The 50532-nt window shown below is 60.2% G+C and carries 41 protein-coding genes, 2 rRNA genes, 1 pseudogene and 1 riboswitch (2 of these 45 cut by a window edge); of the genes and pseudogenes, 27 read left to right on the top strand and 17 right to left on the bottom strand.

Annotated features, from left to right (window positions below):
* The 6 genes from KI797_RS16895 to KI797_RS16870 all read left to right on the top strand — a co-directional run.
* Nucleotides 1-1858, top strand: a 23S ribosomal RNA gene (locus KI797_RS16895); it begins 1032 nt to the left of the window's first position.
* A gap of 125 nt (nucleotides 1859-1983) precedes the next feature.
* Nucleotides 1984-2098 (top strand): 5S ribosomal RNA (gene rrf / locus KI797_RS16890).
* A gap of 276 nt (nucleotides 2099-2374) precedes the next feature.
* Nucleotides 2375-2824 (top strand): pullulanase, encoded by a 450-nt coding sequence (locus KI797_RS16885; protein ID WP_041206375.1) that lies wholly within the window; start codon nucleotides 2375-2377, stop codon nucleotides 2822-2824.
* 207 nt (nucleotides 2825-3031) lie between these two features.
* Nucleotides 3032-5179, top strand: a complete 2148-nt coding sequence (locus tag KI797_RS16880) for an adenosylcobalamin-dependent ribonucleoside-diphosphate reductase (protein WP_218409626.1) — start codon at nucleotides 3032-3034, stop codon at nucleotides 5177-5179.
* A gap of 9 nt (nucleotides 5180-5188) precedes the next feature.
* Nucleotides 5189-5872, top strand: a complete 684-nt coding sequence (locus KI797_RS16875) for a TSCPD domain-containing protein (RefSeq protein ID WP_005323870.1) — start codon at nucleotides 5189-5191, stop codon at nucleotides 5870-5872.
* Nucleotides 5873-6094: 222 nt separating this feature from the next.
* Nucleotides 6095-7465 carry a PhoH family protein gene (locus KI797_RS16870; RefSeq protein WP_043130560.1) on the top strand — a complete coding sequence of 457 codons (1371 nt, stop codon included), beginning with the start codon at nucleotides 6095-6097 and terminating at the stop codon, nucleotides 7463-7465.
* A 69-nt stretch (nucleotides 7466-7534) separates the two neighbouring features.
* Here KI797_RS16870 and KI797_RS21225 read toward each other — a convergent pair.
* The 4 genes and pseudogenes from KI797_RS21225 to thiB all read right to left on the bottom strand — a co-directional run.
* A pseudogene (locus tag KI797_RS21225) lies at nucleotides 7535-7672 on the bottom strand (thiamine ABC transporter ATP-binding protein); the annotation flags it as partial.
* 40 nt (nucleotides 7673-7712) lie between these two features.
* The gene (thiQ, locus tag KI797_RS16860) at nucleotides 7713-8420 is read right to left on the bottom strand and encodes a thiamine ABC transporter ATP-binding protein (RefSeq protein WP_182786332.1); all 708 of its coding nucleotides are present in this window, start codon (nucleotides 8418-8420) and stop codon (nucleotides 7713-7715) included.
* A 77-nt stretch (nucleotides 8421-8497) separates the two neighbouring features.
* Nucleotides 8498-10126 carry a thiamine/thiamine pyrophosphate ABC transporter permease gene (gene thiP, locus KI797_RS16855; RefSeq protein WP_218409628.1) on the bottom strand — a complete coding sequence of 543 codons (1629 nt, stop codon included), beginning with the start codon at nucleotides 10124-10126 and terminating at the stop codon, nucleotides 8498-8500.
* The gene (gene thiB, locus KI797_RS16850; protein ID WP_226170231.1) at nucleotides 10102-11082 is read right to left on the bottom strand and encodes a thiamine ABC transporter substrate binding subunit; all 981 of its coding nucleotides are present in this window, start codon (nucleotides 11080-11082) and stop codon (nucleotides 10102-10104) included. Before thiB ends, thiP begins: the two co-directional genes overlap by 25 nt.
* A 100-nt stretch (nucleotides 11083-11182) precedes the next feature.
* Nucleotides 11183-11273: riboswitch (TPP riboswitch) on the bottom strand.
* Between the two features lie 91 nt (nucleotides 11274-11364).
* Here thiB and KI797_RS16845 point away from each other — a divergent pair.
* Nucleotides 11365-11655: a PilZ domain-containing protein gene (locus tag KI797_RS16845; protein ID WP_171272553.1), complete on the top strand. Its 291-nt coding sequence runs from the start codon at nucleotides 11365-11367 to the stop codon at nucleotides 11653-11655.
* Between the two features lie 104 nt (nucleotides 11656-11759).
* On the opposite strand, the gene KI797_RS16840 is transcribed toward KI797_RS16845, so the two are convergent.
* The 5 genes from KI797_RS16840 to leuA all read right to left on the bottom strand — a co-directional run bounded on the left by KI797_RS16840 (nucleotide 11760) and on the right by leuA (nucleotide 17753).
* Nucleotides 11760-12686, bottom strand: a complete 927-nt coding sequence (locus KI797_RS16840; RefSeq protein WP_182786326.1) for a transglutaminase domain-containing protein — start codon at nucleotides 12684-12686, stop codon at nucleotides 11760-11762.
* A 112-nt stretch (nucleotides 12687-12798) separates the two neighbouring features.
* Nucleotides 12799-13398, bottom strand: a complete 600-nt coding sequence (gene leuD, locus KI797_RS16835; protein ID WP_182786324.1) for a 3-isopropylmalate dehydratase small subunit — start codon at nucleotides 13396-13398, stop codon at nucleotides 12799-12801.
* Between the two features lie 12 nt (nucleotides 13399-13410).
* The gene (leuC, locus tag KI797_RS16830; RefSeq protein ID WP_182786322.1) at nucleotides 13411-14808 is read right to left on the bottom strand and encodes a 3-isopropylmalate dehydratase large subunit; all 1398 of its coding nucleotides are present in this window, start codon (nucleotides 14806-14808) and stop codon (nucleotides 13411-13413) included.
* 32 nt (nucleotides 14809-14840) lie between these two features.
* Nucleotides 14841-15926 carry a 3-isopropylmalate dehydrogenase gene (leuB, locus tag KI797_RS16825; RefSeq protein ID WP_182786320.1) on the bottom strand — a complete coding sequence of 362 codons (1086 nt, stop codon included), beginning with the start codon at nucleotides 15924-15926 and terminating at the stop codon, nucleotides 14841-14843.
* Between the two features lie 264 nt (nucleotides 15927-16190).
* Entirely contained in the window at nucleotides 16191-17753 is a 1563-nt protein-coding gene (gene leuA, locus KI797_RS16820) for a 2-isopropylmalate synthase (RefSeq protein WP_171272549.1), read from the bottom strand.
* 406 nt (nucleotides 17754-18159) lie between these two features.
* On the opposite strand from leuA, the gene KI797_RS16815 reads away from it, so the two are divergent.
* The 6 genes from KI797_RS16815 (at nucleotide 18160) to ilvN (ending at nucleotide 23321) form a co-directional block, all read left to right on the top strand.
* Entirely contained in the window at nucleotides 18160-18783 is a 624-nt protein-coding gene (locus KI797_RS16815; RefSeq protein WP_005323843.1) for a TetR/AcrR family transcriptional regulator, read from the top strand.
* A gap of 138 nt (nucleotides 18784-18921) precedes the next feature.
* Nucleotides 18922-19425: a phosphatase PAP2 family protein gene (locus KI797_RS16810; protein ID WP_182786318.1), complete on the top strand. Its 504-nt coding sequence runs from the start codon at nucleotides 18922-18924 to the stop codon at nucleotides 19423-19425.
* Complete coding sequence (locus KI797_RS16805) at nucleotides 19422-20531, top strand: MJ1255/VC2487 family glycosyltransferase (protein ID WP_182786316.1); 1110 nt, start codon at nucleotides 19422-19424, stop codon at nucleotides 20529-20531. Before KI797_RS16810 ends, KI797_RS16805 begins: the two co-directional genes overlap by 4 nt.
* A 35-nt stretch (nucleotides 20532-20566) precedes the next feature.
* A complete protein-coding gene (locus KI797_RS16800) occupies nucleotides 20567-20719 on the top strand; it encodes a hypothetical protein (RefSeq protein WP_005323837.1) in 153 nt (50 codons plus the stop codon).
* Nucleotides 20720-21108: 389 nt separating this feature from the next.
* Nucleotides 21109-22827, top strand: a complete 1719-nt coding sequence (locus tag KI797_RS16795) for an acetolactate synthase 3 large subunit (RefSeq protein ID WP_005323836.1) — start codon at nucleotides 21109-21111, stop codon at nucleotides 22825-22827.
* Complete coding sequence (gene ilvN, locus KI797_RS16790) at nucleotides 22827-23321, top strand: acetolactate synthase small subunit (RefSeq protein WP_025328160.1); 495 nt, start codon at nucleotides 22827-22829, stop codon at nucleotides 23319-23321. Before KI797_RS16795 ends, ilvN begins: the two co-directional genes overlap by 1 nt.
* A gap of 399 nt (nucleotides 23322-23720) precedes the next feature.
* Here ilvN and pta read toward each other — a convergent pair whose 3' ends face one another.
* Together pta and KI797_RS16780 are read right to left on the bottom strand one after the other, a co-directional pair.
* Entirely contained in the window at nucleotides 23721-25859 is a 2139-nt protein-coding gene (gene pta / locus KI797_RS16785; protein ID WP_171277276.1) for a phosphate acetyltransferase, read from the bottom strand.
* Nucleotides 25860-25943: 84 nt separating this feature from the next.
* A complete protein-coding gene (locus tag KI797_RS16780) occupies nucleotides 25944-27146 on the bottom strand; it encodes an acetate kinase (protein ID WP_005323830.1) in 1203 nt (400 codons plus the stop codon).
* A 302-nt stretch (nucleotides 27147-27448) separates the two neighbouring features.
* Here KI797_RS16780 and yfbV point away from each other — a divergent pair, with 302 nt between their 5' ends.
* Nucleotides 27449-27889: a terminus macrodomain insulation protein YfbV gene (gene yfbV, locus KI797_RS16775; RefSeq protein ID WP_025328157.1), complete on the top strand. Its 441-nt coding sequence runs from the start codon at nucleotides 27449-27451 to the stop codon at nucleotides 27887-27889.
* Between the two features lie 45 nt (nucleotides 27890-27934).
* Here yfbV and KI797_RS16770 read toward each other — a convergent pair whose 3' ends face one another.
* From KI797_RS16770 to KI797_RS16760, 3 genes are all read right to left on the bottom strand, one after another.
* On the bottom strand, nucleotides 27935-28435 hold the full coding sequence (locus KI797_RS16770; RefSeq protein ID WP_005323826.1) for a YfbU family protein: 501 nt from the start codon (nucleotides 28433-28435) through the stop codon (nucleotides 27935-27937).
* 219 nt (nucleotides 28436-28654) lie between these two features.
* Complete coding sequence (gene bcp / locus KI797_RS16765; protein ID WP_005323824.1) at nucleotides 28655-29119, bottom strand: thioredoxin-dependent thiol peroxidase; 465 nt, start codon at nucleotides 29117-29119, stop codon at nucleotides 28655-28657.
* Nucleotides 29120-29142: 23 nt separating this feature from the next.
* Nucleotides 29143-29676, bottom strand: a complete 534-nt coding sequence (locus KI797_RS16760) for a glycine cleavage system protein R (protein ID WP_226170228.1) — start codon at nucleotides 29674-29676, stop codon at nucleotides 29143-29145.
* A 199-nt stretch (nucleotides 29677-29875) separates the two neighbouring features.
* Here KI797_RS16760 and dapA point away from each other — a divergent pair, with 199 nt between their 5' ends.
* From dapA to KI797_RS16745, 3 genes are all read left to right on the top strand, one after another.
* The gene (gene dapA / locus KI797_RS16755) at nucleotides 29876-30763 is read left to right on the top strand and encodes a 4-hydroxy-tetrahydrodipicolinate synthase (protein ID WP_226170226.1); all 888 of its coding nucleotides are present in this window, start codon (nucleotides 29876-29878) and stop codon (nucleotides 30761-30763) included.
* Nucleotides 30756-31880 (top strand): outer membrane protein assembly factor BamC, encoded by a 1125-nt coding sequence (bamC, locus tag KI797_RS16750; RefSeq protein WP_226170224.1) that lies wholly within the window; start codon nucleotides 30756-30758, stop codon nucleotides 31878-31880. The genes dapA and bamC overlap by 8 nt, the downstream gene beginning before the upstream one ends.
* Nucleotides 31881-32049: 169 nt before the next feature.
* Nucleotides 32050-33153: a phosphoribosylaminoimidazolesuccinocarboxamide synthase gene (locus KI797_RS16745; protein WP_226170221.1), complete on the top strand. Its 1104-nt coding sequence runs from the start codon at nucleotides 32050-32052 to the stop codon at nucleotides 33151-33153.
* A 128-nt stretch (nucleotides 33154-33281) separates the two neighbouring features.
* Here KI797_RS16745 and KI797_RS16740 read toward each other — a convergent pair whose 3' ends face one another.
* Nucleotides 33282-33884: a short chain dehydrogenase gene (locus tag KI797_RS16740; protein ID WP_182786308.1), complete on the bottom strand. Its 603-nt coding sequence runs from the start codon at nucleotides 33882-33884 to the stop codon at nucleotides 33282-33284.
* 98 nt (nucleotides 33885-33982) lie between these two features.
* Here KI797_RS16740 and KI797_RS16735 point away from each other — a divergent pair, with 98 nt between their 5' ends.
* The 4 genes from KI797_RS16735 to KI797_RS16720 all read left to right on the top strand — a co-directional run bounded on the left by KI797_RS16735 (nucleotide 33983) and on the right by KI797_RS16720 (nucleotide 36898).
* Nucleotides 33983-34882 carry a LysR family transcriptional regulator gene (locus tag KI797_RS16735; protein ID WP_226170218.1) on the top strand — a complete coding sequence of 300 codons (900 nt, stop codon included), beginning with the start codon at nucleotides 33983-33985 and terminating at the stop codon, nucleotides 34880-34882.
* 77 nt (nucleotides 34883-34959) lie between these two features.
* Nucleotides 34960-35571 (top strand): DUF2057 domain-containing protein, encoded by a 612-nt coding sequence (locus KI797_RS16730; protein ID WP_226170215.1) that lies wholly within the window; start codon nucleotides 34960-34962, stop codon nucleotides 35569-35571.
* Between the two features lie 66 nt (nucleotides 35572-35637).
* The gene (locus KI797_RS16725; RefSeq protein WP_226170212.1) at nucleotides 35638-36084 is read left to right on the top strand and encodes an HIT domain-containing protein; all 447 of its coding nucleotides are present in this window, start codon (nucleotides 35638-35640) and stop codon (nucleotides 36082-36084) included.
* A 118-nt stretch (nucleotides 36085-36202) separates the two neighbouring features.
* On the top strand, nucleotides 36203-36898 hold the full coding sequence (locus KI797_RS16720) for a DUF3334 family protein (RefSeq protein WP_226170210.1): 696 nt from the start codon (nucleotides 36203-36205) through the stop codon (nucleotides 36896-36898).
* Nucleotides 36899-36966: 68 nt separating this feature from the next.
* Here the strand turns inward: KI797_RS16720 and KI797_RS16715 are convergent, their stop codons facing one another.
* Entirely contained in the window at nucleotides 36967-37965 is a 999-nt protein-coding gene (locus tag KI797_RS16715; RefSeq protein WP_182786298.1) for a DUF2860 family protein, read from the bottom strand.
* A 202-nt stretch (nucleotides 37966-38167) separates the two neighbouring features.
* Between KI797_RS16715 and arcB the strand changes: the two genes are divergently transcribed.
* From arcB to KI797_RS16695, 4 genes are all read left to right on the top strand, one after another.
* Nucleotides 38168-40480, top strand: a complete 2313-nt coding sequence (gene arcB / locus KI797_RS16710) for an aerobic respiration two-component sensor histidine kinase ArcB (protein WP_182786296.1) — start codon at nucleotides 38168-38170, stop codon at nucleotides 40478-40480.
* A 33-nt stretch (nucleotides 40481-40513) separates the two neighbouring features.
* On the top strand, nucleotides 40514-41884 hold the full coding sequence (gene dgt, locus KI797_RS16705; protein ID WP_226170207.1) for a dGTPase: 1371 nt from the start codon (nucleotides 40514-40516) through the stop codon (nucleotides 41882-41884).
* A 292-nt stretch (nucleotides 41885-42176) separates the two neighbouring features.
* Nucleotides 42177-42380: a hypothetical protein gene (locus tag KI797_RS16700; protein WP_182786292.1), complete on the top strand. Its 204-nt coding sequence runs from the start codon at nucleotides 42177-42179 to the stop codon at nucleotides 42378-42380.
* 757 nt (nucleotides 42381-43137) lie between these two features.
* A complete protein-coding gene (locus KI797_RS16695; RefSeq protein WP_226173156.1) occupies nucleotides 43138-44124 on the top strand; it encodes an IS5-like element IS5 family transposase in 987 nt (328 codons plus the stop codon).
* A 498-nt stretch (nucleotides 44125-44622) separates the two neighbouring features.
* Here KI797_RS16695 and KI797_RS16690 read toward each other — a convergent pair whose 3' ends face one another.
* Nucleotides 44623-45573, bottom strand: coding sequence for an IS1595-like element ISKpn3 family transposase (locus KI797_RS16690; RefSeq protein ID WP_005342491.1), 951 nt, complete (start codon nucleotides 45571-45573; stop codon nucleotides 44623-44625).
* A 126-nt stretch (nucleotides 45574-45699) separates the two neighbouring features.
* Between KI797_RS16690 and KI797_RS16685 the strand changes: the two genes are divergently transcribed.
* Both KI797_RS16685 and KI797_RS16680 read left to right on the top strand, forming a co-directional pair.
* Complete coding sequence (locus KI797_RS16685) at nucleotides 45700-46203, top strand: EAL domain-containing protein (protein WP_226170203.1); 504 nt, start codon at nucleotides 45700-45702, stop codon at nucleotides 46201-46203.
* A 217-nt stretch (nucleotides 46204-46420) separates the two neighbouring features.
* A protein-coding gene (locus KI797_RS16680; protein WP_226170201.1) for a transporter substrate-binding domain-containing protein crosses the window boundary here: on the top strand, nucleotides 46421-50532 show its 5' portion. It continues 154 nt past the right edge of the window; the window shows 4112 of its 4266 coding nt (coding positions 1-4112); its start codon is at nucleotides 46421-46423; its stop codon lies off the right edge, out of view.

The raw sequence follows: 50532 nt of genomic DNA, 5'->3' as shown, positions 1-50532 counted from the left end.
CAGACAGCTAGGATGTTGGCTTAGAAGCAGCCATCATTTAAAGAAAGCGTAATAGCTCACTAGTCGAGTCGGCCTGCGCGGAAGATGTAACGGGGCTCAAACCAGGCACCGAAGCCGCGGATTCACACTTATGTGTGAGTGGTAGGGGAGCGTTCTGTAAGTCTGCGAAGGTGTATCGAGAGGTATGCTGGAGATATCAGAAGTGCGAATGCTGACGTAAGTAACGATAAAGGGGGTGAAAAGCCTCCTCGCCGGAAGACCAAGGGTTCCTGTCCAACGTTAATCGGGGCAGGGTGAGTCGACCCCTAAGGTGAGGCCGAAAGGCGTAATCGATGGGAAGCAGGTTAATATTCCTGCACGACTTGTAATTGCGATGGGGGGACGGAGAAGGCTAGGTGGGCCAGGCGACGGTTGTCCTGGTGAAAGTGCGTAGGTGGTGTTTCTAGGCAAATCCGGAGACACAACACTGAGACACGAGACGAAGCCACTACGGTGGTGAAGCCATTGATGCCCTGCTTCCAGGAAAAGCCTCTAAGCTTCAGATTACAAGTCATCGTACCCCAAACCGACACAGGTGGTCGGGTAGAGAATACCAAGGCGCTTGAGAGAACTCGGGTGAAGGAACTAGGCAAAATAGAACCGTAACTTCGGGAGAAGGTTCGCTCTTGACAGTGAAGTCCCTTGCGGATGGAGCAGTTGGGAGTCGCAGTGACCAGATGGCTGGGACTGTTTATCAAAAACACAGCACTCTGCAAACACGAAAGTGGACGTATAGGGTGTGACACCTGCCCGGTGCCGGAAGGTTAATTGATGGGGTTAGCGCAAGCGAAGCTCTTGATCGAAGCCCCGGTAAACGGCGGCCGTAACTATAACGGTCCTAAGGTAGCGAAATTCCTTGTCGGGTAAGTTCCGACCTGCACGAATGGTGTAACCATGGCCATGCTGTCTCCACCCGAGACTCAGTGAAATCGAATTCGCCGTGAAGATGCGGTGTACCCGCGGCTAGACGGAAAGACCCCGTGAACCTTTACTACAGCTTGGCACTGAACATTGAACCTACATGTGTAGGATAGGTGGGAGGCTTTGAAGGCGTGACGCCAGTTGCGCTGGAGCCGTCCTTGAAATACCACCCTTGTATGTTTGATGTTCTAACGCAGGGCCCTGAATCGGGCTCGCGGACAGTGCCTGGTGGGTAGTTTGACTGGGGCGGTCTCCTCCCAAAGAGTAACGGAGGAGCACGAAGGTTGGCTAATCCTGGTCGGACATCAGGAGGTTAGTGCAATGGCATAAGCCAGCTTAACTGCGAGACGGACAGGTCGAGCAGGTACGAAAGTAGGTCATAGTGATCCGGTGGTTCTGAATGGAAGGGCCATCGCTCAACGGATAAAAGGTACTCCGGGGATAACAGGCTGATACCGCCCAAGAGTTCATATCGACGGCGGTGTTTGGCACCTCGATGTCGGCTCATCACATCCTGGGGCTGAAGTCGGTCCCAAGGGTATGGCTGTTCGCCATTTAAAGTGGTACGCGAGCTGGGTTCAGAACGTCGTGAGACAGTTCGGTCCCTATCTGCCGTGGGCGTTGGATGATTGAAGGGAGTTGCTCCTAGTACGAGAGGACCGGAGTGAACGAACCTCTGGTGTTCGGGTTGTCACGCCAGTGGCACTGCCCGGTAGCTAAGTTCGGAATCGATAACCGCTGAAAGCATCTAAGCGGGAAGCGAGCCCTGAGATGAGTCATCCCTGACCCCTTGAGGGTCCTAAAGGGCCGTTGGAGACCACAACGTTGATAGGTGGGGTGTGTAAGCGCGGCGACGTGTTGAGCTAACCCATACTAATTACCCGTGAGGCTTAACCATACAACACCCAAGAAGTGTTCTGAGACTTGTAACAGACCCCAAGAACTACTAACTAATTCAGTGATAATGACAAGGCAAACTAGCCGAGTTGTTATTCACGTCAGCTTTCCAGATGAAGTTTTTTGCCTGGCGGCCATAGCGCCGTGGAACCACCTGATCCCATGCCGAACTCAGAAGTGAAACGCGGTAGCGCCGATGGTAGTGTGGCATTCGCCATGCGAGAGTAGGACACTGCCAGGCACCCAATACAAGAAACCCCGCTCACTCGAGCGGGGTTTTTTATTGTCTGAAAATTAGCGCATTGACTGATAATTGACCTCTAACTTTGACGACATGTTCCCTCGGTCCAAAAACCTCGACCATCTTCTGTTCGATATTTATCCATTATCGCCACGTGCTGGATATAAAAAGCACAGAATGTGATGACTCTACCTTTCTTGTGATGCCTGCTCTGCTTTAATTCGTCTGCCCACGTTCGATGGGCCAAGGAATCACAATAATCTGAGGAATGGACACATGTTCAAAAGAACAGTAACGATGATGCTGGCGGCGGGAACCCTGGTATTAGGCGGTTGCGCATCCAATGGTGGTGCAGAGCAGGCGGCAGACAACAGCGACTTCGACGGCAAGTCCATCTACCTGCGCGGGGAGATGAACGACTGGATGGCGACCGATGAGAGCAAGGTTGTCAAGGTAGCAGACAAGCTCTACATGGCCAAGGGAACGCTCAAGAAAGAGTGGGCGCCCTACAAGTTCAAGTTCGCCGATTCCGGCTGGAGCTGTGGTACCAACTTCGGCTACAAGAGTCCGAGTGACGGCGTCGCCGTGCTGGGCGGAGAGCCTGTGCCGGTCAACCCCTGCTCCAAGTATGAGGACATGAAGTTCTCGCCGGATGCTGACGGTGTCTACGAGTTCTATCTGAATATGGCGGGTGAGACGCCGAGCGTGTACGTCAAGAAGCCCTGAGATTTCCCCTCCCGTTAAATTCATCGGGAAATGAACTGGTTAAATGCCCTGGCCCAAATATCTGCTGGCCGGGGCATTTTTTTAGGATAGAATCGGCGCCCCGTGAGAGAGATACTATATATAGTGTTATCTGGTTTATATGAAACCTATTAGTTGTGTTTTTAACTCTGTCATGACGTTGTTGCATTCACATAAGGTGGCTTGAAAATGGCTAAATCCAACCCTGTTCTGGAGAGTGGACCCGGTTCTGCCCTCATCCCCATGCAGGAAACTTCCCTCGAGATCTGGGACAGCAAGTATCGCCTCAAGAGCAAGGATGGGGAGCCCATCGATGGCACCATAGACGAGACTTATCAGCGGGTTGCCCGTGCGCTGGCGGCCCAGGAGAGCGAGCCCGATGCCTGGTATGAGCCCTTCCTGTGGGCGCTGCGCAATGGCGCCATCCCGGCGGGTCGCATCACTTCCAATGCCGGGGCCTTCGAGCACAAGCCGGCCACCTCGACCATCAACTGCACCGTCTCCGGCACCATCGAAGATTCGATGGACGACATTCTCGGCAAGGTGCACGAGGCCGGCCTGACCCTGAAAGCGGGCTGCGGCATCGGTTATGACTTCTCGACCCTACGCCCGCGTGGTGCCTTCGTCTCCGGCGCCGGGGCCTATACCTCGGGCCCGCTCTCCTTCATGGATATCTACGACAAGATGTGTTTCACCGTCTCGTCAGCCGGTGGTCGTCGCGGCGCCCAGATGGGTACCATGGATATCCGGCATCCCGACGTGATCGAGTTCATTCAGGCCAAACGGGAAGATGGCCGCCTGCGCCAGTTCAACCTATCCCTGCTGATCACAGAAGAGTTCGTCAAGGCGGTGAAGGAGGATGCTCCCTGGCGGCTTATCTTCCCCTACACCGCCAAAGAGGTGGAGCAGGACGGCATCGCCCTGGATGATCCCGCTCAGGTGCTCTGGGCCGACTGGCCGAACAAGGAAGGAGTGGTGATCAACGCGCTGGGGCAGGTGGCCTGCAAGGTCTACAAGACCCTGCCAGCGCGCAAGCTGTGGAACGTCATCATGACCTCCACCTATGACTATGCGGAGCCCGGTTTCATCCTGATCGACAAGGTCAACCAGATGAACAACAACTGGTTCTGCGAGGAGATCCGCGCCACCAACCCCTGTGGTGAGCAGCCCTTGCCCCCCTATGGCGCCTGCCTGCTGGGGTCGGTCAATCTGACCAAGTTTGTCCGCGAGCCCTTCACCGAGCGGGCCGCCTTCGACTGGCAGGCGTTTCGCAAGGTAGTGGCCATCTTCACCCGCATGCTGGACAACGTGGTGGAGATCAATCAATTGCCGCTCCCTAAGCAGCGCGAGGAGATCACCGCCAAGCGCCGCCACGGCATGGGCTTCCTCGGCCTGGGGTCGACCCTCACCATGCTGCAGATAAAGTACGGCTCTGCCGCTTCTGTCGCCTTCACCGAGCAGGTCTCCCAGGAGCTGGCCATGACCGGCTGGCAGGAGTCCCTGGCGCTGGCGAAAGAGAAGGGCCCTGCCCCCATCATGGAGCAGGAGTTCGAGGTGACCGGCAAGATGTTGCGGCTGCGCCCCGAGATGGCGGCCGATGGCATCAAGCTCGGCGACAAGGTGAAGGGCAAGGTGCTGCATGCGTGCTACAGCCGCTACATGCAACAGGTGGCCGAGGTGGATCCCGCCCTGGTGGCCGCACTGGCCGAGGTGGGTGGGCGTTTCACCCACCACAGCAGCATAGCGCCGACCGGTACCATCTCCCTGTCGCTTGCCAACAATGCCAGCAACGGTATAGAGCCGAGCTTCGCCCATCACTACAGCCGCAACGTCATCAAGGCGGGCAAGAAGAGCAAGGAGAGCGTGGATGTCTACTCCTTCGAGCTGCTGGCCTACCGGGAGCTCATCAATGCTGGCGCCATGCCTTACACCGAGGATGAAGCCTGCCGTCTGCCGGATTACTTCATCACCGCCGACGACATCAGCCCGGCCCAGCACGTGGACATCCAGGCCGCGGCCCAGCGCTGGATAGATTCGTCCATCTCCAAGACGGCCAACGTACCGACCGACTTCCCGTTCGAGCAGTTCAAGGACATCTACATGTATGCCTCGGACTCAGGCCTCAAGGGCTGCACCACCTTCCGCTTCAACCCCGAGGCCTTCCAGGGCGTGCTGGTGAAGGAGAAGGATCTGGAAAACACTCAGTACGAGTTCACCCTGGAGGATGGCTCCGTCATCACGGTGAAGGGGAACGAAGAGATCGAATACGATGGTGAGCTGCACACCGCCGCCAACCTCTACGACGCCTTGAAAGAAGGCTATTACGGTAAATTCTGAGAACAGATTATGGTCAAGAAGATCGACAGGAAAATCGTCGCCTACAAGGTGAAAACCCGGGATGAGCCGCAAGAAGCGCCGGCTCCTCAGGATGACGTGGTGCACATGCACGAGACGGTACTGCGTCCGGAGCGGCTGATGGGCACCACCTACAAGCTGAAGACGCCGGAGCATGTCTCCGAGCACTCGCTGTTCATCACCATCAACGACATCATTCTCAACGAGGGCACGGTCCACGAGACGCGCCGTCCGTTCGAGATCTTCATCAACTCCAAGAGCCTGGAGCACTACCAGTGGATAGTGGCGCTGACCCGCATCATCTCTGCGGTGTTTCGCAAGGGCGGGGATGTCACCTTCCTGGTGGAGGAACTGAGATCCGTGTTCGATCCCAAAGGGGGTTATTGGAACAAGGGCAAGTATGTGCCATCGCTCATCGCCGAAATTGGCAACGTGATCGAGACTCATCTCACCGAGATAGGCATGCTCAAGGCCACCGGGCTGGATGAGCACCAGCAGGCGTTTCTGGCCGAGAAGCAGGCACAGATCCAGGCCGAACAGGAGGCTGACGTCCAGCAGGCAGGCAGCGGCTTCCCGGCCAGTGCGGCGCTCTGCTACAAGTGCCACACCAAGGCGCTGGTGCAAAAGGATGGCTGCATGACCTGCCTCAACTGTGGCGATTCCAAGTGTGGCTAGCAGGTGCGGTTAGTCCGAAAAGCAGTATGAAAAGACCGGCCTGTGGGCCGGTCTTTTCTATTGGGTATTTTCTGTTCAGTCAGTCGCGGGAGCCAAAGGGATTTGTTGCACGCTGGTAAAATCGGGCGTAGCGTTGGGGGTAATAAAACTGTCACGGCCGTGTGGTTTCAATGACATCTGAGATTCACACACGTGGCACCTTCAGTGCCAAGGAGGATGCTTATGGACAACACGGACCGAAAGCTGTTTATCCTGGATACCAACGTTCTGCTTCACGAACCCCTCGCCATTTACTCCTTCAAAGAGCACGACGTGCTCATTCCCATGACGGTGCTCGAAGAGCTCGACAACATCAAGGATCGCCAGAAAGACGTCAGTCGTGATGCCAGGGTCGCCATCCGGGCGCTGGAAGACGTGTTTCGCGACGCCAACCCCGAACAGATAGTGCAGGGGGTGGCCCTGGCCGGCGAGGCGAGCGGTCATATCTCCATCTTCAGCGATCACCATCTGCCCCAGGATGCCGAGGTGTTCACCGACAAGGAGGCGGACAACCGCATCATCAACGCGGCCCTCTACCTGCAAAAGCATGAGATGAAACGCCAGGTGGTGCTGGTCACCAAAGACATCAACATGCGCCTCAAGGCCAAGGGGGCGGGCCTTGCCCATGTGGAGGATTATCGCAGCGACCAGCTCATCGACGACATCCGTCTGCTCGCCAAGGGCTTTCAGGTGGTGCCCGGCAGCTTCTGGGAGCGGGTGGGCGAGTGCGACAGCGAAACCCATGGCCGCGATACGGTGCACGTTATTGATGCCAACTTGTTGGAGGGGGTACACGTCAACCAGTACCTGCTGGACGAGGAGAACTTCTTTGCAGCCAGGGTACTCAGCCACGATGGCAACAAGATCCGTCTCAAGGATCTGGGCCGCGAGCGGCTGATGTCACGCAAGGCCTGGGGGGTGCACCCCAAGAACGTCTATCAGGGGATGGCGCTGGATGCTCTGCTGGATCCGCACATCGACCTGGTGATCCTGACCGGCCCGGCGGGCTGCGGCAAGACATTGCTCGCCATGGCTGCGGCCCTGGAGCTGGTGATCGAAAAGGGGATCTACGAGAAGGTGATCGTCACCCGTAACACCCCGGAGATCGCCGAGAGCATCGGCTTCCTGCCCGGTACCGAAGAAGAGAAGATGATGCCCTGGCTGGCGGCGGTGACCGACACCCTGGAAGTACTGCACAAGCAGGACGAGAACATGAGCGGCTCGCTGAGCTACATCATGGAGAAGGCCAACATCCAGTTCAAATCGGTCAACTTCATGCGCGGGCGCAGCATCCAGAACACCTTCGTGCTGCTGGACGAGTGTCAGAACCTGACTGCTTCCCAGATCAAGACCATCATCACCCGCTGCGGCGAGGGGACCAAGATAGTCTGCTCCGGCAACCTGGCGCAAATAGACTCCAACTACCTGAGCCCGGTGACCTCGGGGCTGACCTACATAGTCGAACGGTTCAAGGACTTCGACGGCAGTGCCAATATCTTCCTGAACGGGGTGGTGCGCAGCCGGCTGGCCTCGTTCGCCGAGGAAAATCTCTGATTTAACTGACTATCTTCATACGGAAAAAGGGAAGCCAGCGGCTTCCCTTTTTTGATCCCGTTGCCGTCATTACCCTTGTGCACGACCAAGGTAACGTAGCAGTCCGGGGTGCTCGCTGTTCTGCAGTATGTCGGGTTTGCCCTGCAGGGCGATGCGCCCTTCGTCCACGAACAACACCTGATCGGCGATCAGCTGGGCATCCTCCGGGGTTATGCCAGGGGGAGACCATCAGCTTGTTGGCCATCCACTATGGAGATAGAGCACGACCAAGGTAACGTAGCAGTCCGGGGTGTTCGCTGTTTTGCAGTATGTCGGGTTTGTCCTGCAGGGCGATGCGGCCTTCATCCACGAACAAGACCTGATCGGCGATAAGCTGGGCATCCTCCGGGTTGTGGGACACCATGATCACAGTGATGCCCTGCTCGCAGGCGAGACGGGCCACTTCGGCCAGCATCTCCCGGCGCAGGGCGGGATCCAGGGCCGAGAAGGGCTCATCCAGCAGCAACAGCGGTTTTCCCCGCACCAGGGCGCGGGCCAGCCCGACCCGCTGTTGCTGTCCGCCGGAGAGCTGCTCCGGCAGGCGGCTCAGCATGTCGCCAAGACCGACCCGCTCTGCGCCCTGCTTCACCTGCTCGCGCTGTGCCGGACTTAGGCGCAGGCCCGGGTGCAGGCCGATGGCAATGTTGTCGAACACAGACAGGTGCAGGAAGAGGTTGTGATCCTGAAACAGGGTGGTGACAGGGCGCTCGGCCGGGCCGAGCGGCAGCAGATCGACGTCATCGAAACTGAGGCGGCCGGACTCCACCGGCACGAAACCTGCGATCATGCCGAGCAGGGTGGACTTGCCGGCGCCGCTCGGCCCTATCAGGGCCGTGATCTCCCCTCTGGGCAGGGTGGCGCTGAAGCTGACGCGCCAATCCGGGTAGCTGGTGACCAGCTGATCAATGTTCAGCATGTTGTCTTCTCCAAGAGGCCGCTTGACCAGCTGTCTGGCCGAATAAACGGTGAGGGTGGAGTCGTACGCTCTGTGCCTCAATGTTCAGCATTTTTTCCTCCAAGACCCCGCTCAACCAGCCAGAACAGGGAGAAACAGAGCGTGAGCAGCAGCAGGGCGGTGGCGGCCGCCTCGGTCAGCCGGTAGCTGCCGAGCTGCTGATAGAGCAGCCAGGGCAAGGTGGTGAGAGCCTGGCTGCCGAACATGGCGATGGCGCCGAGATCCCCGAGGGACAATATCATGGAGAGCGCCATGGCGAGCGCCAGCGGGCGGCGCAGCAGAGGCCACTCCACCAGTCGCAGGCGATGCAGACCGCGCACCCCCAGGCTGTCCGCCAGCCGGTCATACTGACGCACCACCAACTGCATGGGGGCGCTGAGGGTGCGCAGCACATAGGGCAGCGCCATCAGGGCGTTGACCAGCACCACCAGCCAGGGGCCCAGAGCAAAGACATCGGTGAAGGGCATGAACATGATGAACAGCCCTGTGCTCAGCACCACTGCCGGGATCATCAGGATCATGGAGCCGCTGGCCTCCCACAGGGCGGCGGCCCGCCGCTTGCGCCCACGCACCCTCAGGTGGCGGCTGGTGAGCAGCAGACTGGCGCCGAGCAGGGTCGCGAGCGACCCGGCCGCCAGGGCGATGGCCAGGGACTGGCCGCCCGCCTGCCACAGTTGGAGGGATGCCAGCGCCGTCAGCAGGCCGGGGTTGAAACCGGCCACGACTATGGCTAGCAGGGGGGGCAGGAAGATGGCAAGCCCGGTGGCAAGGGCCAGCCCATCCACCAGGCCTGTCCCCGGCTGATGGCGATCCGGCCTCAGGCAGGGGCGGCGGCTGGTGAGACGGCTGGCCGGGGTGGTCTGCAGCCTGTGTTGCAGCAGGAGCAGGGCGACGGTCAGCAGCAGCTGTACCAGCGCCAGTCCGCCCGCGGTGGCGAGATCGAAATCGAAACGCAGTGCCTGATAGACGGCCACTTCCAGGGTGGTGGACTTGGGGCCGCCGCCCAGCGCCAGCACTGTGGTGAAGCTGGTGAAGCAGAGCATGAAGATGAGGCTGGCGAGCCCCGGCAGTATGCCGCGGATGAGCGGCCACTCCAGCAGCTGGAAGATATGGGAGGAGCGCATGCCGAGCTGGCTGGCGAGGCGCCAGGAGGATTCGGGGATGCTCTCTATGCTCTGCAGGATGAGTCTGGCTGCCAGCGGCATGTTGAAGAAGACATGGGCCAGCAGGATGCCGAACAGGCCGTACAGGTAGTTGCCGGGATCCAGCTCCAGGCCGCGCAGCAGCTGTGGCAGCCAGCCCTGGCGACCGTGCACCGCGACCATGCCGAAGATGGCGATGATGACCGGTAGCACCAGGGAGAGGCCGAACAGCTTGAGCAGCAGGCGACGGCCGGGGAAGCGGCGCCGCGCCAAGGCCCGGGCGACCGGAATGGCAAGCCCCAGGCTCAGCAGGGTGGAAAGCAGCGCCTGCCCCAGGCTGAAGCCCAGCACATGGCGCAGGTAGGGATCGGCCAACAGAGTGCGGGGAGACAAGGTGCCCGCCTGCCACAGCAGGGCCGCGAGCGGCCCGAGGGACAACAGCAGGATCAGAAAGGTGGCCGCACTGCCTGGCAGCCACCAGAGGGGACGAGTGTCTGCGTTCACTGGGTGACGGCTTGCAGCCATTCGCGGATCCAGTTCTTGCGATTGGCGGCCACTTCATCAGAGGTGAAGCTCAGCGGCTTGGCGACCGTGATCATCTGCTCGAAGCCCTTGGGCAGCGGCTGGTCGATCACCGGGTACATCCAGTTGCCGGCGGGGATCTCCTGCTGGAAGACCGGGCTCACCATGAACTGCAGGAACTGGTCAGCCAGCTTGTCCTGGGTAGCGCTTTTCAGCTTGGCGGCCACTTCCACCTGACGGTAATGCCCCTCTGCGAAGGCGGCCGCCTGATACTGGGGTTTGTTCTCGGCGATCAGGTGATAGGCGGGGGAGGTGGTATAGGAGAGCACCATGTCCGCCTCGCCGTCGAGGAACATGCCATAGGCCTCCGACCAGCCCTTGGTGACGGTGACCGTCTTTTTGGCCAGCTGTTCCCAGGCGGCGGGGGCCTGATCGCCATAGACAGACTTCATCCAGAGCATCAGCCCCTGGCCCGGGGTGGAGGTGCGGGGATCCTGATAGATCACCTTGAGATCCTGGCGTTCCACCAGCTCTTTCAGGCTCTTGGGGGGCTGCTTGAGTTTGTCCTTGTCGTAGACGAAGGCGAAGTAGCCGTAGTCATAGGGGACGAAGGTGTCATCCTGCCAGCCGCCCGGCACCTTGAGGGCGTCGAGCCTGGTGTGATGGGGGGCGAACAGGCCGCTCTGCTTGGCCTCGCTGACCAGAGCATCGTCCAGCCCCAGCACCAGGTCTGCCTTGCTGTGCTGACCTTCCAGCCGCAGCCGGTTGAGGATGGCGACACCGTCTTCCAGGGCCACCAGATTGAGGGTGCAGCCGCACTCCTTCTCGAAGGCCTGCTTGATCTTGGGACCCGGGCCCCATTCGGCGGCGAAGGAGCTGTAGGTGTAGACGGTGAGGGTGTCGGCGGCAAATGCCTGGGCAGAGAGCAGGCCGGTCGCGAGCAGCAGCAGGGTCTTCATCAATGGCACTCCTGTGAGTAATGAGGTGCCATGGGCCGCGGTCTGCGCATCAATGGCACCTCTCTTGTGGTGAGGGCCAGCGGATGAGGGCGCAAAAAACGCGCGCCATGCCTCAAATTCCTCCGCCAGCATTATCTGGATCAGGTTCACGGGTATAATCTCAGCGGTAAACCGCACCCCGTTTGAGCAACGAACCGCATTGTATTGACCTTCTTTGGGGGAGGCCAGCACTATGTTTCAGGGGCCGCGCCGTGCGAGCCACCACCAAGGAGGATGCCCCCAGTGATCACCAGCACCAAGGAAAGACGTGCCTTCCAGCGCATGGTCATCAACGCCCCTGTCACCCTGTTCCAGCACCAGAAGGTGCTTGAAGGAGTCTGCCGGGATCTCAGCGCCAATGGCATGGGGGTCGAGGTGAACGAACACGGGTTTGATCTGGCCCAACCCATCCGGGTGAGCCTGGCCACCAGCAGCAACCTGCTGCCCCCCTTCGAGGCCCAGGCCCGCATAGTGCGGGTGCTGGAGGAGGAGGGTGGGCTCTTGCTGGCCCTGGAGTTCCTGCCGCTGACCTGAGTCCGCACGCCACCCTGTTCCATCGACCAGCCACCGGCTGGTCGATGCATTTTCGGCCCGGGCCAACCTTGCCTTCCCGCCCGGATCGCCGCTCCGGAGGCGACTCAGTGGCTGGCCAGCACGGGTTGGACGCTCAATTGCTTGCTGTCGACCAGCGTCTTGCTGGTGACGGCGATCTGGCCCATGGGGAGCTGGGCGGGGCCGGTCGGTTCCAGCAGCAGATAGGTCTCCCCTTGCCAGCTCAGGGTCGCCTGACCCGGGCCAGCCGGCAACGCGACTCCCAGCAGGGCATGACCCGGCACGAACACCATGGCCTGTTTCAGCTCGGGAAAGCGCTGGGCCAGCAGGGCCGCCATCAGGGTCACCTTGCTGTCGCAGTCCCCCCGGTTCTGCTCCAGCACCTGGCGCGGGCTCAGAAAGCCCTTGCCCGATCGCCCCGACTGGCTGTCGAGCAGCTGATAAGGGATGGCCTGGATGAAGTCGAGCATGTGCTCCACCGTCTTCTGGCGCGCCTCTGTCTCTGTGGCCCCCTCCTGCTTGAGCTGTTCGGCCAGGGGCGCCAGTTCGGCGCGGCTCTCCAGGGCGATGCGTACATGATCCTGCTTGATGGCGGGGGCGCCGTCGGGCGGGGTGAAGGGCTGGAAGTAGTGCTGCTTGAGCCACTCGGCCTCCAGCATGGCCTGCTCCGGCTTGACCCATAGCGAGGCTTCCCTGGCCTTGTCGGCGTTGCGGCTCTTGAGGCTGAGGGCGAGGCTGGGGCGAGAGAGGGAGAACTGCACCTCGGGGAACTCAAGTGCAGCCTGCTGCAGCAAGCTCTGCAGCACCTCCTCCTGCATCCTGGCCGGGCGATAGGCGATGAGCGGTGGCAGCTTGCCCGCCTCCAGCCGGTAGCTGAGTTGCTGGGCCTTGCCTTCCTTGTCTTGCCAGCCGACGTTGAGCTGGCCGCCGTTGCTGTTGAAGTAGGTCTGTCCGCCCAGGGCCGGGAGGCTGAGCAGCAGGCTGAGCAGTGAAAGGGCGCCCCTTGCGGACATAGGTGTCTCCTGTCGGACATGCAGAGGTGGCGGGCCTTGTACAGCGACCCGACAATAAAACAGGGAGCCTCGGCTCCCTGTTGATTCTACTCGTTTTCTTGTCGCAGGCTCGTCAAATCCAGCTCGGCTGCTTCGCCTCGAAGGCGCTGATGGCGGCCTCGTGTTGCAGGGTCAGGCCGATGGCATCCAGCCCGTTGAGCAGGCAGTAGCGGCGAAACTCGTCGATCTCGAAACCGAACGTGAGCGCGCCGGCGCGCACCTGGTTCGCCTCCAGATCCACGTCGATCTCGATACCCGGCTGGGCGGCAACCAGCTGGAACAGGGCCTCGACCTCCTCCTCCGGCAGGCGCACCGGCACCATGCCGTTGTTGATGGCGTTGCCGTAGAAGATGTCGGCAAAGCTCGGGGCAATGATGGTCTTGAAGCCGTAGTCTGCCAGCGCCCAGGGGGCGTGCTCGCGGCTCGAGCCGCAACCGAAGTTCTCGCGGGCCAGCAGTATGCTGGCACCGGCGAATTGCGGCTGGTTCAGCACAAACTCGGGGTTGGGCTGCTGGCCTGCATCGTCCAGGAAGCGCCAGTCATGGAACAGGTGCTTGCCAAAACCGATGCGGTTCACCTTCTGCAAAAACTGCTTCGGAATGATGGCGTCGGTGTCGACGTTGGCGCTGTCGAGGGGGACGACGATCCCTTTATGCTGTTTGAATCCTGTCATCGCTGTTTCCTCTTAGAGTGCGCGAATGTCGGCGAAGCGGCCGGTGACGGCGGCGGCGGCGGCCATGGCCGGGCTCACCAGGTGGGTGCGGCCGGCACGGCCCTGACGCCCTTCGAAGTTGCGGTTGCTGGTGGAGGCGCAGCGCTCCCCCGGTTGCAGCCGGTCGTTGTTCATGGCCAGACACATGGAGCAGCCGGGCAGGCGCCACTCAAAACCCGCCTCGAGGAAGATCTTGTCCAGCCCCTCGGCTTCGGCCTGGGCCTTCACCTGCTCGGAGCCCGGCACCACCAGGGCCTGTACCCCGGCGGCCACCTTGCGGCCACGAGCGATGGCGGCGGCGGCGCGCAGATCCTCGATGCGGCTGTTGGTGCAAGAGCCGATGAACACCTTGTCGATGGTGACATCACAGAGCTTCTGGCCCGGTTGCAAGTCCATGTAGGCAAGCGCCTTGCGGGCGGACTGCTGCTCCATCAGGTCGGTAAACGACTCCGGCGCAGGAATGGGTTCATTGACGGCAATCACCTGGCCCGGGTTGGTGCCCCAGGTCACCTGAGGGGCGATGGCGGCGGCGTCCAGCACCACTTCGGCATCGAATCTGGCATCGGCATCGCTCTTGAGGGTTTGCCAGTAGGCGATGGCCTGCGCCAGCGCCTCGCCGGTGGGGGCGAATACCTTGCCGCGGATGTAGTCGATGGTGGTCTGATCCGGTGCGATCATGCCTGCCTTGGCGCCGAGCTCGATGGCCATGTTGCACACCGTCATGCGCCCTTCCATGGAGAGACCCGTGATGGCATCGCCTGCGAACTCCACCACATAACCGGTACCGCCGGCCGCGCCGACCTTGCCTATGATGGCCAGCACCACGTCTTTCGCGCTGATGCCTTCGGCCAGCTTGCCGTTGACAGAGATACGCATGGTCTTGGCCCGGCCCTGCTTCAGGGTCTGGGTCGCCATCACATGTTCCACTTCGGAAGTACCGATGCCAAACGCGAGCGATCCGAAGGCGCCATGAGTGGCGGTGTGGGAGTCGCCGCAGACTATGGTGGTGCCGGGCAGAGTGATGCCGAGCTCGGGACCCATCACGTGGACTATGCCCTGGTATTTGTGGTTGAGATCGTAGAGACGGACCCCGAACTCCTTGCAGTTGGCGGCCAGGGTTTCCATCTGGATGCGGGCCATCTCGCCAGAGGCGGCGATGTCCTTGGTGGTGGTGGAGACGTTGTGATCCATGGTGGCCCAGGTCAGATCCGGGCGGCGCAGCGGGCGCTTCATGGCGCGCAGGCCGTCGAACGCCTGCGGGCTGGTCACTTCATGCACCAGATGGCGGTCGATGTAGATAAGGGGGGTTTCCCCTTCCACTTCCCGGACCACATGGGCGTCGAACACTTTCTGATAGAGGGTCTTGGACATTGCTCTGTATTCCTTGTTATGTGCTGCGTGGCTCAGATCCGTGCGGCTATCTGGCTGCCCATCTCGGCGGTGCTCTGTACCGGGTGCTGTGCGTTACCCTGATGCAGGTCGGCGGTGAAGTAACCCTCGGCCAGAGCCTGGGCCACGGCCTGCTCTATGGCCTGGGCCGCCTCTTCCTGCTTGAGGCTGTAACGCAGCATCAGGGCGGCGGAGAGAATCTGGGCTATGGGGTTCGCAATGCCCTTGCCGGCGATGTCGGGGGCCGAGCCACCGGCCGGCTCGAACAGGCCGAAGCCGGATTCGTTCAGGCTGGCGGAGGGGAGCAGCCCCATGGATCCGGTGATCATGGCGCACTCGTCGGAGAGGATGTCACCGAACAGGTTGGAGCAGAGCAGCACGTCGAACTGGGACGGATCCTTGATGAGCTGCATGGTGGCGTTGTCGATGTACATATGGTTCAGGGCCACGTCCGGATAGGACTTGGCGACCTCGCTGACCACCTCGCGCCACAGGATGGAGGAGGCGAGTACGTTGGCCTTGTCGATGGAGGTGACCCTGGACTTGCGCACTCGGGCCGATTCGAACGCTATCCTGGCGATGCGCTCGATCTCGAAGCGGTGATACACCTCGGTATCGAATGCCTTCTCCATGGCGCCTTCCCCTTCGCGCCCCTTGGGCTGGCCGAAGTAGATGCCACCGGTCAGCTCCCGCACGCAGGCGATGTCAAAACCGCGATCCGAGATGTCGGCACGCAGGGGGGAGAACTGCTCCAGGCCGGTGTAGATACGGGCCGGGCGCAGGTTGCAGAACAGCTTGAAGTGGGCACGCAGGGGCAGCAGGGCGCCGCGCTCCGGCTGATCGTTCGGTGGCAGGTGCTCCCACTTGGGGCCGCCGACCGAGCCGAACAGCACGGCATCGGCCGCTTCGCAGCCCGCTATGGTGCTTTGGGGCAGCGGGGTGCCGTGGTTGTCGATGGCGATGCCACCGACGTCGTGGCGATCATAGTCGAGGGAGAAGCCGAATTTGGCCTGTACCTTTTCCAGTACCTTGATGGCCTCGGCCATCACTTCCGGGCCAATGCCGTCCCCCGGCAATACTGCGATCCGATAACTGCTCATACTCTCTCCGTCCTGATGTTGTCTTGAGTTCCATCTGCCCAGTGACCCGATACTGCGAGCCTATACCTGTTCAGACTGTCTCCGTCCTGATGTTGTGATTGAATTCCGTCCTTTCAGCGAGCCGATCGCTGCTCAGACGGTTTCCGATTTGGTGTTGTTTTTATGTCCCATCTGCTCAGTGAGCCGATCACTCACTGTTCAGACGGTTTCCGATTTGGTGTTGTTTTTATGTCCCATCTGCTCAGTGAACCTATCACTAACTGCTCAGACGGTTTCCGATTTGATGTTGTTATTGCGTTCCATCTGCTCGGCGACCTGATCGGCACGCCAGATGCTGTTGATGACATGGACCAGGGCCTGGGCCGAGGATTCTATGATGTCGGTGGCCAGCCCCATGCCATGGAATTTGCGGCCCTTGTATTCGGCGACGATGTCGACCTGGCCGAGGGCATTCTTGCCTTCCCCCTTGCCCTTGAGCTCGTACTTGTCGATGCGGATCTCGTAGCCGGTGATGCGGTTGATGCACTGGTAGACCGCATCCACAGGACCGTTGCCGGTGGCCGCTTCGCAGATCAGATCCTGACCCACCTTGAGCTTGACCGAGGCGGTGGCCAGCACAGAGCTGCCGCTCTGCACCCCGAGGTACTCCAGCTTGAAGTGTTCGGGCTCCTCGTGGATTTGGCTGAAGAAGGCCAGCGCCTCGAGATCGTAATCGAACACCTGCCCCTTCTTGTCGGCCAGGACCAGGAACTTGCCGTAGAGGTGGTCGAGATCGTAGCTGCTCTCGGCGTAGCCCATGCTCTCCATGCGGTGCTTGATCACGTGGCGGCCGGAGCGGGAGGTCATGTTGAGGTTGTTCTGGGTGAGGCCGATGCTCTCGGGGGTGATGATTTCGTAGGTGTTCTTGGCCTTGAGCACGCCGTCCTGATGGATGCCTGAGCTGTGGGAGAAGGCGTTGGCCCCAACGATGGCCTTGTTCGGCTGCACCGGCATGTTGCACAGCTGACTGACGAGCGTGCTGGTGCGGTGGATCTCGTTGTGGCGGATGTTGGTGTGCACCCCGAGCAGGTCGGCGCGGGTTTTCAGGATCATCGCCACCTCTTCCAGGGAGCAGTTGCCCGCCCGCTCGCCGATGCCGTTGATGGTGCACTCTATCTGACGCGCCCCCATCTGTACGGCACCGATGGAGTTGGCCACCGAGAGGCCCAGATCGTCGTGGCAGTGCACCGAGATGATGGCCTGGTCTATGTTCGGCACCCGGTTGAACAGGGTCTGGATGATGCCGGAGAATTCGGTCGGCACCGTGTAGCCCACGGTATCCGGGATGTTGATGGTGCGAGCCCCCGCCTTGATGGCGGCCTCCACCATGCGGCAGAGATTATCAATCGGTGTGCGGCCCGCATCCTCGCAGGAGAACTCCACGTCGTCTGTGTAGCGCAGGGCGTGCTTGATGGCACCGACCCCCATCTCCAGCACGTCTTCGAAGCTCTTTTTCAGCTTGCTTTCGACGTGGATGGAGGAGGTGGAGATAAAGGTGTGGATGCGGAAGGCGTCGGCGACCCGCAAGGCTTCGCCGGCGGCATCGATGTCTTTGGGCAGGGCGCGGGCGAGGGCGCAGACACGGCTGTTCTTGATGTGGCGGGCTATGGTCTGCACCGATTGAAAATCACCAGGGGAGGAGACAGGGAAGCCCACTTCCATGATGTCGACACCGAGTCGTTCCAGCGCCTGGGCAATCTGCAGCTTCTCCTTGACCGTCAAGCTGGCCGACAGCGCCTGCTCGCCATCACGCAAGGTGGTATCGAATATGATGACTCGATCTGACATGTGACTTCCCTCTTCCTAAGTTCGGTGCGTGCATCCTGCATTGGCATAAAAAAACCCGTGCGGGGTGCACGGGTTTTTGTAAATTCCGGCTATGCCTTAGCCCGGCTACAAGGATCCCGCGCGAGAAGTCGCGATTAGGGGGAGCAGTAGTAGCGGAGCGGCAATATGCATGATGACTCAATCCTTCCAGTCGATAACGCTACTACCAATATCGAGATTTTTATGCTGTGTCAACTCGAAAGGACAGGTTCAATTCACTGTGTTATTTAATCGGATTGTAAAGGAGTGCAAATTTCCTTGTCCCATATTCGGTTCATGCCTGATTATCTGGTCGTTCCTGCTGTACTCGATCACCCGCACAATCAGATCGACTTATCAGCCCTTGCTGAATTATCTGAGGTATTCCATGGAAAAACGCAGACCTGGCCGTCCGGTCGGACGTTCCGACATTCGTGACAAGCTGCTCGCCGCCGCACGCGAACGTTTTCTCAACACCCCCTACAGCAAGGTGACGACCCGCGAGATCGCCGAGCTGGCCGGCTCCAATCTGGCGATGATCCACTACTACTTCGGCAGCAAAGAGGGCCTCTACAAGGCGGTGCTGGGGGATGTGGCCGAGCCGCTGGATCAGGCCTGGCATGACGAGAGCAGCAACCGCAGCCTGACCGATCTGCTCAATACCTACTATCAGGTGATGGCGCCTAACAGCGAACTGACTTCCGCCATCTCCAGCGCATTATCAACCGAGAAGAGTCCGGGGCGGGATTTTGTGTTGAATCGTCTGCTGGAGCGTCAACTGCCCCAGTTCGATGCCCTGCTCGAATCCATGCGCTCCAATGGCCAGCTGGGCGACAACCTGGATCCCGAGATGCTGAAGATCTCCTTCCTCAGCATGATGTGGCAGCCCTTCGTGATGAAGGATCTCTACGAGCAGGTGTTCGGCCTGACGGTGGACGAGAGCTTCATGAGCCGGCTGGCGGCCCACAACTGCCAGTTGATGGAGAACGGCCTGCGCGGTTCCCTGAACTGAGTCTTCCCGGGTAAAAACTGAAAAAAGGGCCGCATGGCCCTTTTGCATGGCTCATTTCACAAATCTGTTATCTCTCCTTCAACCAAGTGTCACTCCGCCGCCCTAGTCTGCAGGCAAGACTCAAGAGCAGGAGGCGTGATGAACAAGATCCAGCAATGGGACCTGCGGGTGTGCCGCGTCTGTCTGCTTCATCCCTACAACCGGTCGCAGGCCAGGATCAGCCGGCTCGTCTCCCGCACCGGTGACGGTCCCCTCTACGCCGTGTTGGCCGCCCTGCTCTGGTGGCAGGGGGAGGCGCAGCGGGAAGTGGTGCAAGTCGCCCTGCTGGCCTTTGCCGCCGAGCTGCCGCTCTATCTGCTGCTCAAGAATGCCCTGAGACGTCAGCGCCCCGTGGGCTTGCCGGTCTTCATCACCCCCTCCGATCGCTACAGCCTGCCCTCCGGCCATACCGCCGCCGCCTTCCTGATGGCCACCGTGCTGGCGGCAAGTTTTCCGCTCTGGGCGCCGCTGCTGTTTCTCTGGGCCATCCTGGTCGGGGCGTCGCGCCTGCTGCTCGGGGTGCACTATCTGAGCGATCTGGTGGCCGGCGCCCTGCTCGGGGGCGGCTGCGCCCTCTGGGCCCTTAACTGGAGCCAGGGATGAGGATACTGTTCGGGGTACAGGGGACCGGCAACGGTCATATCAGCCGCAGCAGGACTCTGGCGCGCGCCCTGAAGGCCAGGGGGATAGAGGTCGACTACCTGTTCAGCGGGCGCGCCGTCGACGGCTACTTCGAGATGGGGGAGTTCGGGGACTACCGCACCTTTCCCGGCATCAGTTTCGTCAGCCATCAGGGCTGCATCTCGGGCTGGCGTACCCTCAAGGGGCTCTCTCCCCTGCGTTTCTGGCAGGACATGCGAGCGCTGGATTGCCGGGATTACGATCTGGTGATCAGCGATTTTGAGCCACTCAGTGCCCATGCAGCCCGGCGCTGGCAAAAAACCAGTCTGACCATCAGCCATCAGGCCAGCTTCGACTGGCCCATTCCGCGCTGGGGGGAGAGTGGTTTCAACCGCCAGCTGATGCGCCACTTCGCCCCGGTGAGCCGCTCTCTGGGGTTGCACTGGTTCCATTTCGGTCAGCCGCTGCTGCCCCCCATCATAGATCCCATGACCCCGGTCCCGGACAACCAGCAGATCCTGGTCTATCTGCCATTCGAGCAGACAGAGCAGATAGCTGCGCTGTTGTCGCGCTTCAGCCAGCAGCGATTCGTCTGCTTTCACCCCGGTCTTCGCAAGGCCAGTCAATGGCGCAACATCCGCTTCGAGCCGGCGGCCCGTGAGGGCTTCAAGCTGGCGCTGGCCGGTTGCCGGGGTGTCATCAGCAATGCGGGGTTTGAACTGGCCTCGGAGGCGCTGTCGCTGGGCAAGAAGCTCTTGGTCAAGCCTCTGGGCGGTCAGTTCGAGCAGCTGACCAACGGCAGGACCCTGGAGCTGATGGGGCTGGCCCAGTTGATGGAGACGCTGGATGTCAATGCGGTGAGAGCCTGGCTGGAGGCGCCGGCACCCGGCAGAGTGCATTACCCCGATGTGGCGGGTGCGCTGGCCGACTGGCTGCTGGCCGGTACCGAGGAAGATATTGAGTCTCTCTCCCGCCGCCTGTGGGCCAGAACCCTCTTTCCGGAGGAGGTGTGCGATCGCCTTAGCGAGTTGGCGGGCAACCCGGCATTGTCCCGTCCCTGGTTATCGCAACTCAGCGCCTTTGACTAGACTGAATTGATCCCACCAAGGAGAGGACGGACACCATGCGCTTTACCAATGAAAACGGCGACACCATGACCCTGGCAGACAATCTCACCCTGCATGAGCTGCTCGACATGGGGGTCAGCATCTCGGTCTGTGAAGAGACGGATCCGGATCAGCAGATCTGGCTGGCGGAGCCGGAAGACGAGCACTAAAACGTTATGGTTTTGACGGCCCGCCCCCTGGGGGCGGGCCATTTATTTCCATCTCTGCCCTGATTGGCAGCATGATCCGCTAGTTTCCCCCCCATACTCCCCGCTTTGTTTCCGGTCTGGTGACCAAGTCACTGAATGTTAATAGCTGTTTGAAATTTATGACTGTTCTGGTCAGACAAAGCCGTGGACAAGCGTTCACAAGCGGGTTAAGTTGGTTTTTCACCCGCTTTTCGGGTGAATGATGGAAAAAACCTATTTTTCTACTATCGACGGCTCCGAACTCGCCTGGTCTGGATGCAGACAACAACAAGAGACGGATCGGCGCTGCCGGGAAGCAGCGGACTGTCGGTAGCTTTCGCTTAACGGAGCAAAGCCTGGAGGGCTTTATCATGGAGATGTTATCAGGCGCCCAGATGGTGGTTAGAGCGCTGGAAGATCAGGGAGTGGAACACGTTTTCGGCTACCCTGGTGGCTCAGTGCTCGACATCTATGACGCTCTCTTCGAAAACGGCAAGATGGAGCATGTCCTGGTGCGGCACGAGCAGGCCGCGGTGCACATGGCGGACGGTTACGCCCGCTCCACCGGCAAGGTGGGCACTGTGCTGGTGACCTCGGGTCCCGGTGCCACCAACTGCATCACCGGTATCGCCACCGCCTACATGGACTCGATCCCTCTGGTGATCCTGTCCGGTCAGGTGCCGACCAGCATGATAGGGGAGGACGCGTTCCAGGAGACCGACATGATCGGCATCTCCCGCCCTGTAGTGAAGCACAGCTTCCTGTGCAAGAAGGCCAGCGAGATTCCAGAGGCCATCAAGAAGGCCTACTACATTGCCGCCAGTGGCCGCCCGGGGCCCGTGGTGGTGGACTTGCCCAAGGACGTGCAGAACCCGAAAGAGAAATTCCCCTACCAGTATCCCGAGTCCGTTTCCCTGCGCTCCTACAATCCGACCAAGGCCGGACACAAGGGCCAGATCAAGCGTGCTGCCAAGCTGCTGACCGAGGCGAGCCGCCCGGTCATGTACGTGGGCGGTGGCGCCATCAACGCCAATGCGGATCATCTGGTGACCAAGCTGGCGGAGCTGCTGAACCTGCCGGTGACCACCACCCTCATGGGGCTGGGGGCCTTCAGCGGTACCCATCCGCAGTTCATCGGTATGCTCGGCATGCACGGCACCTTCGAAGCGAACAAGAGCATGCACAACGCGGATCTCATCTTCGCCGTGGGTGCCCGCTTCGATGACCGCGTCACCAACAACGTGAGCAAGTTCTGCCCCAATGCGACCATAGTCCACATCGACATAGACCCCACCTCCATCTCCAAGACGGTGCAGGCCCATGTGCCCATCGTCGGCTCGGTGGAAACCGTGCTGGAGCAGATGCTGGAAGTGATCCGCGAGTGCGGCTTCGACAACGACAAGCAGGCGCTGGCGGACTGGTGGAGCCAGATCGATCAGTGGCGCTCCCGCAACTGCCTGGCCTACGAGACCCACCCCACCCTGATCAAGCCGCAGCAGGTCATAGAGGCGCTCTATAAGGTGACCAAGGGGGAGGCCTTCGTCGCCTCCGACGTGGGCCAGCACCAGATGTTTGCCGCCCTCTACTACCCGTTCGCCAAGCCGCGCCAGTGGATCAACTCCGGCGGTCTCGGCACCATGGGCTTCGGCATTCCCGCCGCCATGGGGGCCCAGTTTGCCAACCCGGATGCCGTGGTCTGCTGCGTCACCGGCGACGGCTCTGTGCAGATGAACATCCAGGAGCTCTCCACCTGCATGCAGTACGGGGTGCCCATCAAGATCATCTCCATCAACAACCGCGCGCTGGGCATGGTCAAGCAGTGGCAGAAGATGTTCTACGGCGGCCGTCACAGCCACTCCTACATGGAATCCCTGCCGGACTTCGTCAAGCTGGCGGAAGCCTATGGCCACGTCGGCATCGCGGTGAGCGATCCGGCCGAGCTGGAGAGCGCCATGGAGAAGGCGTTCGCCATGAAGGATCGGCTGGTGTTCATGGACATCTCGGTCGACCCGGATGAACACGTTTATCCGATGCAGATAAAGTTCGGTGCCATGGACGAGATGTGGCTGAGCAAGACGGAGAGGACCTGATGAGACATATAATTTCCGTTCTGCTGGAGAACGAATCCGGCGCCCTGAGCCGTGTGGTGGGCCTCTTCTCCCAGCGCGGCTACAACATCGAGACCCTGACGGTGGCCCCCACCGAGGATCCCACCCTGTCGCGCATGACCATCGTCACCATGGGTGACGAGCGGGTGCTGGAGCAGATCCAGAAGCAGTTGCACAAGCTGGTGGACGTGCTCAAGGTGTGCGATTTGAGCGAAGGGGAGCACATCGAGCGGGAGATCGCCCTGGTCAAGGCACGCGCCGCCGGTGGTGCCCGCGACGAGCTGAAACGGCTGGCGGATATCTTCCGTGGCCAGATTGTGGACGTCACCCCCGAGCAGTACACAGTGCAGCTGGTGGGCACCAGCGAGAAGCTGGACGCCTTCATCAAGACTGCCGCCCAGACCAACGAGATCATCGAGGTGGTGCGCTCTGGTGTCTGCGGTATCTCCCGTGCGGACAAGTCCCTGCGTCCCTGATATCAGGGGCTGGTAATCTATCCAAAAGGGGCTCTTCGGAGCCCCTTTCTCATGGTCGCTCTAGGGAGGGGAAGTGCTGACCGGAACTGTCATTTTCTTTCAAATGATCGGTAAACTATCCACAAAAGCTGTGGAAAACTCTGTAGATTAGCGGTGTGTCTGACGTTAGTTTGCTGATCTTAAAGGGATATTCTGATTTGATCCTGACTGGATCGCAATTGTGCAATCCCCCTGCGCGGGTGTGAGTGTTTGCTTATCGCCCGCGCCTTGCCAGATGAGCCCCAGCGTCAGATCGGGGGATCTGCCCAGGATCCTGATTTGATCTTGTGGATCAACATCTCGCCGCCATAAAAAAACCCGCCGGAAGGCGGGTTTTTCACAGGGCCAGCGCGGGCGATATTACTCGGCCTGGGCTGCCTGGATACCGGTCAGGGCGATGGTGTAGACGATGTCGTCTACCAGGGCGCCACGGGAGAGGTCGTTGACCGGCTTGCGCATGCCTTGCAGCATGGGGCCGATGGAGACCAGCTCGGCGGAGCGCTGTACCGCCTTGTAGGTGGTGTTGCCGGTGTTGAGATCCGGGAACACGAACACGGTGGCTTTACCCGCGACCGGTGAGTTCGGTGCCTTGGACTTGGCTACGTTCTCCATGATGGCCGCGTCGTACTGCAGCGGGCCGTCGATGATGAGGTCGGGGCGCTTGGCCTTGGCCAGCTCGGTCGCTTCACGCACCTTCTCGACGTCCGCACCGGCGCCAGAGGTACCGGTGGAGTAGGAGATCATGGCGACGCGCGGCTCGATGCCGAAGGCGGCAGCGGAGTCGGCGGACTGGATGGCGATCTCGGCCAGCTGTTCGGCGCTCGGATCCGGGTTGATGGCGCAGTCACCGTACACCAGTACCTGATCAGGCAGCAGCATGAAGAAGATGGAGGAGATGAGGGACGAACCCGGGGCAGTCTTGATGATCTGCATCGGCGGACGAATGGTGTTGGCGGTGGTGTGCACGGCGCCGGAAACCAGACCGTCCACTTCGCCACGCTCCAGCATCATGGTGCCCAGCACCACGTTGTCTTCCAGCTGTTCGCGGGCGACCACTTCGGTCATGCCCTTGTTCTTGCGCAGCTCGACCAGACGCGGCACATAGCGCTCGCGTACTTCCAGCGGGTCGATGATCTCGACGCGATCGGTCAGTACCACACCCTGCTGTTCGGCGACGCGACGGATCTCTTCCGGGTTGCCAAGCAGCACCGGACGGGCGATGCCACGTTCGGCACAGATGGCGGCAGCCTTGATGGTGCGCGGCTCTTCCCCTTCCGGCAGCACGACGCGCTTGTTGGCCTGACGGGCCAGCTCGGTCAGCTGATAGCGGAACGCAGGCGGGCTCAGGCGACGGGAGCGGGTGGACTTGGCAGAGAGAGACTCGATCCAGTGCTTGTCGATGTGGCCAGCCACATAGTCCTGCACCAGCTCGATACGCTCGCGGTCATCTTCCGGGATGTCGACGTTGAAGTTCTGCAGGCTGACGGCGGTCTGCCAGGTGTTGGTGCCGGTGATCATGATCGGCAGGCCGGTAGCCATGGCCTGTTGGCACAGGGCGATGACTTGCGGCTCAGGGTGGTAGTTGCCGGTCAGCAGCAGGGCACCCAGCTTGACGCCGTTCATGGCGGACAGACAGGCGGAGACGATGACGTCGGAGCGGTCGCCTGAGGTGACCAGCAGGCTGCCCGGACGGAAGTGCTCGATCATGTTGTGGATGGAGCGGGCACAGAAGGTCACGGTCTGCAGGCGACGGCTGTCCAGCTCACCCTTGTGCAGGATCTTGGCGGCCAGGTGCTTGGCGAGATCCTTGGCGCGCGGGGCGATCAGCTGGGTGTTCCAGGGGATGCAGCCGAGGATGCGCAGCGGGCTCTTGCCGAACACCTGCAGCACTTCCAGGTTGTGGGCGGTGTCGGAGGTGTGGTGATGGGCCTCGAACATCTCGGTCAGATCGGGGCGGGTCACACCGTGCTCGTCAACCGGTGCACCCACCTTGTTGATGACGCAGCCCACGATGCGCGGGTTGCTGACGCCACCGAAGTTGGAGCAGGCCAGTTCGATGCGCTCTTTGAGCTTCTGGCTGGAGTCGTTGCCCGGATGGGTCACGAACACCATGTCGGCATCCAGCGCCTTGGCGACGTCGTAGTTCAGCTTGTTGGCAAAGGGTTGCTTGTCGGTCGGCACCAGGCCTTCGATCACCACCACTTCGGCACCGCTGGTCTTCACGTGCTCTTCGAAGCGGGCCACGATCTCTTCCAGCAGGATATCGGTGTTGCTGGAGGTGATCATGTTCTCGGCGTAGGAGAGGGCGAACGGCTCGGGTGGGTTGATGTTGGCGGCGGCGCGGATCACGGCGGTGGAGCGCTCGGTACCGGTTTCACCCGGGCGCGGCTGAGCAACCGGTTTGAAGAAGCTGACATTGACACCGTGACGTTCCATGGCGCGAACGACGCCAAGACTCACGGAAGTTACGCCGACACCAGTGCCGACCGGGATGAGCATAATAGTGCGTGCCACTTATTACCCCTTGTTCATTTTTGGGATCAGGAAAAGGCCGCCCTGGGGCGGCCTTGCTCTACAGCTAATTTATGCGCCGACCAGTTCCAGCGCGTCGTGGGCGATGACCCACTCTTCGTTGGTCGGGATAACCAGGGCCTTGGTGGAGCCAGCCTTGGTGATCTCGCCACCCTTGCCGAAACGTGCCTTCAGGTTGGCGTCGTGGTCGACGTCGAAGCCCAGCAGGCCCAGCTTGCCCAGGGTGATCTCGCGGATCGGGGCGGAGTTCTCGCCGATGCCGCCGGTGAAGACCACGGCGTCCAGACGACCGTCCATGGCGGCGGCGTAGGCGCCGATGTACTTGGCCAGACGGTAGCAGTACACGTCCATGGCGCGCTTGGCTTCTTCCTTGCTGTCGTAGTTGTCTTCAACGAAACGGCAGTCGGAGGTGACTTCGGTCAGACCCAGCAGGCCGGATTCCTTGGTCAGCATGGTGTTGATCTCGGCGACGCTCATGCCCAGCTTGTCGTGCAGGAAGAAGATGATGGCCGGATCCAGATCACCGGAACGGGTACCCATCACCAGGCCTTCCAGCGGGGTCAGGCCCATGGAGGTATCGACGGATTTGCCGTTCTTGATGGCGCAGACGGAGCCGCCGTTGCCCAGGTGGCAGTTGATGATGTTGAGCTCTTCCACCGGCTTGTTCAGCTGCTTGGCGGCTTCCAGGCTGATGTAGTAGTGGCTGGTGCCGTGGGCGCCGTAGCGACGGATGCCGTTCTCTTTGTAGAGTTTGTACGGCAGGGCGTACAGGAAGGCTTCTTCCGGCATGGTCTGGTGGAACGCGGTGTCGAACACGGCGACGTTCTTCTCGGCCAGCTCAGGGAAGACCTTCAGCGCGGCACGGATACCGATCAGGTGAGCGGGGTTGTGCAGCGGAGCATAAGGAATGGCGGCTTCGATACCGGCGATCACGTCATTGCAGATCCGCACGGAAGAAGTGAATTGCTCGCCGCCGTGTACCACGCGGTGGCCGATGGCGATCAGGTTCTTGGACAGTTCCGGGTTGAGCGGCAGGATCTTGTGGACGATGAAGTCCAGCGCTTCCTGGTGAGCGGCACCGGCACCCAGATCGGCGCTACCCTTTTCGCCGTTGAGCTTCCACTTGATGCGGGCGTCGTCGAGGTTGAAGCACTCGGCCAGGCCGGACAGCAGATCATCACCGGTGGTTGCGTCAATGACAGCAAACTTCAGGGACGAGCTGCCACAGTTAAGAACAAGAACCAGCTTACTCATGAATAAATCCTATCGCAGATTGGGTTGGGTTGGAGGATGCGCCGGACGCGGTGCGTCCAAAAACTATCAACTTATCCTTATGAGGGTTGGCAATCTGTTGCTTGCCCCTTGTATAGTGATACAAGACCCGGAATTCTGACGTCCCTGACAGGCCAGCAGCAAACCACTGGCGTAAAAATTGGGCGTACAAAGGATAACCTGATTGTTGAAAAATAACAAAGTCATCCTCAACCTTTGTTATCGCCTCTCAAATATTGTCGAGGTTTTGCCGTTAATACGTTCAAAAAGAGCTCGGAGGTAGTATGAGCATGAACATTTTTGGAACTAAATTACAGCAAGGCCGTCATTATATGACTCTTTGGCCGCGCCGTCCCGAGCTTAATTCCATGTTCCCGGAGAATCGGGTGATCAAGGCCACCGAGTTCGCTCTCAGGGTCATCCCGGCACTCGCCGTGCTCAGCGTCATGCTGCAGTTCCAGTTCGGCGAACTGCACTACTGGCCCTCCGTGATGGCCTCCGTGCTCTTCCTGCTCAGCCTGCCGCTGCAAGGCTATTACTGGCTCGGCCAGCGTGCCGATACCCGTCTTCCCCCCTCCCTTGCCAATTGGTACAGGGAGATCAACGGCAAGATGAACGAGCAGGGCGGTCATCGTCAGCTGGTGGCCCGCCCCCGTTACGAGGAGCTGGCCGATACCCTCAACGCCGCCTTCAAGCAGCTGGACAAATCCTTCCTCTACGAATAACCCCGGCAGGGGAGCAAAAGGCGCCATCAGGCGCCTTTTTCACATTCAGGCGGCCAGCACCTTGCTGATCTCCTGAATGGAGAGCTTGTACTGACGGGGGCACTGACGCCAGGCCGCCAGCATGCGCTGGTACTTGTCGCGCATGGCGATGTCGCTGGAGAGCTCGTCGCAGGGGCAGGGCAGTTCGGGGAAGCGCTTGTCCACCTCCAGCAGGAAGCAGACATAATCCGCCAGTTCCCGCTCCTGGCTGCGGCTGTAGCCGTTGAAGGCCAGGCGACTCTCGTTCACCTCGGCCCGGGTACCGGCGTCGAGGTTGCCCCAGGAGATGGCCAGCGCATGATGCAGCTCCAGGGTGTCCAGCACCTCCTGGCAGGTGGCGAGATCCAGGTGGCCGAAGCTCTTCTCCAGCTCGAGGATCTGCAGGCAGTAGCCACGCTCGACTATGGTGCTGGCCCGCTGGTAAAACGCCGCCTTCTCCGGATTGAGTTTGGCCAGGATCTCGTACTGGTTGCTCAGGATCAGGCGTTCGGTATGGCTCATGTTCATGGGCTGTCTCGCTGGAAAATGAATCTGGGGTCACGTTAACCCATATCCAGGATGAATTTTTTGATCTGATAGGGGAGGTTGGCGAGAAAAACGGGAAGGAGGGTCCAATAGGGGAGCTGCATTTGGCAGGACATCCCCGGCTCTTGCATGGCAGAGTTGGGTGCAAACGAACAGGGCCTGCATCTGCAGGCCCTGTTGTCGTGTCTGAACTGGCGGGGCTCAGCCCTTGACGAGGTCGAGCACTACCTGATGGTGATCGCTGGTCTTGAACTTGTCGAAGCGATGGGCCACTTTGCCCTCCTCATCGATGAGGAAGCTCAGCCGATGGATGCCGTCATACTCCTTGCCCATGAACTTCTTCGGGCCCCAGACGCCAAAGGCATCGGCCACGGCGTGATCCTCATCGGCCAGCAGCCGGAAGTTCAGGCTGTCGCGTTCCTCGAATTTTTTCAGGCGCTTGGCCGGATCCGGGCTGATACCGAGCACCACCACGTTGAGGGCGGCCAGCTCTGCATTGACGTCGCGCAGGCCGCAGGCCTGGGTGGTGCAGCCCGGGGTCATCGCCTTGGGATAGAAATAGATGAGCACCTTCTTGCCCCGCAGGGAGGACAGACTGACCTGCTGACCATCCTGATCGGGGAGGGAAAAATCGGGGGCCTGAGTACCAACTTGTAGTGGTTGCATGGGGTCTCCTCGGATAAACGCCGTCAGGCGTATTTGTGATTGACGATGAACTCGAATGACTCGGCACCCAGTTCACAACAGAAATCGGCGAAGGCCGTCTTCGAGTCGGCCGCCTCGCCCTGCTTGGCCTGATTGAGCTGGAAATTGGCCTTGAGCAGGTTGAAGGGTTGCTGCTCGAGCGTGACGGTCTGCATGGCCTGGATATCCCAGCCGTGATCGCTGAAGAACTGGGTGCACTGGCTTACGATGCCCGGCTGATCCCGGATCAGCACCTCGGCGCTGGCGCTGATGTCATATTGCAGAGAGTGGTGGCGCTCGGTGCGCTTCATCATGGTGATGAGATCCCACTCCTGGCTGCGCAGGGGGAGGCTTATCTCAAGCTGCATCAAGCTGTTCCAGTCACCAGACAACAGCATGATGAAAGTGAATTCGTTACCGAAGATGCCAAGACGGCTGTCGACAATGTTGCAACCGCAGCCACTGACGTGACGGGTAACCTCATTGACGATGCCAGGCCTGTCCGTGCCGATGGCCGTTACGACCAGGTAGTGAGTCATAAATCGTCTCTCGTCCATTTATTGCGAATGCGGTGAAAGCGAGCGCTTGGCGGGCATGACGCCCTGCTCCGGGCTCTCTCCTGCCCTCGTGCATCCATACGTTTTGTGGCGGATGGTAACACGGCTTATCCCTTGCCTCCCTTGTTTTTCAAAAGGGGCAGCTTTACCATTACGCCCCTGAAAATCGGGAGAAATATCCATGTTACGCGGTAGTATTGTTGCGCTCGTTACCCCCATGCTGGCCTCGGGTGACATCGATTGGACCAGTCTAGCGGCCCTGGTGGAGTATCATGTCGGCGCCGGTACCAGTGCCATAGTCGCGGTGGGCACCACAGGAGAGTCGGTCACCCTGAGCGAGCAGGAACATATCGCCGTCGTGGAAAAAACCGTCGAATTCGCCGCTGGCCGCATTCCGGTCATCGCGGGCTGCGGCTCCAACAACACCGCCCATGCCATCGCCCTCTCCAGGCGTTTCGCCCAAGCCGGCGTGGTGGCGGGTCTCTCGGTGACCCCTTATTACAACAAACCCACCCAGGAAGGTCTCTATCGTCACTATTGTGCGATCGCCGAGGCTAGTGGTCTGCCTCAAATTCTCTATAATGTGCCCGGTCGCACCTGCTGCGATCTCAAACCGGAGACCGTGGCTCGTCTGGCCAAGGTTCCCGGCATCATCGGTTTGAAGGAGGCGACGGGTGATTTGAGCCGCACCCCGCTGCTGCGCGAGTTGTGCGGGCCGGATTTCGCGCTTTATAGTGGCGATGATGCCAGCGGATGTGATTTTATGCTGCAAGGGGGCGATGGCGTCATTTCGGTCACCACCAATATTGCGGCGCCCCAGATGGCCGACATGTGTCGTGCTGCGCTGGCCGGTGATGCCGGGCAGGCTCATGACATCAACAATCGATTGATGCCGTTGCATCAGACTCTGTTCTGCGAACCGAGTCCCATCCCGGTGAAGTGGGCCTGTGCCCGACTGGGATTGATGGCGACGGCGACCTTGCGCCTGCCGCTGACCGACCTCACCCCCGAGGGGGAACAGGCGATGGCGCGAGCACTGACGACTGCGGAGTTGATGGCGAGTGTTTAAAGCAAATGGAAAGGGAAATGCAGTGCGCCTGGTGCTGAGTGTCGCGACTGTTGCCGTGTTGGCAGCCTGTAGCTCACCCCAGGATCGCAAGATGGCCAACCGTGGCTTCGAGTATGAAGAGAGCCGCCTCGAAGGTCGCGCCTTCCTCGTGCCCGCCGGGTTGAGTACCCCCGCCTTTAACAGTAATTTCGACATCCCGGCCCTGCCGGAGAGCAGCCGCGAAGGTGCCATCGGTGCCAAGGTGGACGTGCGTCCGCCAGCCCAGCTGCTGACGGTGGTCCCTGGCAGTCAGGTGGTGGCCAAGGCCAGCGAACCGACCCTGGCCTTCTATGCCCTGAGCACCAGCCAGAGCGTGGAGCGCGATACCTGGGCCTTCCTGATGAACTTCCTGGCCCAGCACAAGGTCACCACAGAGAAGCTGGATCAGCAGGCCGGCGTGTTGCAGACCGGCTGGTTTGACAACTCCGCCGCCCTCGATGGCTGGGCAGAGGAGGACGACGACTTCCGTATCCGCCAACGCTACCAGTTCACCCTGCGCAACGATGTGCAGCGTCACGCTGTCAACATGTCGGTACGGGTGCTGGATCATGAAGAGACCATAGACGGCGAGACCAGCACAGTGCTGACCCCGGCGGATGCCCAGCGCTATGCGACCCGGGCACTGAACCAGTTCTCCCTCTACTACGACAAGCAGCTCAAGGCCCGCGAACAACACAAGTCCAACGATGGCATGGGTCTGGAGCTGGGTCTGGACAACAACGAGCTGAGTGCCTGGCTAGCCGACGGCTCCTTCGAGCAGGTCTGGCGCCGCCTCAACCAGGTGTTGCCGGCCTACGGTTTCACCATCAAGGATACCCAGCAGTCCCTGGGCTGGATCGACGTCGAGTATGACGAGCCCGATGCGGAGTTCTGGCAGGCTAAGGGGGCCGAGCCGTTCAAGCTGGAGGAAGACAAGTACCGCTTCCAGCTCGGCGAGATGGCCGGAGGCAAGACCTCCATCACCCTGTTCGACAAGGACAAGAAGCCGGTCGCATCCGGCGTCATCTCCCAGATGTATATCAGCCTGTCCGAGGCGTTTGCCAAAGGCGTGGCCGATCAGGCTGCGAAAGCAGAATAGAAACAGGGGCCTGGTGCCCCTGTTTTGTTATGTGGAGTTCGCGCAGAGGCCCTCTTGGGAGCCTGCCCCGGCAGAGAGGCCTGGCGCTGCTTCGCTTGAATGAATCCCTCGTAGACAGGAGCCTGATGCGCCTGTCTTGTCAGTCCCACAACAGGAAGTGTTATTAGCCATGAGTCTTGCAGATCAAGTATTGGCGGTGAATGACGATTTGCCGATCCGTACCGATAAACCTGTCCATTCCGGCAAAGTGCGCAGCGTCTACTGGTTGACCCCCGCAGACAGTGCCCGGCTCATAAGAGAGAAAGGCTATGATGTGCCAGCCGATACGCCCCTCGCCCTCATGGTGATCAGCGACCGCATCTCGGCCTTCGATTGCATCTGGCAGGGTGTGAATGGCTTGAACGGCGTGCCGGGCAAGGGCGCGGCACTCAATGCCATCTCCAGCCACTGGTTCAAGCTGTTCAAGGAGAAGGGATTGGCGGACAGCCACATCCTGGACATACCACACCCCTTCGTCTGGATAGTGCAAAAGGCCCGCCCGGTGATGATCGAAGCCATCGCCCGCCAGTACATCACCGGCTCCATGTGGCGTGCCTACAAGGACGGCGAGCGGGAGTTCTGCGGCATCACGTTGCCGGAAGGGCTGAAGAAGGATCAGAAGCTGCCCGAGATCCTCATCACCCCGTCTACCAAGGGGATCCTCAGGGGGCTGGATGGCGTGCCGGAAGCGGACGACGTCAACGTCTCCCGTGCCGACATAGAGCGCCACCATCAGGCCTTCGGTTTCCGCTCCCCGGCGGACATCGACCGCTACGAGACGCTGCTCAAGGATGGTTTCAACGTCATCAGCGAGGCCCTGGCCGCGCTCGATCAGATCTTCGTCGACACCAAGTTTGAGTTTGGCTATGTCCAGGACGCCGCCGGTCGCGAGAAGCTCATCTACATGGATGAAGTGGGTACCCCCGACAGCTCCCGCATCTGGGACGGCGCCGCCCTGCGCCAGGGCGAGATCGTCGAGAAGTCCAAAGAGGGCTTCCGCCAGTGGCTGCTGAATCACTTCCCGGATCCAGACATTCTGCTCAACAAGAACCGCATGCCGGAACGCTTCGCCCTGGCCCGGGACAACAAGCTGCCCACCGAGGTGATGATGGACATCTCCCACACCTACGTGGGGATCGCCGAGAAGGTCATTGGTCACAAGCTGGTGCGCAGTGCCAATCCCAAGCAGGAGATCATCGAGGTACTGCGCGAGCAGTACGGTCTGATCGACTGAGGCTGACCGCCTTTTTTTGCCACCGGCGCACAAACGTTTGCCAGCGGTGAAGGCAGCAAGCCGGCAAACAGACGGGCCCCATGATGGGGCCCGTTTTTATTGGCATCTGGCAGTGAGAGAGGGAGGCCTCAGCCATTGACCCGGAAGATCTGGCCGGTCTGTACTCCCAGCACCGACTTCCTGTAGGCCTGCGCCACCCGGGCGGCAGGCACCGGCACGAAGCCCGGGAAGAAGTCGGCGTACTTGCTCATGGACTCCTCCAGCACGGTCGGGCTCACCACGTTGATGCGCAGGCCCCTCGGCAGTTCGCAGGCGGCCCCCTTCACGAAGTGCTCTATGGCACCGTTGATGGTGGTTGCACTGACCCCCCAGTTGATGGGCTCCTCGCTCAGTATGCCGCTGATGAGGGTGATGGAGCCGTTATCATTCAGATAGGGAATGGCGGCCCGGGTCAGGTTGATCTGGCCCATCAGTTTGCTCTGGAGCCCCAGTTGCCACTGCTCGTCCGTCATCTCGGTCAGGGCGTTGAAGGCCACGCTGCCGCTGGCGACCACCAGGGCATCGAACCGGCCGATGCCCGCAAACAGAGCGGCGATGGAGGCGCCATCCGTCATGTCGACGGTAGCATCCCCCCGGCTGTGGCCTACCCGGATCACTTGGTGGTCTCTGGCAAGCAACTCGCTGACGGCGGAACCTATGGTGCCGGAGGCACCCACAATCACAATCTTCATCTCTATCGCTCCTGGTTGGGATGTGTTGATGATAGCGGGATGAAAAGGGAGAAAAAGCGCTTAAGATAAACCCATTGTTTCCATATTGGAGCTAATGGATGGAGATCGCCCATCTGAGCAGTTTCTACGAGGTGGTGCAGCGGGGCAGTTTCTCCGCCGCCGCCGATGCATTGGGGGTGAGCAAGGGGATGCTGAGCCGCCACGTCAGCGCCCTGGAGTCCGCCCTCAATGCCCAGTTGCTGCAGCGCACCACCCGTCGCCTCAGCCTGACCGAGGCGGGCAGAACCCTCCATGTGCAGGCGGGGCAGATCTTTGCCCTTGCCCGTCAGGTGGAGCAGGACATCCAGGCCCTGACCGAGGAGGACAGTGGTCGCCTGAGATTCACCTGCCCGGTCAGCACGGGGGATGCCATGGTGAGCGAGCTGCTGGCGCGCTTCGCCGTGTTCTGCCCCGGGGTCGAGGTGGAGCTCAACTTCACCAACGCCATGATCGACATGAGTCAGGGGGAGAATGACATCGCCCTGCGCGCCATGGATCAGGTGCCGGACAACCTGGTGGCGCTGCCCCTCGGGCAGTTGAAAGACGTGGTGGTGGCGAGTCCAACCCTGCTGGCCCGGGAGGGGTTCCCCGCCACCCCCTATGAGCTGGGAGGGCGCTCCTGCCTGCGCCAGGGGCACAACCCGGCCTGGGAGCAGTGGCATTTTCGCAAGGCAGGGGAGGAGGCCCACATCCTGGTGCAGGGCAAGGTGCGGGCCAACCACTACAGCACCCTGCTGCAGCTGGCACGGGCGGGCATGGGGTTTGCCAAGTGCCCGCTGATGCTGGTGGAGACGAGTCTGGCCAGGGGCGAGCTGGTGGCCGTGCTGACTGACTGGCAGACCGGCCTGCACCCGCTGCATGTGCTCCATGCCCAGCAGCGCCGGGTGCCGCGCAAGATACGGCTGTTCAAGCAGGTGCTGGCCCAGTGGTTTGCCGAGCGGCCCCACTACCTGCTCTGAGAGGCTGGCTCGCGTTATTTTTCTGTCATCTTTGGCTGCTAGCCTGCGCCCATCATAGCGAGCAGAGAGAGACTGGAATGAAGGGTCATCAGGGTTGGGTTGGGGTCATGTTGTTGTGTGCTGGCGCGGTGCAGGCCGAGGTCAGGGTCGAGGTCCCCGGGGATTTCCAGATCCTGGCGGTGAGCGACGGCAAGGTGCAGGACGAGCGGCATGGGGTGTTGGCCGACGGGGCGCAGCAGTTGCTGGTGCGCTATGAGGGGGTGATCCCGAGTCGCAACAGCAGCGACAACGATCGCCAGATCCGCTCCGAGCCTCAGGTGATCCGCTATGAGGCCAGAGGCCAGTCGGTGCGCCTGCAGGCCGCGGTGCCCACCGACGAGAAAGGCATGGAGCGCTACGCCAAGGCGCCGGTCGTGAGTCTGCTGGTGGGGGACAAGCCCCTGAAGGTGCAGCAGGAGGCCCTGGTGGTCAACGGCATGCAGATCGGCATGGACTGGCACGCCAGGTTGATGGAGTACAACCGCGGCACGGGCAAGGCGGTGCTGGCGGCCGGCGCCGTGGCGACCACGGCGGCCCAGGCCCCTTCAGTCCCTGCCAGCGAGCTGGAGGGGCAACTGCAGCGGCTCTTCCTGCAGGCGGATCCCGAACTTCGCAAGCGCTTCATCGGTTGGGCCGTGCCCCGGCTTTAAGTTTGCCCCCCGTTGCAGTAACGTGGGCACACTCATCTCCGTGCCCATGTTGACCAGCGAGGCCCCATGTTTGAACTGCATCCCCGCCTGCAGGCGGATACCCAGATACTCGGGGATCTCCCCCTTTGCCGCGTGCTGCTGGCCAAAGACAGCCAGTACCCCTGGCTCATCCTGGTGCCCAGGGTCGCCGGGCTGCGGGAGATCCACCATCTACCTCCCGAGCAGCAGCAACAGCTGATGCGGGAGTCCTGCGCCGTCGCCACCCTGATGGAGCACGCGCTCAATCCGGACAAGATCAACGTGGCGGCGCTCGGCAACCTGGTGCCCCAGCTGCATCTGCATCACGTGGCCCGCTTCAGTACCGACGCCGCATGGCCAGGCCCCATCTGGGGAGCACACCCCGCGATCCCCTATCAGGCGCAAGATTTGCGACTGCAGGCCGATAACTGGCGAGCCCGGTTGGCCGCCCTGGGGGAATTTCAGCCGTTTGTCACTGACAATACGGTCAAGTGAGAGGCCGCTCGCGGTTTCAACACCGGGATCACGCAATCTGTTAGCGTCTCGCGCCCGTGCGTGATGACATGGGCGCTGACACAGACAAGCCTATTTTTTCGATCAGCAGGAAGGTTCCATGATAGTGACAAGATCCGAGGATGATGCCGTATTGACCACAGAGGACGTGCTGCTGAGCCTGTGCAATTCGGTGACGAGCGTATTGAGTGCGGCGACCCAGACCCAGGTGCGCTTCTCCGGCATGGTGCAACGGATCAGCAAGACCTGCCTCAAGCCGGACATCGGCTGCTTCGTGCTGTTCGACGGCGGCTTCTCCGGGCTGGTGGTGATCAACTTCTCCGCCGCCGCGGCCATGGAGCTCTACGAGCGCTACATGCTGAGCATGGGGCTCTCCAAGGAGGATCTCGCCATCTCCCACACCTCGGACGAGGTGAGCAACGTCATGGGCGAGCTGATGAACCAGATCGTCGGCAGCTTCACCACCAAGGTGGGGCGCGAGTTGCAGACCCACATCACCCAGAACCAGCCCAAGATGCTGGCCCTCAACAAGCAGGTGATGCTGAGCGTCGACACCAACCTCGACAACCCCGAGACCCGCAGGGTCACCTTCTTCACCGCCAGCAACAATATCTTCTATCTGGAGCTGGCCATGGACAGGACCGAGTTTATCCGGATCCACGATGGTGGCGTGCAGGAGGAGGTCGACCCGGACGAGCTGATCGCCCAGGCCAAGCTGGCGGCGGCCAAGCCGGCGCAGGCGGTCGCCCCGGCGAGCAACGAGCACGACGATCTGCTGGACTCCCTCGGCATCTAAGGCAGTCAGGAAGCGAAAAAAACGAGGCCACCCCTGGGGTGGCCTCGCTGTTTTCGACAGGGTTTGGCTTAGAAGTTGTAGAGCAGGCCGGTGCTCAAGCGGGTGGCCTGGGTATCGTAGAAGTCGATGTCGGAGTCGGCGCCTGAGTAAGCGGCGGTGAAGGTCGCGGCCAGGGCCTTGACCCCGAACAGGTTGTGCCAGAAGAAGGTGCCGTTGATGGCGAACTCGTCTGCATCGGCACGCTGGCCGAACAGGGGATTTGCCTCGTCATACTTGCGCTTGCCGGCATAGAGGTTGCTGACAATGGACCATTGCGGGCCCCGCTTGGCGTAAGTCAGCTGCAACCCTGTGTTGTCGAAGCTCTCGGCACTGCCGTCGAGCCTGGCCTGCTTGTAGAGGATCGCCGGCTCCAGCAACTGGTTGCCGCCGAAGTGGAACTGGTAGGAGAGCGCCATGTCGTGCACCTTGCCGTTGCGATTCAGCATGGCGGCATACTGGGTGCCGTGGGTCTGGTCATACTGCTGACCGCTGCGCTCCTCGTCCAGATCCACTTCCCGGGTGGTAAGGGTGCCGTAGAAGTGGCTGCCCCAGATCTTGTCCCAGGCAAAGCGCACGCCCTTCGACTTCACGTCGGTCGAGCTGCGATCTACCTTGGTGGCGAAGGGATCGCTCCACAGCTCCACCGGCATGGCGTTGAACACCAGGGAGGTGGCCACTATGCCCTTGTCGCCCATCTCCTGGCGCAGGCCCAGCTGCTGGGTGAAGTCGAAGCGCACCGCATCCTGGATCAGGTTGCCGAGGAACACCTGGGTGCGGGTGTCGGCAAAGGTATAGCGGATGTCGGCGTTGATGAGCGGCGTCAGGCCGCTCTCGCTGTCGGGAGAGCCGAGGTCGTTGATACGACTGTGGTTGTCATCGCCGGCGTAGAAGTTGGACTCGTAGCTGACCACATTGACCCCGCCGAGCAGGAAACCGGACCAGCCGGACTCTCTGGGGATCTCGCCAAGATCGGCGTGGGCGGCATTGGCGGCTAGCAGACCAAGACTCAACAGGACATGATTGCGCATGGGGTGTGCTCCTGACACAAGGGATGACAAGGGTGGCAGTGCGGCTCGGGATCCTTGGCTGAACCGGAGCTGACTGACTCATGGCAGGCATGCTACCCCAGTCGGAGTGTGACGTTAATCAATAATTTAAGGTGCAACGGGCAAGAGTTCAGGGCGCCGTACTGGTATTCTGTTTGCGCAATAACGGGGAGAAAACAACGAGATGAAGCAAATCAAATCCTGGGCGCAATACTATGTCGACCTGATGACCAAGCTGGGACTGGTGCGCTTCAGCATGTTCCTGGCGACCGCCATCATAGTGCTGGCGGTCTCCATCCAGATGGGGGTGACCCTGTTTCTGCGCGGTACCGTGGACATCGTCGACCTGGTGCGCTCTGTCTTCTTCGGCCTGCTGGTGACCCCCTGGGCCGTCTATTTCCTCTCCATCGTGGTGGATCAGCTGGAGGACTCCCGCCAGCGGCTGACCCGCATGGTGCGCAAGCTGCAGGACATGCGCGAGCGCGATCTCGAGCTCAACAGCCAGCTGCAGGAGAACATCAGCCGCCTCAATGCCCAGATAGCCGAGACCAACCGGGCCGAGACCCTGCGCCAGCAAGCCATCGAGGATCTGGAGAACGAGGTGTTCCAGCGGGAGAAGGCCCAGTTGCACCTGGGGGAGCGTACCGCCCTGTTGCGCTCCTTCATCGACTGCTCTCCGGACCTGGTCTACTACCGCAACGAGGACGAGCAGTTCTCCGGCTGCAACCGCGCCATGGAGGAGCTGACCGGCAAGGTGGAGGCCGAGCTCATCGGGCTGACGCCGTTCGACGTCTACAAGCACGACATCGCCAGCAAGGTGGTGGAGACCGACAAGCAGGTCTTCGCCAGCAACGAGCCGCTCACTTACGAGCAGTGGCTGGAGTACCCCGATGGCCGCAAGGCCTACTTCGAGCTGCGCAAGGTGCCCTTCTTCGACCGCTTCGGCAAGCGGCTCGGTCTGCTCGGCTTTGGCCGCGACATCACAGAGCGCAAGCAGTATCAGGACAAACTGGAGAAGGCGAGCCGGGACAAGACCACCTTCATCTCCACCATCAGCCATGAGCTGCGCACCCCCCTCAACGGCATAGTGGGACTGAGCCGCATGCTGATGGACACGCCGCTGGATGCCAAGCGGCAGCAGCAGCTCAAGACCATCCACCTGAGCGCGGTGACGCTCGGCAACATCTTCAATGACATCATCGATCTCGACAAACTGGATCGCCGCCGCCTCGAGATAGCACCTGCCCCCATGGACCTGCCCGCCTTCCTCGACGAGCTGGAGATGCTGTCGCGCATCCAGGCGGAGCAGAAGGGGCTCTACCTGCACTTCGATCGGGATGGCGACATGCCGCAGTTCGTGATGGCGGACGGCACCCGGCTGCGCCAGGTGTTGTGGAACCTGGTGGGCAATGCGGTCAAATTCACCGACGAGGGTGGCGTGACGGTGCGTTGCCTCGCCCACGCCGCCGATGAACCGGGCAAGCTGGCGCTGCACTTCGAGGTGGAAGACACCGGGGTCGGCATCCCGCGCGCCCAGCAGGAGAAGATCTTCGCCATGTACTATCAGGTGCAGGGCAAGAAGCACGCTACCGGCACCGGCATTGGGTTGGCGGTCTCCCGTCAGTTGGTGCAGGCGATGGGTGGCCAGCTCTACGTGGACAGTGACCCGGGTGAGGGTTCCTGCTTCACCGCCGAGCTGGAGGTGGATTGTGTGGCACCTCAGGTCGCGGAAGTCGAGCCCGAGATGCCCTCCCTGGATATCCTGCTGGTGGAGGATGTGGAGCTGAACGTCACCGTCGCCTGCGCCCTGCTCAACAAGCTGGGTCATCAGGTGCAGGTGGCGCGGGACGGTACTCAGGCGCTGGCCATGGCCAACCCGGATGACTTCGACCTCATCCTGCTGGACATCCAGCTGCCGGACATGACTGGCTTCGACGTGGCGGCCCAGTTGCTGGCGCGTTATGGCGACAGCCTGCCCCCCATGGTGGCGCTCACCGCCAACGCCACCGGCGATCGCCAGTACTACCGGGATCACGGCATGCAGGATGTGATCAACAAGCCGCTCGGCTCCAAGGCCGTGCGGGAGGTGATAGGTCATCTGTTTGCGGATCTCGCCGACGACGAGGCCTTTGATCAGGCGGACGCGGGCAATCAGGATGCGCTGCTGGATCTGCCCTTCCTCACCGATTACGCCAGTACGGTCGGCAAGCCGGTGCTGCTCTCCAGCGTGGATCTGTTCGAGAAGATGATGCCGGACTACATGGCGGTGCTCGATTCCAACATGATTGCCAGGGATCAGGCCGGCGTGGTGGAGGAGGCGCACAAGATAAAAGGGGCTGCGGGCTCCATCGGCTTGCGCCGCCTGCAGCAGACAGCCCAGCTTATCCAGAGCCCGGATCACCCCGCCTGGTGGGAAAACGTGGAGGACTGGATTGAGACGCTGCGCCGTGAATACCCCGGCGATATCGCCCGCTTGCGGCGCTGGTTGTTGTCGTGAACCTGACGGACGTCGCTGGCAAGGAGCCGCACCATGTATAGCCGTTTGATTACCCCGGCGCGCATTCACCCCTGGGGCAGCGAAGAGCTGCTGGAGGCGACCGAGCAGGATCGCGCTCGCATCGTGCAGGCCGCGCCGGTGCGCCGCCTGCAGCAGAAGACTCAGGTCTTTCCGCTCGATGTGAAGGCCTCGGTGCGCAGCCGTCTCACCCACTCCCTGGAGGTGCAGGAGACGGGTCGCCAGATCAGCAGGCGCATCCTGGCGGCCCTGCCGGCGGGCACCGTCTGCGAAGGGGCCTTTATCAACCTGGTGGAGATGGCCTGCCTGCTGCACGACGTCGGCAACCCGCCGTTCGGCCACTTCGGCGAGCAGGTGATGAGCCAGTGGCTGGCACAGTCGCTGGATGAGCTGTTTGCCAGCGCCCATGATCAGCTGCCGAGCCCGCAGTGGGCCGAGCTTCGCCAGGACCTGCTGGTGTTTGACGGCAATGCCCAGAGCCTGCGACTGGTGCACAGTCTGCACGAGATGAACCTGACCCTGGGCCAGTTGGCGGCCCTGTGCAAATACCCGCAGCAGCCCCTGTTGCACAATCCCCAGGGCTATGGCCAGCACCATGGTTGGACCAGCAAGCGCGGCATCTTCTTCAGCGAGCAACCCCTCTATCGCGCCCTCGGCCAGAGTCTGGGGCTGGCGCCGGGATGCCGGCATCCGCTGGTCTACATCATGGAGGCGGCGGACGACATCTCCTACTGCATCGCCGATCTGGAGGATGCGGTCGACAGACGCATCCTCACCCAGGGCGAGCTGCTGGTGGCGCTGCGCGGTGCCGATGAGGGGGACTACATGGCCAGCCTGCTCGAGGAGGCGCTGGCCTCCGGCAGGGGCTTCTTCCCCCATTTCCGCCAGCATCTGACCCGGGATCTGGTGGCGCTCGCGGCCCACACCTATGTGAGCGACCACGAGGCTATCCTGAGCGGCGCCTACCCCAGGGCGCTCTTGCACGGTCAGGCACCGGCTGCCAGAGTGCTGGATACCCTCAAACGTGTGGCCCGCGAGCAGGTCTTCATGCGCCCCGAGGTGGAGGCGCTGGAGCTGGAAGGCCATGCCGCCCTGCGTGGGGTGCTTTCCACCTATTCCTGCCTGCTGGCACTGCCGGCCGCGCAGTTCGAGCGGTTGCTGGCCGGCAACGGCGGGAGTGAGCTGTTCTTTGCCCGGCGGCTGTTCCACCGCTTGTCGGCCCGCCATCTCAAGGCATACCGGCTGGCGGTGGCCAGCCGGGATCCGCGCTTCGACAAGGGTTGCGAGCAGGAGTGGTACTACAGGGTGCGGCTCTTGCTCGACTACGTCAGCGGCATGACGGATACCTATGCGCTTGAGGAGTTCAGGCTGTTGTCCGGGATTTGACCGGGGCCGGCTGTGGCCGCATTCCACCCATATGGGTGGGGGTGATATTGCGTAAAATTCGGTGTTTTTTTAAACTGTGGCAACTTGTTCAACTTTCACACGGTAAGGAGACGATCATGCAACATTCCATGCTCAACGTTGCGTTCGCTCGCTGCAATGGCAGCGCGAAGACTCGTGCTCTTTATTTACCGCGTGGAGGGAACAGGTAACACCTGCCTTTTCATCACCCGCGGTTGTCCCGCAGGGTGATGTCCTCTCTCCGGGAGAACCGCTCGTTCAACTGGAGAATATTATGTCTATCGAACTCACCCTGCTGCGCCACGTCGAAACCCTGGTTCAAAAACGGATCACCCGGCTGGAACGTCGCGTCAGCTATCTGCATCTCTCTCCCGCCCTGCTCAAAGACATCGGGCTGGAAGGGCACAATGTGCAGGTCGCTCATGTCCGTGAGCGGGAGTTTCAAACCGGTTTCCGACTCGGGAATCGAATAACCTGAGGCGAGGGGCTTCGGCCCCCGACTTGTGGATGGCAGGCCCGGGCCTGCCATTTTTCTTTTCTGATAGAAGCCGTCATCATTCGCAGCACGGCCCACATCGGTATAAAGCAATCTCAGAGGAAGATAAATCTTTCGGTGAGATATACCTCGCTATGAAATTCATTCCGATCGCAGATGACGGTTTCCAGAATGACCTCTTCAAACCATGTGACACCGACAAGCATCGAGTGCGCTCACTGTTGTATTTATGTTTCTTAATGCGGGTAACTCTTTAACAAAAGGTTTTTTATACTTTCAATACTTGGTTTTCAGATTATAAACTCGTCTCGTTCGGGGCTTTCTTCTGTTTGATTTTCCTTTATGTATTTGTTTTTCATCGATATTTAAATTTTTTTGTTGTTTTGATTTATTTGTCATTTAAATTGGTGTGAATTATGTGGATCATAATGCATCTTTTCTATTCAGGGTCGCCATCTGGTCATTCGTTCAGTTTCCGTACAGTGGTTTGCTCGAATGATGAGCATCCCTTTGCATGGTTCGAGGGCACTCAAGGTCGGAGAAAAGCGTTGTACTTGAAGAATACAGAAAAACATTGTCATCGACTTGAGAAGTCACGTGATGTTATCCAGTGAATGTGCCGGCGGGTTGTACCACCGCATCATAAATATGGAAACAGAGAAATGAATTAGGGAAGGTGCGAACAAGTCCCTGATATGAGATCATGTTTGTCATCTGGAGCCATGAAAAAGGGTTCATCATGAGTCATCAGCTCACCTTCGCCGACAGTGAATTCAGCAGTAAGCGCCGTCAGACCAGAAAAGAGATTTTCTTGTCCCGCATGGAGCAGATTCTGCCATGGCAAAACATGGTGGAAGTCATCGAGCCGTTTTACCCCAAGGCTGGTAATGGCCGGCGACCTTATCCGCTGGAAACGATGCTACGCATTCACTGCATGCAGCATTGGTACAACCTGAGCGATGGCGCGATGGAAGATGCTCTGTACGAAATCGCCTCCATGCGTCTGTTTGCGCGGTTATCCCTGGATAGCGCCTTGCCGGACCGCACCACCATCATGAATTTCCGCCACCTGCTGGAGCAGCATCAACTGGCCCGCCAATTGTTCAAGACCATCAATCGCTGGCTGGCCGAAGCAGGCGTCATGATGACTCAAGGCACCTTGGTCGATGCCACCATCATTGAGGCACCCAGCTCGACCAAGAACAAAGAGCAGCAACGCGATCCGCAGATGCATCAGACCAAGAAAGGCAATCAGTGGCACTTTGGCATGAAGGCCCACATTGGTGTCGATGCCAAGAGTGGCCTGACCCACAGCCTAGTCACCACCGCGGCCAACGAGCATGACCTCAATCAGCTGGGTAATCTGCTGCATGGAGAGGAGCAATTTGTCTCAGCCGATGCCGGCTACCAAGGGGCGCCACAGCGCGAGGAGCTGGCCGAGGTGGATGTGGACTGGCTGATCGCCGAGCGCCCCGGCAAGGTAAGAACCTTGAAACAGCATCCACGCAAGAACAAAACGGCCATCAACATCGAATACATGAAAGCCAGCATCCGGGCCAAGGTGGAGCACCCATTTCGCATCATCAAGCGACAGTTCGGCTTCGTGAAAGCCAGATACAAGGGGTTGCTGAAAAACGATAACCAACTGGCGATGTTATTCACGCTGGCCAACCTGTTTCGGGCGGACCAAATGATACGTCAGTGGCGGCGGGAGAGATCTCACTAAAAACTGGGAATAGCGCCTTAAATGGCGAAGAAACGGTCTAAATAGGCTGATTCAAGGCATTTACGGGAGAAAAAATCGGCTCAAACATGAAGAGATGAAATGACTGAGTCAGCCGAGAAGAATTTCCCCGCTTATTCGCACCTTCCTTAGCTCATATCTTTGACAAGAAACCGTGGCTACCTGATTTTCAGAGACACATTGCCAATCCATCTCAGGCGTGAACTAACCGCATGTGAAGATACGGTGCAGGTGCCCCTTTCTGGGATCAGGAGCATAGTGATAAAAACGGACCTTGATTGCCGGCACATAGTTACCTTGGTCAAGTTGAGGCATGTTTTATCCACGTCTTGCAAGGTTTGAGATGGAGGAATTTGATGACTATGGCAATCAGCCAATGCCCTGGCTCTGTTAGGCATACATTAACACCGATAGTTAATTTCAATAGCGGCGATGTCTTTTCTTTTGAAATCAAGCAACGCATCCTAAAAAACAACCTGATTACCCATGACCCTCAGCCAGCTTCAAGAGCCGATATGGCATCGGAGGGCTTGCCACGACTGCATGCCCCAATTCAACCAACATGCTCTTGAGGTCAAAACGATGATTAAACCGGAAGCAGTATTCCGCAAGATGCCTTGGTAAATGCTTCGCTCCGAGCGTATGGCAACTGCCCCGCAGCGAGTTTTTCACATTTCCTATCATCGTGTTTACCCAGTTGAATGCCGGATGATCCAGCCAGTCCAGGTTGCCCCCGGTGACAACACCCAGGTGCTCACAATTGGCCTCCTTGACCGCTTTGAAACAGGCCAATCCATCGGATATCACCGCGCTACCACTGGCAATATGCCGTTTTGCCCAATCAGCAACGGACTTGGTTTTGAAACCATCGACCACCGTCATCCGCATCTTGATTGGATGTCCTTCCTTGTTCAGGGCCACTGCTGCCACAAACGGCGTCTTGCCTGCCGCGCCCCGACCCCGTTTGCCACCACGGCGCTCGCCACCCCAGTAGACATCATCGAGCTGAATGATGCCGCTGATGGGCTGCTTGTCATCGGACTCTTTCATGGCTTGCAGCAGCTTGTGCTTGAGCATCCAGGCGGTGTCATATTTGACGCCCAACTGGCGCTTTAGCTCCATCGCTGACAAGCCTGTTTTGGTTTGTGACAACAGGTGCATTGCCAGAAACCACTTGGTCAGTGGGAGCTTGGTGTTTGCGAAAATCGTGTTTCCAGTCAATGACATCTGGTGACGGCAGTGATTGCATTGCCACACACGTGGCCGCCTTCTCAGGCGACAACAGGTCTTGTTGGCACATTCAGGGCAGACAAAGCCGTTAGGAAAACGCCAAGTGAACAGCGCGTTTTCGCACTGAGCCTCAGTGCCATAGTCCTTGAGAAACTCAAACAGGCTGTAGCCTTTCTGGAATTGGATTTTGCTTTTGGCCATGATCTCGCACCTCGATAACTGTACGTAAGATCAGTATAGTTCGTGGTAACTGACTGCTAATCATGGGTAATCAGGAAAAACAATGGGAGTGTGCTCAACAATCACAGCGATGAAAGAATGTCTTTTATGCGACAACTGGAGTTCTTTCAAAAATTGAATCGGCAGGATGCATTGTCCTATCGAGCGTTGTTTATTGATGCTGCAGCTAGTTTGCTGGATACCAGATCGGCATGGAAAGACTTTATTCCATTTGTTTTTCAATTCAGAGTCAATGTTGGCGTGAAGATGCAGACGATCATGAACGAGTCGTCCGGCATTGCGCTGGATAATATTATAAAACTCAAGTCATTAGGCGTGCGATTCTGGATGATTGCTGATGATGAATGGCCTTCATTGCAGATGTCAAAATCCTTTCACCCATATATTGATGGGGTAAAGATAGACAGCAATTTTTTTGAAGCTGCATTTAGCAGGGGGGATGCTACTGAGCTAAGACGCATACTCAATGCATGGGGCGGTGAGCAAACCATAGTGCATGGTCTTGAACATAAAGAGCATTTCGCCTTCGCTGTCAGCAATGGATTTATGTTGGGTCAGGGAACGTATTGCTGTGCCTATCCCTGTCACTGAATATGGCAATCTCCTGGATTTTTGATATCAAGAAACCACTCATGCGGCACTGCTGCCTGGTGGTATTGTAACAATGCTCAGGGAAGGACCCCTGACCTGCGCGAAAACGCGACATTTTCAAGTAAGGTAAGAGCCTGGCTTTATTTTTACTCGCAGTGTTCTCACCCAGCCCTGAGATTCTGACCTGCTATCGCCCTCGCTTTATTAGGAACTAACAATGTTTTACCGTCTCATCCTGTTGTGCTGGTTGACCTGCTGTAGCCTGGTGGTGATGGCGGCCTCGACGCAACTGGACAGAAGCACCTTCACGCCAGCCGAACAGCAGTGGATCGCCGTCCATGACGAGCTGGTGGTCGGCATGCCGGCGACGGCCTGGCCTCCCTATGTCTATACCGATGGCCGGGGCAACTTCACCGGCCCTCTGGATGAATTTGCCTCCCAGATAGCAAGCAGGCTGGGGCTCAAGCTGCGCTACCAGGCCTATGCCAACAATGCAGGGGTCCAGCAGGCATTGCTGGATGGCAAGGTCGACATGGTGATCGGCGTGGCACCGAGCCCGACACGCAAGCTGCAGATGCTGTTTACCTCCGCGTTGATGGCGCTGCCGCGCGCCGTCCTGTTGACCGGAGGACGGGACAGTCTCTCCCTGGAGGAGGCCTATGGGGTGCGTTGGGTCTGCGTCTTCGGTGTCAGCGCTTGCGATGAGTTGCTGCGACTCGGCATCTCGAACCTGGTGACGGTGGACAGCCGGGATGAAGCGATCTTCATGCTCAAGGAGGGGCAGGCGGACGCCTATCTGGCCGAGTTGCCCATGCTGAGCCGCCTGCAAGCCATGGCGGGCATGACGTTGACCACGGTGGACTGGATGAGGGATACCTCGCTCGCCATGGCGGTCGCCCCTGGGGGCGAGGTACTGCAGGGGCTGCTGGACCGGGCCCTTGAGGACATCTCCCCGCTGGAGCGTCGCGGCATCCTGGAAGCTGGCGGCATCGTCGACTATGCCCTGGTGAAAGGGAACAGGGAGATTGTCTTCAACGCGCAGGAGCAGGCGTGGCTGCAAGCGCATCCGGTGATCAGGTACGGGGTCGCCCCTGACTGGCCCGGCATGAGCGAGATTGACGATCGGGGCAGGCTCAAGGGGCTCATTGCCGATCTGCTGGCGATGATGAACCAGCGCGCGGGTCTACAGTTCACCCTGGTACAGACCCGAAGCTGGGCCCAGACCCTGGATCTGTTTCAGGCTCGCAAGCTGGATGTCATCCCGGCCATGACACCGACCGCCGAACGACAGCGGTTTGCCCGTTTCACGCCGAACTATGCCTCTCTCAACCGGGTGATAGTGGCGAGGCGAGGCATGGCCGAGCTGACCAACCCCAGGGCGCTGAAGGGACACCGGGTGGGCATGGTGGGGGGCTCGGTGGAAAAAACGCTGCTGACCGAGGTGGGGGCCGAGCCCGTTGCGGTCGCGAGCGATCCCGAGTTGCTGCCCCAGCTGGATCGGCAGCAGGTCGACTACGTGCTGATGAGCATGACCACCCTGGAAGAGTCGTTGAAGAAGGGATTCAGCGACCGTTATCAGGTGGTCTTCTCCGGCAACGAACTGCGGGTTCCCATCGCCATGGCAACCCATCTGCAGGATCCCATGTTGCAGCAGATCCTGACCAAGGTGTTGCTCTCCATTTCGCCGGCGGAGCTGACCGCCCTGGAGAAGAAGTGGCTCTCCCTGACCATACAGACGGGGCTGGATCCCGACAAGGTGCTGCTCTGGTCCACCCTAGGCGGGGGCATCTTCGTGCTCTTTCTGCTGCTGTTCGTGGGCTGGAACCGGACCCTGCGCCGCCAGATCAGCCAGCGGCGGGAGGCGGAGCGGCGGCTCGAAGAGCAATTGATGTTTGTCCAGATGATGCTCGATGCCCTGCCTAATCAGGTGGTGCTGACCAATGAGCGCTATGAAATTGCGATGACCAATCTGGCGTATCGGCAGATGTTCCTGGGGGGCGAGAACCTGAACGGCTCGTATGAGCGATTGCTCCAGGACAGGCTGCCGGAGGCCATCCGGGCCAGGGTGATCGAGGAGGATGCCAGGGTCTGGGAGAGTGGCGAGGAGCTCCATGGCCGCGGCGAGATCCAGCTTGCCAACGGTGTCGAACATCAGATGATCTACACCAAGCGCCTGTTCGTCGGCCCCGGCGGCAAGCGACTCGGGATCCTGACCGTGCTGACCGATGTGACCGAGCTGGAACAGGCGCGGTTCGCGGCCCAGGAGGCCCAGACCCGACTCACCCAGATCACCGACAGCATGCCGGGCCTGGTTTACCAGTACCATTGGCTGGGGCCGGGCAATGGGCACTTCCTCTACACCTCCCAGGGCCTCAGAGAGATAGTGGGCTATGAAGATGAACCGGTGCAGACGGCAAGCACCGGAGCCACGATTCTCGGGTTGGCGGGGCAGGCCCATCAGGACTTCGTTGACACTGTCGAGGAGCATGCCAGGGCCATGAAACCGCTGGATCTCGAGGTGGAGATCCAGCGCCAGGGGCAATCGGGTTACCTGCAGATCCGGGGTCACTTCGTGCGACAGGAGGGGATCGAGGGCGTCATCCTGAACGGGGTGGTGCAGGACATCACGAACCTGAAACGCCAGGAGCTGGAGCTGCGCCAGGCGAGGCGGGTGGCGGAGGAGGCGACCCGGGTGCGCAGCCGGTTCCTCGCCACCATGAGCCACGAGTTGCGCACCCCCATCTCCGGCATGCACGGCATGCTGGAGCTGTTGCAGATGAGCCATCTCGATGACGATCAGCGCTACATGCTGCGCAACATCTCGACCTCCACCAATCACCTGCTCTATCTGGTGAACGACATCCTGGACTTTTCCAAGATGGAGGCGGGGCAGTTGCAATTGCACCCCCATCCTTGCCGACTGACCTCGGTCATCTGTGACGTCATCCGGGGGCATGCCGCCCTGGCCTATGGCAAGGGACTCAATGTGGCGCTGACGTGGGGGCGGGAGGTGCCGGATCAGGCGAGCATGGATGCGGTGCGGGTGGGCCAGGTTGTCTCCAATCTGCTGAGCAATGCGGTGAAGTTTACCGAGGCGGGGGAAATTGCCATCCGGGTGAGCTACCACGACCATCGATTGAGCTTGCAGGTACGGGATACGGGAATAGGCATCGCCCGGGAGAAGCAGGACAACCTGTTCATCCCGTTCAAGCAGGTGGAGTCCGACATCAACCGGCGCTTTGGCGGCACCGGGCTTGGGCTCGCCATCTGCCATCAGCTGACCCAGAAGATGGGTGGTAGCCTGACGCTGGCGAGCGAGGCGGGGGTGGGCACCACGGTGACTTTCGCGATGCCCCTGTCCGAGTGTCAGTGGGATGCGCCGCCGCTGGCCGGCCAGGTGTGGTGGTGGTGCGGTGAGGACGAGGTGGTGCAGTCGGTGATGGAACAACTCGGCGCCAGACTCCACCGACTGACCGCCGACCAGTGGCACCAGCCTCTGGATGGCTACCTGCTGGCGCAAGAGGGTCATATGGAGCAGGTTTTCGGTGGTGGCTGGTTGCAGTATTTGCAGCAGTCTTCGCTCAAGGGCATAGTACTCTCCCCCCACGAAGCACTGCGCGGCCGTATGGGCAGCGACGCCTGGTGGCGGCTCGGCCAGTCGCCCATCTATCCCGACCTGCTGCTGGAGACCTGTCGCCAACTGTCGAGCGAGCGATCCCGTCGGCCGATACAGATACAGGGGGATAAGCTCAAGGGCAGAGTGCTGGTGGCGGACGATCATCCCGTCAACCGTGCGCTGCTGACCCGTCAGCTCGCCATCCTGGGGCTCGAGTCCGAGGTGGTGGATGATGGGGAACAGGCGCTTCGCGCCTGGCAGGGGCAGGGATTTACCCTGTTGCTGACCGACTGCCACATGCCGGTGATGGATGATTATACCCTGACACGCACCCTGCGGGCGGCCGGTGACGAGGCGCCCATCATAGGCGTCACCGCCGACACCTCGGAGGAGGCCGGTCAGCAGATGCGGGAGGCGGGCATGAACGACATGTTGTTCAAGCCCTACAGCCTGGAGACCTTGCGTCAGACTCTGGCTCGCTGGTTGCCGGCTCTGGCGCTGCAGCATGAGTCAGTGGCCCCCCTACAAGCCAGGGCCCAGGCGTCGGGCATCAGCTGGTTGACCCTGTTTGGGGAGGAGGCGGTGGCTCGCAGCATGGCCAGCGAATATCTGGAGGCCAATCGGCAAGATGGTGAGGACATGATGCTGGCTTTGGCCCGACAGGATACCCAGGCGCTGGTGGAGACGGCGCATCGCATCAAGGGGGCCGCTCG

Source organism: Aeromonas media, assembly GCF_020423125.1.
GTDB classification, from domain to species: domain Bacteria; phylum Pseudomonadota; class Gammaproteobacteria; order Enterobacterales; family Aeromonadaceae; genus Aeromonas; species Aeromonas media.
The sequence above is the reverse complement of the archived record's forward strand: the minus strand, read 5'-3'. Positions and strand labels throughout refer to the sequence as shown.

What these genes read in the sequence shown, in the direction of transcription:
- KI797_RS16885 (WP_041206375.1), top strand. Translation starts at nt 2,375, where the DNA reads ATGTTCAAAAGAACAGTAACGATGATGCTGGCGGCGGGAACCCTGGTA.
- KI797_RS16880 (WP_218409626.1), top strand. Translation starts at nt 3,032, where the DNA reads ATGGCTAAATCCAACCCTGTTCTGGAGAGTGGACCCGGTTCTGCCCTC.
- KI797_RS16875 (WP_005323870.1), top strand. Translation starts at nt 5,189, where the DNA reads ATGGTCAAGAAGATCGACAGGAAAATCGTCGCCTACAAGGTGAAAACC.
- KI797_RS16870 (WP_043130560.1), top strand. Translation starts at nt 6,095, where the DNA reads ATGGACAACACGGACCGAAAGCTGTTTATCCTGGATACCAACGTTCTG.
- thiQ (WP_182786332.1), bottom strand. Translation starts at nt 8,420, where the DNA reads ATGCTGAACATTGATCAGCTGGTCACCAGCTACCCGGATTGGCGCGTC.
- thiP (WP_218409628.1), bottom strand. Translation starts at nt 10,126, where the DNA reads ATGGCTGCAAGCCGTCACCCAGTGAACGCAGACACTCGTCCCCTCTGG.
- thiB (WP_226170231.1), bottom strand. Translation starts at nt 11,082, where the DNA reads ATGAAGACCCTGCTGCTGCTCGCGACCGGCCTGCTCTCTGCCCAGGCA.
- KI797_RS16840 (WP_182786326.1), bottom strand. Translation starts at nt 12,686, where the DNA reads ATGTCCGCAAGGGGCGCCCTTTCACTGCTCAGCCTGCTGCTCAGCCTC.
- leuD (WP_182786324.1), bottom strand. Translation starts at nt 13,398, where the DNA reads ATGACAGGATTCAAACAGCATAAAGGGATCGTCGTCCCCCTCGACAGC.
- leuC (WP_182786322.1), bottom strand. Translation starts at nt 14,808, where the DNA reads ATGTCCAAGACCCTCTATCAGAAAGTGTTCGACGCCCATGTGGTCCGG.
- leuB (WP_182786320.1), bottom strand. Translation starts at nt 15,926, where the DNA reads ATGAGCAGTTATCGGATCGCAGTATTGCCGGGGGACGGCATTGGCCCG.
- leuA (WP_171272549.1), bottom strand. Translation starts at nt 17,753, where the DNA reads ATGTCAGATCGAGTCATCATATTCGATACCACCTTGCGTGATGGCGAG.
- KI797_RS16815 (WP_005323843.1), top strand. Translation starts at nt 18,160, where the DNA reads ATGGAAAAACGCAGACCTGGCCGTCCGGTCGGACGTTCCGACATTCGT.
- KI797_RS16810 (WP_182786318.1), top strand. Translation starts at nt 18,922, where the DNA reads ATGAACAAGATCCAGCAATGGGACCTGCGGGTGTGCCGCGTCTGTCTG.
- KI797_RS16805 (WP_182786316.1), top strand. Translation starts at nt 19,422, where the DNA reads ATGAGGATACTGTTCGGGGTACAGGGGACCGGCAACGGTCATATCAGC.
- KI797_RS16800 (WP_005323837.1), top strand. Translation starts at nt 20,567, where the DNA reads ATGCGCTTTACCAATGAAAACGGCGACACCATGACCCTGGCAGACAAT.
- KI797_RS16795 (WP_005323836.1), top strand. Translation starts at nt 21,109, where the DNA reads ATGGAGATGTTATCAGGCGCCCAGATGGTGGTTAGAGCGCTGGAAGAT.
- ilvN (WP_025328160.1), top strand. Translation starts at nt 22,827, where the DNA reads ATGAGACATATAATTTCCGTTCTGCTGGAGAACGAATCCGGCGCCCTG.
- pta (WP_171277276.1), bottom strand. Translation starts at nt 25,859, where the DNA reads ATGCTCATCCCGGTCGGCACTGGTGTCGGCGTAACTTCCGTGAGTCTT.
- KI797_RS16780 (WP_005323830.1), bottom strand. Translation starts at nt 27,146, where the DNA reads ATGAGTAAGCTGGTTCTTGTTCTTAACTGTGGCAGCTCGTCCCTGAAG.
- yfbV (WP_025328157.1), top strand. Translation starts at nt 27,449, where the DNA reads ATGAGCATGAACATTTTTGGAACTAAATTACAGCAAGGCCGTCATTAT.
- KI797_RS16770 (WP_005323826.1), bottom strand. Translation starts at nt 28,435, where the DNA reads ATGAACATGAGCCATACCGAACGCCTGATCCTGAGCAACCAGTACGAG.
- bcp (WP_005323824.1), bottom strand. Translation starts at nt 29,119, where the DNA reads ATGCAACCACTACAAGTTGGTACTCAGGCCCCCGATTTTTCCCTCCCC.
- KI797_RS16760 (WP_226170228.1), bottom strand. Translation starts at nt 29,676, where the DNA reads ATGACTCACTACCTGGTCGTAACGGCCATCGGCACGGACAGGCCTGGC.
- dapA (WP_226170226.1), top strand. Translation starts at nt 29,876, where the DNA reads ATGTTACGCGGTAGTATTGTTGCGCTCGTTACCCCCATGCTGGCCTCG.
- KI797_RS16745 (WP_226170221.1), top strand. Translation starts at nt 32,050, where the DNA reads ATGAGTCTTGCAGATCAAGTATTGGCGGTGAATGACGATTTGCCGATC.
- KI797_RS16740 (WP_182786308.1), bottom strand. Translation starts at nt 33,884, where the DNA reads ATGAAGATTGTGATTGTGGGTGCCTCCGGCACCATAGGTTCCGCCGTC.
- KI797_RS16735 (WP_226170218.1), top strand. Translation starts at nt 33,983, where the DNA reads ATGGAGATCGCCCATCTGAGCAGTTTCTACGAGGTGGTGCAGCGGGGC.
- KI797_RS16730 (WP_226170215.1), top strand. Translation starts at nt 34,960, where the DNA reads ATGAAGGGTCATCAGGGTTGGGTTGGGGTCATGTTGTTGTGTGCTGGC.
- KI797_RS16725 (WP_226170212.1), top strand. Translation starts at nt 35,638, where the DNA reads ATGTTTGAACTGCATCCCCGCCTGCAGGCGGATACCCAGATACTCGGG.
- KI797_RS16720 (WP_226170210.1), top strand. Translation starts at nt 36,203, where the DNA reads ATGATAGTGACAAGATCCGAGGATGATGCCGTATTGACCACAGAGGAC.
- KI797_RS16715 (WP_182786298.1), bottom strand. Translation starts at nt 37,965, where the DNA reads ATGCGCAATCATGTCCTGTTGAGTCTTGGTCTGCTAGCCGCCAATGCC.
- arcB (WP_182786296.1), top strand. Translation starts at nt 38,168, where the DNA reads ATGAAGCAAATCAAATCCTGGGCGCAATACTATGTCGACCTGATGACC.
- dgt (WP_226170207.1), top strand. Translation starts at nt 40,514, where the DNA reads ATGTATAGCCGTTTGATTACCCCGGCGCGCATTCACCCCTGGGGCAGC.
- KI797_RS16700 (WP_182786292.1), top strand. Translation starts at nt 42,177, where the DNA reads ATGTCTATCGAACTCACCCTGCTGCGCCACGTCGAAACCCTGGTTCAA.
- KI797_RS16695 (WP_226173156.1), top strand. Translation starts at nt 43,138, where the DNA reads ATGAGTCATCAGCTCACCTTCGCCGACAGTGAATTCAGCAGTAAGCGC.
- KI797_RS16690 (WP_005342491.1), bottom strand. Translation starts at nt 45,573, where the DNA reads ATGGCCAAAAGCAAAATCCAATTCCAGAAAGGCTACAGCCTGTTTGAG.
- KI797_RS16685 (WP_226170203.1), top strand. Translation starts at nt 45,700, where the DNA reads ATGCGACAACTGGAGTTCTTTCAAAAATTGAATCGGCAGGATGCATTG.